Annotated in this window: 64 protein-coding genes (2 of these 64 running past the window's edge); 26 read left to right on the forward strand and 38 right to left on the reverse strand. The window is 41.5% G+C overall.

From position 1 onward, the window contains the following. Positions 1 to 402, forward strand: the 3' portion of a protein-coding gene (locus C6Y02_RS00345; RefSeq protein ID WP_060597195.1) for a protein-glutamine gamma-glutamyltransferase. It extends 339 nt beyond the left edge of the window; 402 of the gene's 741 nt are visible here — the last part of the coding sequence; the start codon falls outside the window, past its left edge; the stop codon is at positions 400 to 402. Positions 403 to 423: 21 nt separating this feature from the next. Here the strand turns inward: C6Y02_RS00345 and C6Y02_RS00350 are convergent, their stop codons facing one another. The 6 genes from C6Y02_RS00350 to C6Y02_RS00375 all read right to left on the reverse strand — a co-directional run bounded on the left by C6Y02_RS00350 (position 424) and on the right by C6Y02_RS00375 (position 4,603). After that, a complete protein-coding gene (locus tag C6Y02_RS00350) occupies positions 424 to 672 on the reverse strand; it encodes a hypothetical protein (protein ID WP_060597196.1) in 249 nt (82 codons plus the stop codon). Positions 673 to 696: 24 nt separating this feature from the next. Then, entirely contained in the window at positions 697 to 1,728 is a 1,032-nt protein-coding gene (locus tag C6Y02_RS00355; RefSeq protein ID WP_106030420.1) for a nitronate monooxygenase, read from the reverse strand. Between the two features lie 16 nt (positions 1,729 to 1,744). Continuing rightward, positions 1,745 to 2,146: a secondary thiamine-phosphate synthase enzyme YjbQ gene (locus C6Y02_RS00360; RefSeq protein WP_106030421.1), complete on the reverse strand. Its 402-nt coding sequence runs from the start codon at positions 2,144 to 2,146 to the stop codon at positions 1,745 to 1,747. Between the two features lie 135 nt (positions 2,147 to 2,281). Continuing rightward, a complete protein-coding gene (locus C6Y02_RS00365; RefSeq protein WP_034659775.1) occupies positions 2,282 to 3,574 on the reverse strand; it encodes a hemolysin family protein in 1,293 nt (430 codons plus the stop codon). Positions 3,575 to 3,622: 48 nt separating this feature from the next. Further along, positions 3,623 to 4,297: a zinc metallopeptidase gene (locus C6Y02_RS00370; RefSeq protein ID WP_034660681.1), complete on the reverse strand. Its 675-nt coding sequence runs from the start codon at positions 4,295 to 4,297 to the stop codon at positions 3,623 to 3,625. Between the two features lie 81 nt (positions 4,298 to 4,378). Beyond that, positions 4,379 to 4,603 carry a YuzI family membrane protein gene (locus C6Y02_RS00375; protein WP_095285849.1) on the reverse strand — a complete coding sequence of 75 codons (225 nt, stop codon included), beginning with the start codon at positions 4,601 to 4,603 and terminating at the stop codon, positions 4,379 to 4,381. Between the two features lie 125 nt (positions 4,604 to 4,728). Between C6Y02_RS00375 and C6Y02_RS00380 the strand changes: the two genes are divergently transcribed. Next, the gene (locus C6Y02_RS00380) at positions 4,729 to 5,715 is read left to right on the forward strand and encodes a potassium channel family protein (protein WP_034659778.1); all 987 of its coding nucleotides are present in this window, start codon (positions 4,729 to 4,731) and stop codon (positions 5,713 to 5,715) included. Here the strand turns inward: C6Y02_RS00380 and C6Y02_RS00385 are convergent. From C6Y02_RS00385 to C6Y02_RS00405, 5 genes are all read right to left on the reverse strand, one after another. Next, positions 5,712 to 6,113: a YugN-like family protein gene (locus tag C6Y02_RS00385; RefSeq protein WP_034659780.1), complete on the reverse strand. Its 402-nt coding sequence runs from the start codon at positions 6,111 to 6,113 to the stop codon at positions 5,712 to 5,714. The two genes, C6Y02_RS00380 and C6Y02_RS00385, sit on opposite strands and share 4 nt — an antisense overlap. Positions 6,114 to 6,159: 46 nt before the next feature. Then, a complete protein-coding gene (locus C6Y02_RS00390; RefSeq protein WP_223256470.1) occupies positions 6,160 to 6,363 on the reverse strand; it encodes a hypothetical protein in 204 nt (67 codons plus the stop codon). Positions 6,364 to 6,475: 112 nt separating this feature from the next. Beyond that, complete coding sequence (locus tag C6Y02_RS00395) at positions 6,476 to 7,831, reverse strand: glucose-6-phosphate isomerase (protein WP_024423293.1); 1,356 nt, start codon at positions 7,829 to 7,831, stop codon at positions 6,476 to 6,478. Positions 7,832 to 7,957: 126 nt separating this feature from the next. After that, the gene (locus C6Y02_RS00400; RefSeq protein WP_034659782.1) at positions 7,958 to 9,130 is read right to left on the reverse strand and encodes an iron-containing alcohol dehydrogenase; all 1,173 of its coding nucleotides are present in this window, start codon (positions 9,128 to 9,130) and stop codon (positions 7,958 to 7,960) included. Positions 9,131 to 9,251: 121 nt separating this feature from the next. After that, a complete protein-coding gene (locus tag C6Y02_RS00405; protein WP_106030422.1) occupies positions 9,252 to 10,415 on the reverse strand; it encodes an iron-containing alcohol dehydrogenase in 1,164 nt (387 codons plus the stop codon). 144 nt (positions 10,416 to 10,559) lie between these two features. Here C6Y02_RS00405 and C6Y02_RS00410 point away from each other — a divergent pair, with 144 nt between their 5' ends. Next, positions 10,560 to 10,796 carry a DUF378 domain-containing protein gene (locus C6Y02_RS00410; RefSeq protein WP_106030423.1) on the forward strand — a complete coding sequence of 79 codons (237 nt, stop codon included), beginning with the start codon at positions 10,560 to 10,562 and terminating at the stop codon, positions 10,794 to 10,796. A 67-nt stretch (positions 10,797 to 10,863) separates the two neighbouring features. Here C6Y02_RS00410 and yugI read toward each other — a convergent pair whose 3' ends face one another. The 3 genes from yugI to C6Y02_RS00425 all read right to left on the reverse strand — a co-directional run bounded on the left by yugI (position 10,864) and on the right by C6Y02_RS00425 (position 13,149). Then, on the reverse strand, positions 10,864 to 11,256 hold the full coding sequence (gene yugI / locus C6Y02_RS00415) for a S1 domain-containing post-transcriptional regulator GSP13 (protein WP_034659784.1): 393 nt from the start codon (positions 11,254 to 11,256) through the stop codon (positions 10,864 to 10,866). A 198-nt stretch (positions 11,257 to 11,454) separates the two neighbouring features. Further along, positions 11,455 to 12,648 (reverse strand): aminotransferase, encoded by a 1,194-nt coding sequence (locus tag C6Y02_RS00420; RefSeq protein ID WP_106030424.1) that lies wholly within the window; start codon positions 12,646 to 12,648, stop codon positions 11,455 to 11,457. Next, positions 12,649 to 13,149, reverse strand: a complete 501-nt coding sequence (locus C6Y02_RS00425; protein WP_003213765.1) for an Lrp/AsnC family transcriptional regulator — start codon at positions 13,147 to 13,149, stop codon at positions 12,649 to 12,651. A 176-nt stretch (positions 13,150 to 13,325) separates the two neighbouring features. Here C6Y02_RS00425 and C6Y02_RS00430 point away from each other — a divergent pair, with 176 nt between their 5' ends. Continuing rightward, on the forward strand, positions 13,326 to 14,150 hold the full coding sequence (locus tag C6Y02_RS00430; protein WP_034659788.1) for an alpha/beta fold hydrolase: 825 nt from the start codon (positions 13,326 to 13,328) through the stop codon (positions 14,148 to 14,150). Here C6Y02_RS00430 and C6Y02_RS00435 read toward each other — a convergent pair. After that, on the reverse strand, positions 14,147 to 14,407 hold the full coding sequence (locus C6Y02_RS00435) for a YugE family protein (RefSeq protein ID WP_003213422.1): 261 nt from the start codon (positions 14,405 to 14,407) through the stop codon (positions 14,147 to 14,149). The genes C6Y02_RS00430 and C6Y02_RS00435 overlap by 4 nt on opposite strands. Positions 14,408 to 14,490: 83 nt before the next feature. On the opposite strand from C6Y02_RS00435, the gene C6Y02_RS00440 reads away from it, so the two are divergent. Next, positions 14,491 to 15,666 (forward strand): MalY/PatB family protein, encoded by a 1,176-nt coding sequence (locus tag C6Y02_RS00440; RefSeq protein WP_106030425.1) that lies wholly within the window; start codon positions 14,491 to 14,493, stop codon positions 15,664 to 15,666. A 133-nt stretch (positions 15,667 to 15,799) separates the two neighbouring features. After that, positions 15,800 to 17,092: an ATP-binding protein gene (locus tag C6Y02_RS00445; protein ID WP_106030426.1), complete on the forward strand. Its 1,293-nt coding sequence runs from the start codon at positions 15,800 to 15,802 to the stop codon at positions 17,090 to 17,092. Here C6Y02_RS00445 and C6Y02_RS00450 read toward each other — a convergent pair whose 3' ends face one another. Further along, positions 17,093 to 17,272, reverse strand: a complete 180-nt coding sequence (locus C6Y02_RS00450; protein WP_034659795.1) for a hypothetical protein — start codon at positions 17,270 to 17,272, stop codon at positions 17,093 to 17,095. It lies immediately after the preceding gene. 90 nt (positions 17,273 to 17,362) lie between these two features. On the opposite strand from C6Y02_RS00450, the gene kapB reads away from it, so the two are divergent. After that, the gene (gene kapB / locus C6Y02_RS00455; RefSeq protein WP_106030427.1) at positions 17,363 to 17,755 is read left to right on the forward strand and encodes a kinase-associated lipoprotein KapB; all 393 of its coding nucleotides are present in this window, start codon (positions 17,363 to 17,365) and stop codon (positions 17,753 to 17,755) included. On the opposite strand, the gene kapD is transcribed toward kapB, so the two are convergent. Then, entirely contained in the window at positions 17,752 to 18,369 is a 618-nt protein-coding gene (gene kapD / locus C6Y02_RS00460; protein WP_106030428.1) for a 3'-5' exonuclease KapD, read from the reverse strand. The two genes, kapB and kapD, sit on opposite strands and share 4 nt — an antisense overlap. 217 nt (positions 18,370 to 18,586) lie before the next feature. Here kapD and C6Y02_RS00465 point away from each other — a divergent pair, with 217 nt between their 5' ends. From C6Y02_RS00465 to C6Y02_RS00475, 3 genes are all read left to right on the forward strand, one after another. Further along, complete coding sequence (locus tag C6Y02_RS00465; RefSeq protein WP_249117089.1) at positions 18,587 to 19,765, forward strand: MFS transporter; 1,179 nt, start codon at positions 18,587 to 18,589, stop codon at positions 19,763 to 19,765. A gap of 108 nt (positions 19,766 to 19,873) precedes the next feature. Beyond that, a complete protein-coding gene (locus tag C6Y02_RS00470) occupies positions 19,874 to 21,775 on the forward strand; it encodes a transglycosylase domain-containing protein (protein ID WP_106030429.1) in 1,902 nt (633 codons plus the stop codon). 18 nt (positions 21,776 to 21,793) lie between these two features. Then, positions 21,794 to 22,204 carry a thiol-disulfide oxidoreductase DCC family protein gene (locus C6Y02_RS00475; RefSeq protein WP_106030430.1) on the forward strand — a complete coding sequence of 137 codons (411 nt, stop codon included), beginning with the start codon at positions 21,794 to 21,796 and terminating at the stop codon, positions 22,202 to 22,204. 243 nt (positions 22,205 to 22,447) lie between these two features. On the opposite strand, the gene C6Y02_RS00485 is transcribed toward C6Y02_RS00475, so the two are convergent. Further along, entirely contained in the window at positions 22,448 to 23,005 is a 558-nt protein-coding gene (locus C6Y02_RS00485) for a YufK family protein (protein ID WP_034659805.1), read from the reverse strand. A 185-nt stretch (positions 23,006 to 23,190) separates the two neighbouring features. On the opposite strand from C6Y02_RS00485, the gene malK reads away from it, so the two are divergent. From malK to C6Y02_RS00520, 7 genes are all read left to right on the forward strand, one after another. Beyond that, entirely contained in the window at positions 23,191 to 24,792 is a 1,602-nt protein-coding gene (malK, locus tag C6Y02_RS00490) for a malate sensor histidine kinase MalK (protein ID WP_106030431.1), read from the forward strand. Next, positions 24,785 to 25,492 (forward strand): response regulator, encoded by a 708-nt coding sequence (locus C6Y02_RS00495; RefSeq protein ID WP_034659808.1) that lies wholly within the window; start codon positions 24,785 to 24,787, stop codon positions 25,490 to 25,492. The genes malK and C6Y02_RS00495 overlap by 8 nt, the downstream gene beginning before the upstream one ends. 394 nt (positions 25,493 to 25,886) lie before the next feature. After that, positions 25,887 to 26,969: a BMP family lipoprotein gene (locus C6Y02_RS00500; RefSeq protein WP_106030432.1), complete on the forward strand. Its 1,083-nt coding sequence runs from the start codon at positions 25,887 to 25,889 to the stop codon at positions 26,967 to 26,969. 159 nt (positions 26,970 to 27,128) lie between these two features. Beyond that, complete coding sequence (locus C6Y02_RS00505; RefSeq protein WP_106030433.1) at positions 27,129 to 28,664, forward strand: ABC transporter ATP-binding protein; 1,536 nt, start codon at positions 27,129 to 27,131, stop codon at positions 28,662 to 28,664. After that, a complete protein-coding gene (locus C6Y02_RS00510) occupies positions 28,657 to 29,703 on the forward strand; it encodes an ABC transporter permease (protein ID WP_003212654.1) in 1,047 nt (348 codons plus the stop codon). The genes C6Y02_RS00505 and C6Y02_RS00510 overlap by 8 nt, the downstream gene beginning before the upstream one ends. Continuing rightward, positions 29,704 to 30,663, forward strand: a complete 960-nt coding sequence (locus C6Y02_RS00515; RefSeq protein WP_060597207.1) for an ABC transporter permease — start codon at positions 29,704 to 29,706, stop codon at positions 30,661 to 30,663. A 175-nt stretch (positions 30,664 to 30,838) separates the two neighbouring features. Next, positions 30,839 to 32,176 carry a 2-hydroxycarboxylate transporter family protein gene (locus tag C6Y02_RS00520; protein WP_003213451.1) on the forward strand — a complete coding sequence of 446 codons (1,338 nt, stop codon included), beginning with the start codon at positions 30,839 to 30,841 and terminating at the stop codon, positions 32,174 to 32,176. Between the two features lie 72 nt (positions 32,177 to 32,248). Here the strand turns inward: C6Y02_RS00520 and C6Y02_RS00525 are convergent, their stop codons facing one another. Further along, on the reverse strand, positions 32,249 to 32,458 hold the full coding sequence (locus tag C6Y02_RS00525; protein WP_012011099.1) for a hypothetical protein: 210 nt from the start codon (positions 32,456 to 32,458) through the stop codon (positions 32,249 to 32,251). Between the two features lie 219 nt (positions 32,459 to 32,677). Here C6Y02_RS00525 and C6Y02_RS00530 point away from each other — a divergent pair, with 219 nt between their 5' ends. From C6Y02_RS00530 to mnhG, 7 genes are read left to right on the forward strand one after another with little or no spacing between them, the layout of a single operon-like run. Beyond that, complete coding sequence (locus C6Y02_RS00530; protein ID WP_106030434.1) at positions 32,678 to 35,083, forward strand: Na+/H+ antiporter subunit A; 2,406 nt, start codon at positions 32,678 to 32,680, stop codon at positions 35,081 to 35,083. Next, on the forward strand, positions 35,080 to 35,511 hold the full coding sequence (locus C6Y02_RS00535) for a Na(+)/H(+) antiporter subunit B (RefSeq protein WP_106030435.1): 432 nt from the start codon (positions 35,080 to 35,082) through the stop codon (positions 35,509 to 35,511). The genes C6Y02_RS00530 and C6Y02_RS00535 overlap by 4 nt, the downstream gene beginning before the upstream one ends. Continuing rightward, positions 35,511 to 35,852, forward strand: a complete 342-nt coding sequence (locus C6Y02_RS00540) for a Na(+)/H(+) antiporter subunit C (protein ID WP_066030469.1) — start codon at positions 35,511 to 35,513, stop codon at positions 35,850 to 35,852. Before C6Y02_RS00535 ends, C6Y02_RS00540 begins: the two co-directional genes overlap by 1 nt. Continuing rightward, positions 35,845 to 37,323, forward strand: a complete 1,479-nt coding sequence (locus C6Y02_RS00545) for a Na+/H+ antiporter subunit D (RefSeq protein ID WP_106030436.1) — start codon at positions 35,845 to 35,847, stop codon at positions 37,321 to 37,323. The genes C6Y02_RS00540 and C6Y02_RS00545 overlap by 8 nt, the downstream gene beginning before the upstream one ends. 6 nt (positions 37,324 to 37,329) lie before the next feature. Further along, positions 37,330 to 37,809, forward strand: a complete 480-nt coding sequence (locus C6Y02_RS00550; protein ID WP_066030467.1) for a Na+/H+ antiporter subunit E — start codon at positions 37,330 to 37,332, stop codon at positions 37,807 to 37,809. Further along, positions 37,809 to 38,090 carry a Na(+)/H(+) antiporter subunit F1 gene (locus C6Y02_RS00555; protein WP_106030437.1) on the forward strand — a complete coding sequence of 94 codons (282 nt, stop codon included), beginning with the start codon at positions 37,809 to 37,811 and terminating at the stop codon, positions 38,088 to 38,090. Before C6Y02_RS00550 ends, C6Y02_RS00555 begins: the two co-directional genes overlap by 1 nt. Then, positions 38,074 to 38,448, forward strand: coding sequence for a monovalent cation/H(+) antiporter subunit G (mnhG, locus tag C6Y02_RS00560; RefSeq protein WP_003213369.1), 375 nt, complete (start codon positions 38,074 to 38,076; stop codon positions 38,446 to 38,448). Before C6Y02_RS00555 ends, mnhG begins: the two co-directional genes overlap by 17 nt. 107 nt (positions 38,449 to 38,555) lie before the next feature. On the opposite strand, the gene C6Y02_RS00565 is transcribed toward mnhG, so the two are convergent. The 6 genes from C6Y02_RS00565 to degQ all read right to left on the reverse strand — a co-directional run bounded on the left by C6Y02_RS00565 (position 38,556) and on the right by degQ (position 43,430). Further along, positions 38,556 to 38,945 (reverse strand): hotdog fold thioesterase, encoded by a 390-nt coding sequence (locus C6Y02_RS00565; protein WP_034659822.1) that lies wholly within the window; start codon positions 38,943 to 38,945, stop codon positions 38,556 to 38,558. A gap of 23 nt (positions 38,946 to 38,968) precedes the next feature. Further along, positions 38,969 to 39,610, reverse strand: a complete 642-nt coding sequence (gene comA, locus C6Y02_RS00570) for a two-component system response regulator ComA (protein WP_058013793.1) — start codon at positions 39,608 to 39,610, stop codon at positions 38,969 to 38,971. Between the two features lie 80 nt (positions 39,611 to 39,690). Further along, entirely contained in the window at positions 39,691 to 42,003 is a 2,313-nt protein-coding gene (locus C6Y02_RS00575) for an ATP-binding protein (protein WP_034659826.1), read from the reverse strand. Between the two features lie 53 nt (positions 42,004 to 42,056). Next, positions 42,057 to 42,227 (reverse strand): competence pheromone ComX, encoded by a 171-nt coding sequence (locus C6Y02_RS00580; protein ID WP_080869541.1) that lies wholly within the window; start codon positions 42,225 to 42,227, stop codon positions 42,057 to 42,059. Beyond that, positions 42,224 to 43,138 (reverse strand): polyprenyl synthetase family protein, encoded by a 915-nt coding sequence (locus C6Y02_RS00585; RefSeq protein WP_034659828.1) that lies wholly within the window; start codon positions 43,136 to 43,138, stop codon positions 42,224 to 42,226. Before C6Y02_RS00585 ends, C6Y02_RS00580 begins: the two co-directional genes overlap by 4 nt. Positions 43,139 to 43,289: 151 nt before the next feature. Further along, a complete protein-coding gene (gene degQ, locus C6Y02_RS00590; RefSeq protein WP_003213123.1) occupies positions 43,290 to 43,430 on the reverse strand; it encodes a degradation enzyme regulation protein DegQ in 141 nt (46 codons plus the stop codon). Between the two features lie 505 nt (positions 43,431 to 43,935). Here degQ and C6Y02_RS00595 point away from each other — a divergent pair. Beyond that, positions 43,936 to 44,289: a YuzC family spore coat inner layer protein gene (locus C6Y02_RS00595; protein WP_060597216.1), complete on the forward strand. Its 354-nt coding sequence runs from the start codon at positions 43,936 to 43,938 to the stop codon at positions 44,287 to 44,289. A 33-nt stretch (positions 44,290 to 44,322) separates the two neighbouring features. On the opposite strand, the gene C6Y02_RS00600 is transcribed toward C6Y02_RS00595, so the two are convergent. The 9 genes from C6Y02_RS00600 to C6Y02_RS00640 form a co-directional block, all read right to left on the reverse strand. Next, on the reverse strand, positions 44,323 to 45,549 hold the full coding sequence (locus C6Y02_RS00600; protein WP_034659830.1) for an EAL and HDOD domain-containing protein: 1,227 nt from the start codon (positions 45,547 to 45,549) through the stop codon (positions 44,323 to 44,325). Between the two features lie 138 nt (positions 45,550 to 45,687). Beyond that, a complete protein-coding gene (locus tag C6Y02_RS00605; protein WP_106030438.1) occupies positions 45,688 to 47,157 on the reverse strand; it encodes a nicotinate phosphoribosyltransferase in 1,470 nt (489 codons plus the stop codon). A 17-nt stretch (positions 47,158 to 47,174) separates the two neighbouring features. Continuing rightward, entirely contained in the window at positions 47,175 to 47,726 is a 552-nt protein-coding gene (locus C6Y02_RS00610) for a cysteine hydrolase family protein (RefSeq protein ID WP_106030439.1), read from the reverse strand. 60 nt (positions 47,727 to 47,786) lie between these two features. After that, entirely contained in the window at positions 47,787 to 48,194 is a 408-nt protein-coding gene (locus C6Y02_RS00615) for a YueI family protein (protein ID WP_060597219.1), read from the reverse strand. Between the two features lie 27 nt (positions 48,195 to 48,221). Next, positions 48,222 to 48,470, reverse strand: a complete 249-nt coding sequence (locus C6Y02_RS00620) for a YueH family protein (RefSeq protein WP_106030725.1) — start codon at positions 48,468 to 48,470, stop codon at positions 48,222 to 48,224. 96 nt (positions 48,471 to 48,566) lie between these two features. Continuing rightward, on the reverse strand, positions 48,567 to 48,788 hold the full coding sequence (locus C6Y02_RS00625; protein WP_106030440.1) for a spore germination protein: 222 nt from the start codon (positions 48,786 to 48,788) through the stop codon (positions 48,567 to 48,569). A 99-nt stretch (positions 48,789 to 48,887) separates the two neighbouring features. Beyond that, positions 48,888 to 49,109 (reverse strand): spore germination protein, encoded by a 222-nt coding sequence (locus C6Y02_RS00630; RefSeq protein WP_034659837.1) that lies wholly within the window; start codon positions 49,107 to 49,109, stop codon positions 48,888 to 48,890. 66 nt (positions 49,110 to 49,175) lie between these two features. After that, positions 49,176 to 50,279 (reverse strand): AI-2E family transporter, encoded by a 1,104-nt coding sequence (locus C6Y02_RS00635; protein ID WP_034659839.1) that lies wholly within the window; start codon positions 50,277 to 50,279, stop codon positions 49,176 to 49,178. Between the two features lie 184 nt (positions 50,280 to 50,463). Then, on the reverse strand, positions 50,464 to 50,700 hold the full coding sequence (locus tag C6Y02_RS00640) for a YuzF family protein (RefSeq protein WP_003213721.1): 237 nt from the start codon (positions 50,698 to 50,700) through the stop codon (positions 50,464 to 50,466). A gap of 182 nt (positions 50,701 to 50,882) precedes the next feature. Here C6Y02_RS00640 and C6Y02_RS00645 point away from each other — a divergent pair, with 182 nt between their 5' ends. Beyond that, on the forward strand, positions 50,883 to 52,367 hold the full coding sequence (locus C6Y02_RS00645) for an esterase/lipase family protein (RefSeq protein ID WP_066030464.1): 1,485 nt from the start codon (positions 50,883 to 50,885) through the stop codon (positions 52,365 to 52,367). Here C6Y02_RS00645 and C6Y02_RS00650 read toward each other — a convergent pair. The 4 genes from C6Y02_RS00650 to esaA all read right to left on the reverse strand — a co-directional run. Beyond that, on the reverse strand, positions 52,364 to 52,897 hold the full coding sequence (locus C6Y02_RS00650; RefSeq protein WP_060597222.1) for an HD domain-containing protein: 534 nt from the start codon (positions 52,895 to 52,897) through the stop codon (positions 52,364 to 52,366). The genes C6Y02_RS00645 and C6Y02_RS00650 overlap by 4 nt on opposite strands. A 300-nt stretch (positions 52,898 to 53,197) precedes the next feature. Next, positions 53,198 to 53,941, reverse strand: coding sequence for a (S)-benzoin forming benzil reductase (locus C6Y02_RS00655; protein WP_223256481.1), 744 nt, complete (start codon positions 53,939 to 53,941; stop codon positions 53,198 to 53,200). A 97-nt stretch (positions 53,942 to 54,038) separates the two neighbouring features. Continuing rightward, positions 54,039 to 54,524, reverse strand: coding sequence for a type VII secretion protein EssA (gene essA / locus C6Y02_RS00660; protein ID WP_034659843.1), 486 nt, complete (start codon positions 54,522 to 54,524; stop codon positions 54,039 to 54,041). Next, on the reverse strand, positions 54,514 to 57,240 hold the 3' portion of the coding sequence (esaA, locus tag C6Y02_RS00665) for a type VII secretion protein EsaA (protein ID WP_106030442.1). The gene runs 171 nt beyond the window's last position; 2,727 of the gene's 2,898 nt are visible here — the last part of the coding sequence; the start codon falls outside the window, past its right edge; it ends in the stop codon at positions 54,514 to 54,516. Before esaA ends, essA begins: the two co-directional genes overlap by 11 nt.

Raw genomic sequence — 57,240 nt, forward strand, 5'->3', positions numbered from 1 at the left:
TTTGAATGTGCCACAGCCATTGTGATCGTATTTTATATGGGGGTCTTGCAAACGGTAGGAGACGAGAAGTTTAACCGAAGGCTTCGCAGCTTAACCCTGTATGACTGGCATTATGATACATTGTCGATTTATACAGAACGCGGGAATGACTTTATCTATGGGGATTGCTTATATTTTGAAAATCCAGAGTTTAGCTATCAGCAGTCACAGTGGCGCGGGGAAAATGTGATTTACTTAGGAGAAGATCAATATTACGGACATGGACTTGGGATTTTAACAGCGGCAGAAATTATCGACAAATTGAATAAGAGAAGGCGGCCAGGTGCTGTTCAATCTGCTTATCTATTGCCGCAGACCACCCGGATGGATGTGATTTATCTCAGGCAAATGTTTGGCAGCTAAAAAAAGCCTCTTGTCTATTGGTTATGACAAGGGGCTTTTGTATGCCTTGCGTTTACGATAATCTTGCAGCGTGCCAAGCATCGTGTTCGCAAGGATCTCCATTTTTTCTAAGTCTTTTCTTGTGACCGGCGGATCGTGCCGGCTCCATTTTACGTAACGAACAAAATAGTAATGACGAATGGGCGTAAGGACGGCAGAAGAGTACGGAAATTCATCAAACCAAAATTCAATTTGTCCTTTTTTTCGGTATGAATGCTTTAAGATGTCCATCCTTTCACACCACCCAACATGAATTTATATGTGCGTCAGTTCATGCATGATCTCCTCAACGGTTAAAATCGAGTGAATACGGCTAACGCCCTGTCCTGCCCAAAGAGCCATTTGATCAGGGTTTCCTGCAGCCGCGGCTGCTTTTCGCATCGGTGTCGTCCATACATGCTGAACCGGATAAGGAAGAACCCTATCTTCATTCTGTCTTTCTTCCTCCATCCACTGATTCACAATACCTCTTGCTCTTTTTCCAGAAAAAAGCTTCGTGATCTTTGTTTCACTGCTTTCTGCCTGTAAAATCGCCTTTTTGTATACGTCTGCCGCAGCACTTTCCTGGCTGGCTAAAAATCGTGTGCCGATTTGAACCGCATCCGCTCCAAGCGCTAGAGCGGCTTTCACACCTGCTCGTTCTGTGATCCCGCCTGCGGCGATCAATGGCACATGACAGAGCGGCTTGACGTCAGAGATCAGACTAAAGAGTCCCACCAGGGCATCTCCTTTTGCAGGTAAAAAGGTACCTCGGTGCCCCCCTGCTTCACTTCCTTGCAGAACAATGGCATCCATCCCTTTTTCCTCTAAAAGCAGTGCTTCCTCTTTTGTTGTGGCGGTTCCAATTAAAAAGATCCCCTTTTGTTTTAAGCGATGAATCGTTTGTTCATTTGGACAAGCGAAGGTAAAGGAAACGACCGGTACGTCTTCTTCCTGAATAATGTTGATTTTCTGTTCAAAATCATCCCACAATTCCTCTTCGCTCGGCAGCCTATCAGCGGCTGGTCGTGCAGGCAGTCTCTTCTCCCAAAATGCCACATCCTCTTTTTTGACTTCAGGAATTGGCTCTGGTACAAATACATTGACCTGAAACAGGCGAGTTGTCAGCTGTTTGACCTGTCTGATCTGCTGCCTCAAATTGTCAGGCTGCACATATCCACTTGCCAAACTGCCAAGTCCCCCGCACTGTGAAACAGCGGCTGCCAGCTGCGATGTCACGGCTCCTCCTGCCATTGGCGCTTGAATAATTCCATATTTGATTTGCAGTAATTTCGTGATATCTCCCATTTATTTCCCCCATCTCTTATTCGTTTGAAGACACCTGTATATAAAAATGGCGATGTCTCGGCCCGTCAAACTCACAGAAATAGATTCCCTGCCATGTGCCAAGTACAAGATCACCATGATTGATGAGAACATGCTGCGTAGCACCCATATAGCTCGCTTTCATATGTGCGGCTGTATTTCCTTCCATATGGCGGTCCTTCGGATGTTCCCACGGAAAGACTTCGTCAAGCCGGCGGAGCATATCTCGTTTCACATCTGGGTCCGCATTTTCATTAATGGTCATCCCTGCTGTCGTATGAGGACAGTAGACAATGACGGTTCCGTTTTGAATACCTGTTTCCTTGACATATTGATGGATCTCGTTCGTCACGTCGATCATCTCATCGCGTCTGTCTGTTTGTACATTGATTTTTTTCATATGAGCGGCTCCTTTTTGTCATTTCTATAAAACCATACCCTTTTTATGTGAAATAAATCACTGCTTGTCGGCAGAAGGCATTCTCTCACCTAAAGTTTACCAACTAAAAAAACCTCGTCAAGTGTTACGAGGTTTTTAGAAAAAGTGAACCTTTTTGATTTCAATGGTCCGAATATGATGGTCTTCTGCATCTATGATGGTAAATTCACAGCCTTCTGCTTCAATCGTATCTCCAATCTCAAAATCAAATTTATGTGTCATCATCCAGCCAGCAATTGTATCAACATCATCATTCTCAATGGCTAAATCCAATAAATCATTTACTTCATCAATCAAGGCTTTCCCATCCATTACATAGTGGAAGTCACCTTTTTTGACGATATGAGGTGTTTCATCTTGATCATATTCATCCCGAATTTCGCCCACGATTTCTTCTAAAATGTCCTCTACTGTGACAAGTCCGGCTGTTCCTCCATATTCGTCTACGAGCACTGACATATGAATTCGTTCCTTTTGCATCAAAATGAGCAATTCTTGAACAGGAGTACTTTCAATCACCCGAATCACCGGACGCATTAAGTCTTCAATCGTCACATCTTGATTCAGAAAGCTCGCCTTAAACACATCTTTGCTATTGATAACACCAATCACATGATCTTTGTCTTCTTTAATAACAGGGTAGCGTGTGTATCTTTCGTTCAGCATATAATGCGTCATGTCTTCAAGCGTCTGTTCAACCTCTATGGCTGAAATTTCTGTACGAGGGATCATGATCTCTCTCGCCACCCGGTTATCAAATTCAAAAATTTTATTCACATATTTGTACTCAGATTGGTTAATTTCGCCCTTCTCATAGCTTTCAGATAAAATGAGACGCAATTCTTCCTCACTGATCGCCACTTCATGTTCTTTGACAGAATGAAAACCGAATAATTTCACAATGCCTCGTGCCGCCCCATTTAATGCTTTAATAAACGGGTACATGACTTTATAGAAAAAGATGAGTGGCTTTGCTGTCACAAGGCTGACGGCCTCTGCCTTTTGAATGGCAATCGTTTTAGGCGCCAGTTCTCCCACAACAACATGTAAAAACGTAATGATCACAAATGCAATGATAAACGATAGGATATCGGTTAATGCGGAATGAAGCCCTAATTCCTCAAACAGCGGATGCAGAAAATGTTCCACCGTCGGCTCGCCCAGCCACCCTAAGCCTAAAGCGGTGATGGTAATTCCGAGTTGACAGGCGGATAAATATTCGTCGAGATTTGATATGAGCTTTTGTACGTGGATGGCTCTCTTATCACCGCTTTCAATCAGCTGATTGATTTTAGAGCCTCTAATTTTCACAATCGCAAATTCAGTGACAACAAAAAATGCTGTCGCAGCAATAAGTAATATGACTAAAAATACGTTTAAAATATACAAAAAAACCCTTACCTAACAATGGTAAGGGCTCACCTCCTCTGGCATCAATTAATCATTACGGCCATTTAGGAAGATCATTACAAAACGGAGCAATTCAAACAAGGAGACAAGGGCTGCTGCGACGTACGTAAGAGCTGCAGCATTTAACACCTTGTTCACGCCTCTTTCTTCACTGCTTCTAATGATTCCTTCTGAAACAATGATATCTTTTGCACGAGAACTTGCATTAAACTCGACAGGCAATGTCACAAGCTGAAAAAACACAGCCGCTGAGAACAAAATGATCCCAAGCCCGATTAAGTTAAGGCTGCCAAGCAAGATTCCTCCAAGGAAAAGAAGCGGGGCAACACCAGATGCAAAGTTCACGACAGGAAAGATCTTATGTCTCAAAACAAGCGCACCATAGGATTCCTGATGCTGCAAGGCATGTCCAACCTCGTGTGATGCGACTGAAATGGCCGATATGGAATGGCCGTAGTACACAGGTTCAGATAAGCGAACCACACGCTGCGTAGGGTCGTAATGATCAGTCAAAGTTCCTCTTACCGGTTCAACAGGCACGTCATATAACCCGTTGCGATCTAAAATATATCGAGCGGTTTCCGCACCTGTTTTCATACTGGATGCTTCAACCTTTGAATACTTTTCAAAATTATTCTTTACTTTAAATTGTGCCCAAAATGACAATCCCAATGCGGCAAATGTTAAAAAATAAAAAAACAGCATGCTCATCAGCTTCCTTTTTATTTTATATATTTATTTACAATTTTAATGACTTTTATGTAACGTGTACAGAAAAAAGCACTAGGTCTTTTTAAGGGGAACAACTGCGCCAATAAAAAAGAAGAACACACCTAAGCATGCTGTATAAAAGGTCACTGTTCCGTATAGGTCTTGAAAAAAGTGCAGCCATGAAAAATCACTCATAAAATGATTCACAGCATTTAAGTCAAACACGAGCAAGATCACAGCTGATGATAAAAAGTGCGCACCGATAAAAAGAAGTACGGTCTTTTGAACGAACGACATTCGCATTCCCTCCTTCTTCTCTCTTATTTTAAGATATGGGATCTGTTTCAATACATGACGAAGATGAAAAAATGTTCCTCAATCGGGCATACTGACATTAGCAGTCTCCTGAAAGGAAGAGTCCGATGAAATCAAATCGTATCTTTATCGCTTGGCTAAGGTGGCCACTCTATCTTCGAATTGCCATCATCATCTGTTTCTTGCTTCTTTTTTTTGGACAATTAATCGTTTTGCTTGAACCGAAGCAGTATCATACGATCTTTGATGGGATCTGGTGGGCGCTCATTACAGTCTCTACGGTAGGCTATGGTGATTTTGTGCCGCAAACCATGCCTGGACAAGTAGCGGGTATGGCTCTGATTTTGATCGGCGCAAGCTTTGTCACAGCTTATTTCGCCACGCTTGCCGCCGCTGTGTTCAGCAAGCAGCACCATTATGTAGAAGGAAAGGTCGCCTTTAAAGGGAAAGGACATCTCATTATCGTCGGCTGGAATGAGAAAACGAACAAACTGCTTCAGTCATTTCAAACAATTGATCCAGCTATGCCGATTGTGCTGATTGATGACTCCTTGAAGGAAGGGCCACTTTTAGAGAATGTTCATTTTATTAAAGGGCATGGCACCGAAGATGTCACACTTCGCAAAGCCAATATTACCGGTGCAGATGCACTGATGATTACCGCAGATCAGCACGAAAATGAAGTGACAGCTGATATGCAGAGTGTTTTAACATTACTTGCAGCAAAAGGATTAAACCCTTCGCTATACTGTTTAATTGAAATCTTAACAGATCGTTACGTGAAAAATGCCGAGCGTGCTGGAGCCAATCAAGTCATTCATACCTCTGATGCAGTCAATCATTTAATGGTCGAACATTTTCTTCTAAAGGAACAGTTCAAAGCGTTAAAGAAAAAAAGACATATGACCTTGCATAAACACGTCACCATCATACCGGTTCCAGCTTCGTTAGCCGGAGAAACATTCTTAACAGTGCTCCATCACTTTTTAGAGCATCATGTGATCATTGTCGGTGTACAAAAAAAAGAAGGACCCATGATGAATCCTCCCTTTGGATATGAGCTTCATCCAGAGGATGAACTGATCAGCCTTTAAAGCAGTGCGTCTTCTAATTCCTTGACGAGTGAAAAGCCAATCTCAGTATAAGCTTTTGATACATCTCCATCTTTCTCTTTTGGTTCTTGGAATTGATTAAAGGATGCCCCCACATTTCCAACCATCGCATGATCATCTAACTTATCTTGATATACATGCTTTAAGAGAAATGGATCTCCCATTTTCACCACAACGCCTGGCTGATCCAGCTGGCCTTTTTCGGCTGTAAAAGGAACTCTGAGAAAAGTATAGCCATCACGGTTATCAATTTTATAATCAAAGTACCCGTGATCATAATCCCAGTTGCCATTAATGACATAACCGAGCGGCTTCATGGTCTCTTCTAAATGGTAAAGTGAAAAGCTTTCACCAGGCAGCCTGGATGGTACATGAATCATACGAAACCCTCCTTTTTGTATAATAGGGTTCGTTAAAGAGAGGAATTCATACATTGCCCCTCGTGATTTGTACATTGTTTGTAAAAGCAGCATCAAATAAGCTTTGATTGGATAATTGATTCGTCTCGTTCACACTGCCAGCACCTTCAGTATCTTTGACAGCACTCATAGAACAAATACGTCCGACATTGCCAAAGTTGACGATTGCCTGACCAGAAATATCGTGAATGTAAATATGATTCGTTCTCATGTTTCACTCTCCTCTACTCATTATTCTATGTACAGAGCATGAGGAAGCTTGCACAGGAACCATGAGAAAACAAAAAAGGCACACCCTTATCAAAAGGTGTGCTTTTTCATTCTTACGATTGTTTCAGGCGGCTTTCAAGCTCGGCTTTTTTCTCTTCGAAGCCTGGTTTTCCTAATAAAGCAAACATATTCACTTTATAAGCTTCTACTCCAGGCTGGTCGAATGGATTGACGCCTAGTAGATATCCAGACATCGCACATGCTTTCTCAAAGAAGTAAACGAGGTATCCGAATGTATAAGCATCCATCTCAGGAATTGTGACGATAAGATTCGGTACTTTTCCATCTGTATGAGCAAGCATCGTTCCTTCAAATGCTTTTTTATTAACGAAATCAACCGTTTTTCCTGCTAGATAGTTCAAGCCATCAAGGTCTTGTTCTTCTGCTTCAATGACAAGCTCATGGCGAGGTTTGTCTACATTGACGATTGTTTCAAACAAGTCTCTTCTTCCTTCTTGAACATATTGACCAAGTGAATGAAGATCTGTTGAGAAGTTCGCAGATGAAGGATAAATTCCTTTTTCATCTTTTCCTTCACTTTCACCGAATAATTGCTTCCACCATTCTGCAAAGTATTGCAGGCCTGGCTCATAGTTAATTAGCATTTCAATCGTTCTGCCTTTATTGTAAAGGACATTACGGACGACAGCATATTGGTATGCCGCATTCTCAGAAAGCTCAGATGAAGCGAAGTCTTCGCTTGCTTTTGCCGCACCTTCCATCATCTGATCAATGTCTGCACCGCTCACAGCGATTGGCAATAGACCAACTGCTGTTAATACAGAATAGCGTCCACCTACATCATCAGGGATGATAAATGATTCGTAGCCTTCTTCCGTTGCTAATGTTTTCAGTGCACCGCGTGCCTTGTCAGTTGTCGCATAAATACGTTTTTTCGCTTCTTCAGCACCGTATTTTTCAATGAGGAGCTTTTTAAAGATGCGGAACGCAATCGCTGGCTCTGTTGTTGTTCCAGATTTTGAAATGACGTTAATAGAGAAATCTGCATCTTCCAATAGATCCATCACATCTGTTAAATAAGAAGAACTGATGTTGTTTCCAATAAAGATGATTTGCGGCGTCTTGCGTTTGCCTTTTGGCAGCGTGTTATAGAAAGAGTGGTTCAAAAATTCAATCGCCGCACGTGCGCCGAGATAAGAGCCGCCGATTCCGACAACAAGCAAGACATCAGAGTCAGACTTAATTTTATCTGCACTTTTTTTAATGCGGGCAAATTCTTCGCGATCATATTGCTTCGGTAAGTCAACCCAGCCTAAATAATCACTGCCTGCACCCGTTTGTTCATGAATATTATGATGGGCCACCTTCACAAAATCTTTTAAATATGTAAGCTCATGTTCTTGAAAGAAAGGTAACGCTTTCGAGTAGTCAAATTGAATATGTGTCATCGCTTGTAAGCCCTCCATTACGTTAGTTCTGTCCCTTTCACTTTAGCGGAACTAGCTATTGAAATCAAGTGATCGTCACTGGCATAGCAAAAAGCCGTTTCTCTCTATGAGAAACGGCAAGCAGGATTATAAAGAAGCTTTCAAAATAGAAAGAATGTCATCACGACCAAGTTTCATAAAGTTACCAAAACCACCGTATTCCATTTCTTTCGCCGCAATGTCGGCAATTTTGTCCAGCTGATCTTCACCAATGTCATAATCCGCTAAACGACTTGGTGCACCGAGGCTTGTCCAGAAGGCTGACAGCTTGTCGATGCCTTCTAATGCGATATCACGATCTGATTTTCCTTCTGTCTCGATGTCAAACATGTTCAGCATGAGGTTTTTAAAGCGTTCCACATTGTGATCGAGTGTATGACGCATCCAATTTGGGAAGAGGATGGCAAGTCCGCCTGCATGCGGAATGTCATAGACAGCCGATACCGCATGCTCAATTGTATGGGACGCCCAGTCTCCAAAGTAGCCCATTTGCAGCGTGCCATTTAAAGCGATCGTTCCTGCATAAAGGATCGTTTCACGGTGCTCATAGTTTTGTAAGTCTTCAAGCAGTTTTGGTGCTGTCTCGATGACTGTTTGAAGAACAGCAAAACACATTCGATCCTGTAGCGGCGTGTTTTTTACATTATGGAAGTATTGCTCGAAGACGTGGCTCATCATATCGACCATGCCGTACACCGTCTGGTTTTCTGGCACAGAATATGTATGCTCAGGGTCTAGAATGGAAAAAGCAGGATGAGTGACTGAACTGCCCCACACATATTTTTCATTCGTTTCCCAGTTTGTGATGACAGAGTCTGGATTCATTTCTGAACCAGTTGCCGCAAGTGTCAGCACTGTGCCAAATGGCAATGCTTTTTGAGCGGTTGTTTTCTTAGAGATAATGTCCCACACATCTCCGTCATACTCTGCTCCGGCTGCAATCGCTTTTGTACAGTCAATCACACTGCCGCCGCCAACAGCTAATAAGAAATCAATTTTTTCATTTTGGCAGATGTCGATTCCCTTTTCCACTGTGGTAAGGCGCGGGTTTGGTTCAACACCTGACAGCTCAAATACTTCAGCTTCTGCTTCATTTAACGCGCTGATCACATTGTCATAAAGACCATTTTTCTTAATGCTGCCTCCACCATATACAAGTAACACTCGTTTTCCATAACGAGCGAGTTCGCTCTTTAGTCCTTCTAGTTGTCCTTTTCCAAACATTAATTTCGTTGGATTATAGTAAATAAAATTTTCCATCTGTTAATACATCTCCTTACAGCGTATATATCCAAAAACATGAAAGACTACTTTAACATATGTACACGTCGAACTCAAAAAAAGATAACTGCTCGAAAGCAGCTATCTTTTGGTTGTTCGATTATAAAGAAGCATTCAAAATGGCTAGAACATCTTCTTTGTTTAGCTTTTTAAATTGACCAAATTCACCGCGTGCCATTGCACGGTCTGCAATTAAATCAATTTTCTCATCGTTGATATCATAGTCCGCTAAACGGCTTGGTGCACCAAGACTTGTCCAGAAAGCTGACAATTTGTCGATTCCTTCTAAGCCCACTTCTTCGTCTGTTTTGCCCGCAGGGTCCACATCGAATACACGTACCGCTAATTGTTTAAAGCGGCCTGGTTTTTCCTGAATGACATGCTTCATCCAGTTCGGGAACAAGATCGCAAGTCCGCCGGCATGAGGGATATCATAAACAGCAGATACCGCATGCTCAATGTTATGAGAAGCCCAATCACCGCGTGCCCCCATTGACAGCATTCCATTAAGGGCAATGGTGCCAGTGAATAAGATGGTTTCACGCAGCTCATAGTTCTCTAGATCGTTGATCAGCTTCGGTGCTGTTTCAATGACCGTACGAAGAAGCCCTTCACACATACGGTCTTGATAAGGTGTATTTTCCGTGTGATGGAAATATTGCTCGAACACATGTGACATCATGTCAACCATGCCATAAATCGTATGGTTTTTTGGCACAGTGAATGTGTTCACTGGATCAAGAATAGAGAATTTAGGGAAGACTGCTGGACTTCCCCAGCCATATTTCTCATTTGTTTCCCAGTTTGTGATCACTGATCCAGAGTTCATTTCAGAACCTGTTGCAGCAAGTGTTAACACAGTACCGAACGGAATAGCTTCCATTGGGACATGCTTACGCGTCACGATATCCCAAGCATCTCCATCGTACTTCGCTCCAGCTGCGATCGCTTTCGTTGCATCAATGACACTGCCGCCGCCGACTGCCAAAATAAAATCAACGTTGTTCTCTTTGCAAAGCTCAACCCCTTTTCTTACTGTTGTTAAGCGCGGGTTTGGCTCAACACCAGCAAGTTCAGTGATTGCAGCTCCTGATTCTTTTAGGATGCTGACAACTTGGTCATAAAGGCCGTTTCGTTTAATACTGCCTCCACCATATACAAGTAATACGTTTTTTCCGTAGTGTTTGAGTTCATCTGAAAGGGCTGATACTTCTCCCTTTCCAAACATTAATTTCGTTGGGTTCCAATAAGTAAATCGATCCATTTGATCTCCTCCTCGCGCTACATTATGCGCCTCAATCATTCCAAAAGTAAAGTAATTTGCTTTAATCCATTTTCTTACGCATAGTTTGGCTAAAAATCTGCAAAATATAAATGTATTGATGCTGTAGCGAAAGGAGGAATCACGATGAGTGCTATTCAGCGTATTGCCCTCGTGCTCACGATTATCGGTGCTATTAACTGGGGACTAATCGGCTTTTTTCAATTTGACTTAGTAGCAGCGATCTTTGGCGGACAAGGCTCTGCATTATCACGTATTATTTATGGTCTTGTTGGAATTGCAGGTCTTGTTAACCTTGGTCTATTGTTCAAGCCAAGCGAAGAAGCTGTTCGCCGTGACGAGCCGAAGCCAGAGGTTCGCTAAACAAAAAGACATAAAAAAGGCCGCCTATACGAGGCAGCCTAAGGCACCGTTTGAAGCGGTGCTTTTTTTATTTCTTGATAAGATCTTTACGGTTAGATTGCTCAATCCACTCTTCAAGTTTATCTTTAAGTGTATTGAAACCTTGTGGTGCAGCAGCTTCTTCTTTCACTTGCTGTGGTCTTTGTTTCTTTGGTTTGCTTTCTTTTCTTTCAGGTGCATCTTGTGTAGCACGGATAGAAAGGCTGATTTTACCTGCTTTTTCATCAACAGAAAGAACTTTCACTTGTACTTCGTCACCAATTGAAAGGTGCTCGTTGATGTCTTTTACAAAGCCATGTGTTACTTCAGAAATATGCACAAGTCCTTGAGTTTCTTCATCTAATGCAACAAACGCACCATACGCTTGTAATCCTGTTACTTTACCAGTGTAAACACTGCCTACTTCAAACTTTGTCGCCATGATAACAACTCCTAAATAAATGTTTTAATATTCGTTTATACGCAATTAAAAACTATATCATAGAACAGTCAGTTACGCAAAATATTTTTTAATTGGGTTTAGATCAGTTCAAAAGGGGGAATACCTGAAAACAAGAATGCTTTCTAGTATTCCCCCCTAATTTGAGAGGCATGAGTCCTAATGGATTGATGCCTTTTTTTATTTTATGATGACAGGTGCTTCTTCTTTCACTTGTCGTTCCTGCAAAAAGCGCTGGATTCTTGAAAGTGATTCCTGAAGATGGTCAAGAGACGAAGCATATGAACAGCGAATATGACCTTCACCACTCGGCCCGAAGACATTACCAGGGACAACGGCTACTTTTTCACTCAGGAGCAGCTCCTCGGCAAATCGTTCTGACGTCATGCCCGTCGTTTTAATGGACGGGAAAGCGTAAAATGCGCCGTTTGGCTGGTGGCATGTCAGCCCCAGTTCATTCAAAGAGCCGACAAACAAATTACGGCGCCTTCTGTAGCTTTTCTTCATTTTCTCTACATCTTCAAGTCCATTTTTCAAAGCTTCTTCTGCTGCATATTGTGCCATAGCGGGCGCACACATCATAGAATATTGGTGTATTTTCAGCATAGCATCGCGCAGTACAGGTGGTGCTGCCACATATCCTAAGCGCCAGCCTGTCATGGCAAACCCTTTTGAAAAGCCTGAAATCAGGATCGTTCTTTCCTTCATATCTTGAATTGCCGCCACGCTTGTAAAAGCTTCATCGTACGTCAGCTCTGCGTAAATCTCATCCGTGATAATGAGAAGGTCATGCTCTTTTGCAAATTGAGCAATATCTTCAAGCTCTTCCTTTGAATAGACAGAGCCAGTTGGATTTGATGGTGAGCAAAGCAGGATCGCTTTTGTCTTAGGCGTCAGCTTCGTGCGTAGATCCGCCGAGTCTGCTTTGAAATCTTTTTCAGCCGAGGTACTTAAATAAACAGGTACTCCGCCTGCAAGTGTCGTAAGGGCCCCATATGCTACGAAACAAGGCTCTGGAATGATCACTTCATCCCCACTGTTTAAAATCGCACGAAAGGCCAAATCAAGTGCCTGGCTTCCGCCAACTGTGATAATAAGTTCTTCTTCAGGACTGTAGTCAATGTGAAACCGCTTATATAAATAGTGGCTCAGTTCTTTTCGCAAAGATAACAACCCTGCGTTCGCCGTATAAGAGGTAAGCCCTTGTTCTAATGACATAATACTTGCTTCTCTGACATTCCAAGCTGTCACGAAATCTGGCTCGCCGACACCGAGGGAAATGACCCCTTCCATTGTGGCTGCCAAATCAAAGAATTTCCGAATACCTGACGGCTGAATGCTTTGTACCGTTTCAGATAAATAAGACTTTTTCATTTAAGGTGACACCACGATTCTTTTGTCATCGTCTCCTGTTTCAAACACTTTCCCATCATGTTTATATCTCTTCAAAATAAAGTGGGTAGTTGTTGAAACAACGGAATCAAGTGTCGATAATTTTTCAGACACGAAGCGGGCAATATCAGACATAGATCTTCCGCGGATCACAACAGATAGATCATAAACACCTGACATGAGATAGACAGACTCCACTTCCTGAAAGCGATAAATACGTTCAGCAATTTCATCAAATCCGACGCCTCTTTTTGGTGTCACTTTTACATCAATCATTGCTGTGACGCCTTCATGACCATCCACTTTACGCCAGTCAATCATGGTTGAATAATCAATAATGACTTTTTGATCTTCTAGTTTTTGAATAATGGCTTCTGCTTCTTCTGTTGTCACGCCTGCCATTTTTGCAATTGTATTTAAATCGGCACGGCTGTTTTCATCTAAAATCTCTAATATTTCAGTTTCTTTTTCTGTTAGTTTCATTTGATTTCACACCTCAGATTGTAAAAAGCTAGTTTTAAAAAATCTTCTGAACATTATAGCACGTTTTTCCCATTATGCTAAGCAGGGAAAAGATGCTAACCATAGCTAAAAATCCACTTTTTAGGGTACAATACAGTCACCTAACAGAGAGAGTATCAAGTATCGGAGTGATGAGTGTGGACTTTGTTCAGCCAGCTTATATGAAAAGTAAATTCGGTTTAGATATCTATTATGAGCACTATCCAAATAAGGGGAAGAAAACATTGATCTTAATTCACGGACTCTTCTCTTCTACCTTCAGCTATCGAAAGCTCATCCCGCTTCTGAAACAAGACTTCAATTTAATTGCAATCGATCTGCCGCCGTTTGGACAGTCCGAGAAGTCGAATACGTTTATTTACAGCTATCGCAACATGGGAAAGATCATTATTGAGCTAGCTGGTTACTTGCAGATTCAGCATGCGATCCTAGTGGGTCATTCGATGGGCGGCCAAATTGCTTTATACGCTGCATCTGAACGGCCAGACCTATTTGAAAAGGCGGTACTTTTGTGCAGCTCAGGGTATTTAAATAAATCAAAGAGATCGCTTGTTTACAGCACATATATTCCTTATTTTTATCTCTATCTTAAAAGAAAGCTCTTGAAGCAAGGCATAATGAAAAATTTAACCGCTGTTGTACATGATCATTCCATCATTGATCAAGAGATGGTGGACGGATATTTAAAGCCTTTTTCTGATGATCAAATTTTCCGAGGAATTTTCCGCTTGATTCGGCACCGGGAAGGCGATTTGACCTCGGATGTCCTAAAGAAAATGGAGACACCAGTGCTGCTCATTTGGGGTGAGGAAGATCGGATCGTTCCCATTCAAATAGGAGAAAGACTGCACAAGGATCTGCCAAACTCGACCTTGCATGCATTAAAAAAAACCGGGCACCTCGTTCCTGAGGAAAATCCGGTCTTTGTGTCTGATCAAATCGGACATTTCAGCCTGTCTTAGCGTGTGCAGGAGCTGCTGTCTCGTATGACGAAAAGCTGATTCGCTATATGTTGACAGCTTTCGAAAGGCAGGAGCTGCTCAAATGAGTGATGATAAATGGCTTGAATGTCTTTTGCTAAAGATAAAGAGTCTTCTGCGTCGTATAATGCACTGATGACGTCAGCAGGCTCCGTTTCATAAAAGTCCTCTCCATATTGAAAAGGGTCCCATGCCTTAATAAGTTGAATCATCTCTTCTACAGCTTGACTATCTTTCATCGGTATCACCGCTTATAATAAATTTTGTGATATTTATTTTAGCACAACCAACAATGGTTGAAAAACGGCTAGAGGTGGGTTTCATGAATTTCGACGAACAGATCATACGTAAAGGTTCAAAATCAGTGAAATGGGACCAAGCAGAGTCTTTGTTCCTGACAACAGATGCGCTGCCGATGTGGGTGGCAGATATGGATTTTAAAGCGCCGCAGGTCGTCCTTGATGCATTGAAAGAGCGATTGGATCATGGCGTATTTGGCTATGCCTTTCAAGACCAGGATACGCAGCAGGCAGTAGCCGAATGGCTCAAAAGAAGACACGGGTGGTCGATTCAGACAGAAGCCGTCACCTTCACACCAGGGATCGTCACGGCACTTAGTTTTGCTGTCCAAGCCTTTACAGCACCGAATGACGAAGTGGTCATACAGTCACCAGTGTATACGCCTTTTTATCAAATGATTGAGCGAAATGGACGTACAGTCTCAACCAACCCTTTAAAAATAGAAAACAACCGCTATCTTATGGATTTTGATGATTTAGAGAAAAAACTGAGCAGACCAGAAGCGAAGCTCATGTTCCTATGTCATCCGCATAATCCGTCCGGAAGAGCGTGGACAAAAGAAGAATTAAAGCGAGTAGGAGACTTATGTGTCAAGCATGGTGTCACAGTCGTTTCAGATGAGATTCATTCTGATTTGATGCTATACGGAAAGCCGCATGTGCCATTTGCTAGTCTTTCTGACGACATAGCACATATCACAGTGACGTGTATTGCACCAAGTAAAACATTTAATTTAGCTGGCCTCCAAGCATCTGCCATTATCATTTCCGATGAAGAAAAAAGAACCCTTTTCACCAATCAATTGCAAAGAAACGGACTAGCCAAACTGAATGCATTTGCGATTCCTGCGATGGAAGCAGCATACCGCCACGGGGATGAGTGGCTCGATGCACTTGTTCTTTATCTCGAAAGCAATATGAAAATGGCGATGGACTATATTGACGAACACCTTTCAAATATGCGTTATATGAAACCAGATGCTTCTTATTTATTGTGGCTGGACATTCGGGATTATCAATTCAGTCAAGCGGAATTGAAACGGAATCTGCTGAAAAAGGGCAAAGTGATCCTAGAGCTTGGTCACGTGTACGGACACGAAGGAGACGGCTTTATTCGGATGAATCTCGGCTGTCCTGCTTCAACAGTCAAAGAAGGATTGAAACGCCTTCAGCAAGCGTTCACGCGATCATCTGAATAAGCCCTATACGATCGAAAGAACATCCTAACGGGTGTTCTTTTTAAAGAAAAAAACCCTCCTTTTATCATATCTACTTTGTACATGAGATGATATAATGAGAGGAATTACAATTATTTACGAGGAGAGCATTTAAATGGAAATGTTCAAGGATTTTCTGCTCCATGTATCTTTTATTCTATTTCCAATCTTTTTATATCATGCGCTATGGCTAAGCCGGACCCCTGCTCATTTCCCAAAAACGAATAAACTGCTCATCACAGTATTCGCATCCATCTCTTCAGCACTATGTATTATATATCCAGTTGGTTCGATTTTAGATTTGCAGACTGGGCTTCAATCCATCCCTCTTGTACTTGCCATTTTATACGGAGGGTACACTGCTGGGATCGTCGCCATCTTGATAAGTTCCATGGTCAAATTCGTGATGTATGGCTCCTTCTTATGGGTTGGAATCATTGTTGTTCCGATTTACTTTTTCATCCCATTTCTGTTCTACCGGAAATGGCGTCAATATTCGAAGCTGAAAAAGCTGATGTATGGAGTGCTTATCGGTTTATCCAAAGGATTCTTTATTTACATTGGACTGTTTGCGGTCAGCTTAATGGAATACAGCCCAGCCTTTATTATGCAGCAAAAGTTACTTGAGTTATTTTTCTCAACCCTTTACTACATATTCTTTCTTGTGCTAAGTATCTATTCCATTGAATTCGTCAAAGAAAATGCGCAAATGAGAACACAGCTCGTCCAGTCAGAAAAGCTGACCATTGTAAGTGAACTCGCTGCAAGCGTTGCCCATGAGGTGCGCAATCCGCTGACAGTGGTGAGAGGCTTTATTCAATTGCTCTTTTCTAGTGACAATACAAAAGAGTCGTCAACCAATAAAGATTATAAAAATCTCGTTCTGTCAGAGTTAGACCGGGCGCAGGATATTATCACGAGTTATCTTGACATTGCGAAACAAAACTATTATCAAATTGAATCACTCAATCTATCTAAATTAATCGAGGAATGTGCATCACTGATGACATCCTATGCGAATTTCAAATCGGTCACGATTCATCAATCCATTGAACCAGACTTATACATTCAAGGTGATGAAACGAAGATCAAGCAAGTCATGATTAATTTAATCAAAAATGCGATTGAAGCAGCCCCAGAACACGAAGGGAAAATTGAGCTTTATGCTTCAAAAGAAAATCATAAAATATACCTTTTTTTCGTGGATAACGGTGTAGGAATGACAGAAAGCCAAATGAAAAAGCTTGGCGAACCATATTACACCTTGAAAAATAAAGGGACTGGACTTGGGCTGACAGTGACATTTTCTATCATTGAAAATCACCATGGAACCATTCGTTTCAAAAGCTCGCTGCAGTCTGGTACAACCGTCACCGTGAAGTTTCCTGAAGATACAAGAAGAAAATGATCAATCCATTTTTTTTGTCCTTTTTTCATCTATCCGCTCCTGCTTCTTAGACGCACGAACGATCAGACGAAAGCAAATAAATGCAGCAATAAAGAAAATCACCGTGGTGATTGCCGCTGGGATGTACTCCCTTTTATCTTCAGGAAAATACAGTAGAAAGAGTGCGATGAACGACAGCATTCGCCATTCCCCCTTTTGCTCGTTTACTTCACTATATTGGCTAAAAGAAATGAAATACCTTCCTGCGAGAAGGAAATGGAGGAATTTCACATGACAGACATTCAAATTGGACAAGTTGTGAAAGGATTTTACAAAACAGGTGTTTACGTTGGAGAAGTGACAGCAGTGAAACCATCGACCTATCTCGTGCAAGTAAAAGCCGTTCTGACACATCCCACTCAAGGCGACCTGCATCACCCAAAAGAAGCAGACGTGCCTTTTTTCCAAGAGAGACGGGCTTTGGCCTATCGTGAACAGACGAATATCCCTCATCATATGGTGAAGCCTTATGATGGCGGTATACCAAATTATCAAGTATCACTAAAAGAAGCTGTAGACAAATTAAAACAAATGCTCCATGCGGATGATTCCAAATGGGCTGAAAAATCAAGAGCATGCCTATCTTCTCTCGAAAAAGATTATTTTCCAGAAGACGACCGCTAATCAGCCGAATCAAAAAAATGTGAGAAATCGATCAGCTCACCAATTTTGGTTGTTTGCGGATTTTCCACATAGGCTCTGTCTTTTTCAAAAAGGGTTAACAGCTGATAAGTCGTCATGGCATCATCAAGTGCTTTATGATGCTTACCAGCTCCTTCACTGCCATATTCCTTTGCCGCTTTGCGAAGCCCTGTCAGTGTGCGATCACCAAAAAAGGTTTTATATTCAAAGGCAAGATCCCTCAGCTTCCCCTTAAAAGGAAAGGCAATGTGATTGAGCATACAGTTTTGCTTCAGCACCTTCATGTCCATATTGCCCCATGTAATAATCTCACAATCCTCTCCCTCATCAAGCGACACAAGCTTCTCGATAAACGCCTCAAAGGAAATTCCGCTCTCTACATCCTGCTGCGTAATGCCGAGGAACGATTTACAGCGCTTCGTCAGCTTCGGGAACTTTTTCGGTTTGACGTAGCTAGAGAACGTGTCTATGATCGTTTCACTTGCCGCTTTCACCACCCCAGCTTCAATAATTTCAGGAAAAAAATTTTGCGGATGATACTTTCCATCAGGCATCGTAAATTCAAAATCGACCACAAGCACCGCCTTCTGTTCCACCAGTCTCACCTCACTTTCTCGTCAGTTTTTCATCCTGATATCATTATATTAAGACGGACCTTGAAATCACTTCATTTTCTTGAAAATAATGCAGATTCACTATGCCCAACCTATCATCAGATGAAAGATCGTTTATTTTCCTTTATAATTATTAAGGAACACGAAATAAATAAAGAAGGTGGTCTCTATCACAAACAGGAAGAAAAACTTGTACATCATGTGGTTTGTGAACTTTTTTGTATCTGCCAGCATTACAATGATCGTCCCTTTTTTATCACTTTACATAGAATCTCTTGATAGCAGCTATTCAAATGAATTTGTCCAAAGGTGGAGCGGCTATGTCTTTGGGGTCACGTTTTTAACGGCCTTTCTGATTTCTCCGATTTGGGGACGGATTGGTGACCGTCATGGCTATAAAAAGATTTTGCTCATTAACGGAATTGGGATTGCAACAAGTATTCTATTAATGGGGCTTGTGCAAACCGTTTATCAGCTATTCGCACTGCGGCTCTTCATGGGGCTTGTCACAGGCTTTATCTCGACTTCAATGGCACTGATCTCTGCACAGACGGAAAAGGCAACTGCAGGTAAAACCCTTGGAACGATGCAGATGAGTAATGTCGCCGGGGGGTTGTTTGGTCCATTAATGGGCGGCTTCATGGCAGACAGCGTCGGATTTATTTATACGTTTTTCCTCACAGCGACTGTCATTTATGTGTCAGCTATTGTGATTATTTTCGGAGTGAAAGAACAGCCCATCCGTTCAAAAGAAGCAAAGCGCGTTTCTTACTCACGGAAGGATGTACTCGTTCATATTTTCAAACAGCCTTTGCTTGTGGTCACGATGCTTTTAACGTTTATTACACAAGTAGGGAACTTTAGCATTCAGCCACTTTTGGCTTTATACATTCATGATTTACACGGTCCTGTTAATCTCGCATTTTATGCGGGTCTTGCGTTCTCTGCAACTGGACTTGGCAATTTGCTCTTTACACGAAAATGGGGAGATCTCGGAGATCGAATTGGTCACGACAAGGTGCTGCTTGCCCTTCTCATCCTCTCCTCTATTTTATTCATCCCGCAAGCGATGGCGGATTCCTATGTGATGTTAGTACTTTTCCGTTTTCTATATGGGATGGCACTTGGCGGGATTATTCCGTGTACGACGGCGTATATTCGGATCAAAGCACCTGCCTCTATGCAAGGGGAAGTGCTCGGATACAATGTCAGCTTCCGCTTTCTTGGGAATGTCGTCGGTCCGGTGATTGGCGGCATTGTGGCGAGTCATTACGGGATTCCAGCTGTCTTTTATGTCACTGCCGGCATTTTTCTGTTTGGCGCGTTATTTTTATGGGCGGTCCGCTCGCATGGGAAGACAAAAGAAAGGAGTGTCTGATCCAGCATCAGGTACTCTTTTTTCATGTGTAGAAGCCTTATTCACTAGACTTCACGCCCTTTCTTTTCTAAAAATAACCTTCTCGTATTCGCAAAAGAATGGTACGATATGGCTAGAAAATTGAAGAAAGTGAGTGACCTCATGTTTCGTGCAATCATTGGTTGGTTATTACTTGCTGCCCTCATTCCATTATTTGTTCTGACTTTTTATCTATCAAAGGAAGAAGCTGCAAGTGTCAAGCCTGTTAACGAAGTGCTTGATCAAAAAATCAAGCTGGAAAAGATAGATTTTTCCCAAAACAGTTATATGTATGATCGGGATGGTTCTCTCATCTCCGAGATCGTATCAAACGATGAAAACCGAGTGTTCGTGACGTATGATAAAATTCCTGATTCTGTGAAGGAGCTGTTCCTCCGCTCAGAGGACCGGAACTTTTATGACCATAAAGGCATTGACTTTATGGGGGTTGTTCGTGCCCTTGCCTCAAATGTCAAAAACCATGGCATCAGCCAAGGAGCGAGTACGATCACACAGCAATTATCCCGTAACTTATATTTAAGCCATGAACGTTCGTTCACCCGAAAGTTTACAGAGCTTCTCTATTCCTATGAATTAGAGCGGAAATTCTCGAAAGATGAAATTCTCGAAAGCTATTTAAATACGATTTATTTCAGTAATGGTGTTTACGGTGTCGGTTCTGCGGCTAATTACTATTTTGATAAGCCGCTTAGTTCTTTAACGCTTGCACAGATGGCATTTATCTCTGCGATTCCAAACAACCCAACACTGTATGACCCATTGAAACAATTCAAGCACACGAAGAAACGCCAAGAACGACTGCTTGATATTTTAAAGAAAGACGGTGTCATCACCAAAAAGCAATACAAAAAAGCCGTCAAAGAAAAAATCAGCCTGTCCTTAAGTGAAAAGAAAAACCTTTACCCTGACTATGTGACATATACCAATGAGGAATTCACCGATCTTGTGTCAGATCAGGAAGGCTTTACAAACCGCTTGAAGAAAGCCAAAACAGATGGAGCAAAAAAAGCCATTCAAAAAGAATTATCTGAAAAAGTTAGTGCCCTGCTTCAGGATGGTGTCAAAATTTATACGGCACTTGATCCTTCCTTACAGCAACGAGCCGTCTATCAGCTCAATGCGCAACTCCCTTACCAAGGTGTAGAAGGCGGATCAGCGGTCATTAATCATGAAACGCATCAAATTGTCGCACTTGCTGGCGGAAAAAACTATAAGAAGTTTGATTTCAACTACGCCTATCAAGCGCAAAGACAGCCTGGTTCTGCAATTAAGCCGCTTTTAGACTATGGTCCTTACATCGACCAAACCGGTGCAACAGCTTCAAGCAAAATCAGTGCCGGCAGGTTTTGCAGCAGCGGATACTGTCCGCAGAACTATAATCATAAAACGTATGGAACTGTCACACTTGAAACAGCCTTTAAGAACTCTTACAATACACCTGCGATCCGAATGCTGGATACAGTCGGTGTCAAAAAAGGCTTCAGCTATTTAGAGAAATTCTCATTCGAACATATCGTAGCGGATGATTATCGCCTTCCTTCTGCACTTGGCGGATTTACGAAGGGCTTCTCGCCGCTAGAAATAACAGATGCGTATACCGTCTTTGGTAATCAAGGAGCTTACACGCAAAGTCATTCGATCACAAAGGTAACAGACTTAAACGGTAAGACCCTTTACAAGTGGAAAGAGTCACCGAAGCAAGTGTATTCTCAGCGGACAAATGACACCATGCGTAAACTGCTTGCCTCCGTTGTAAAAAGCGGAACAGGGAAAAAAGCGAATTTCAGTTCCCCTTACATTGGTGGTAAAACAGGGACATCCAATGACTACAAAGACATTTGGTTTGTTGGACTGACAGATCAATATACAATGGGTGTATGGGTTGGAAGAGATAGAGGAACGGTTGAATCAATTTACAGCTCCAGCCCGCACTTACGTATTTGGAAAAATACGATGCAATACGCCAGATAAACAGGAGGTTTGATTGCAATGCATTCAACACATCCACCCCATTTAATTTTATTTGACGGTGTCTGCAACGTGTGCAGCGGCGCTGTTCAGTTTGTGATTAAGCGTGATCCAGATGAGCGAATGATGTTTGCTTCGTTACAATCAGATACAGGGCAGCGCATTTTAAAAGAAAATGGTTTGCCTTTAGATGAGTTCAATTCATTCATTTATATTGAAAAAGGCACCCTTTATACGAAGTCGACAGGCATCTTAAAAGCCACGCGGTATTTAAAAGGGATCTACAAATGGAGTTATTTACTCCTTGCCATTCCCCGCCCTATCCGTGATTGGTTTTATGAGCGGATGGCGAAAAATCGCTACAAATGGTTCGGTCAAAAAACATCTTGTATGATGCCTACACCCGATATTCAAAAACGGTTTCTTTCATAAAAAAGCATCCTCCGATGTTGGAGGATGCTCACATTGTTGACAAAGGGCTAAAATGATTTTTATTTTAGCCCTTTGTCTTCTTTTCAGCGTGACCTGAAAACCTTTGCAGTCTAGGAAGGACGAGTACCGGAGCGGAGCGAATTGAATATTCGTGAGCACCGGAACGCAGCCCTGACACCGAATGCGAGGGTTTGTCTACACGCTGAGCATCCTCCGATGGTGGAGGATGCTTTCTTTGTCTGTTTAAGAAGGCAAACTCGCCATAACACTGTTATAAAGCTTAATAAATAAGTACAAAATGCCGATTAAAAACGTTGCCCAAAACAGAAGAATAAACATCATAAATCCAATTAAATTCAGCATAGAAAGCGATTGATAAATGCGAACCACAACCCAGATAAAATAGACAAGACTTGCTAAAACAAACAGTCCGACAAGCAGAATCAGCTGCTGCGTCAACAGAAATGCAAGCAAGCTGGCAAATAAATAAACAACGGATGCAATCCGAATTTTCTTTAAGTTCTCCCCTTCAGGATCTTTCGCGAAAAAGAGTAGTGCCAGCTCTAACACCGTATCTGCAATCAGTTTCAAGGCAGATAAAATCATAAAATAAACAAGTGCAAAAGCAGCAAAAAGAGCAAGCCTGATGCCCTGTTCCGAGAAAAATTCTAGCATTCCTTTTAAAATACCTGCTTGAGTCAAGAAATCAGTCGTGATCCCTACTGTGAAAATCGAAAAAGCAGAGCTGAATAGTAAAATCGAAATCAGCGGAAAATATCCAGTCAAATATGTATTTTTCATAAATAGATCCTTTCTCATAAGCTCACATTTATTATGGCTCACTTAAAACGGATTGACAAGATGCTTTCAAAGTAAACTGGCAGCAAAATCAAATTTGTGATTTTGCACGTACATTCCTTCACAAACTTACATTTTCCCGTTAAAGTATTACTATTACGAAAAAATCGTGCGTTAGGGGTATACTCGTGAAAAAAACATTAAGACTGCAAACACGGCTGACGATTTTTGTTTGTATCGTTGTCCTGATCTCCCTTTGTATCACATTCTTTACGATCTGGTCGGAAACAGCTAAGAACATTCATCAGCAGGAACGTGACATCGCCCTCTCCACTGCCAAAATGGTCGCAGAGGCTCCGATCACAGCGAAATCATTAGAAGAAAATCGATCATATTCAGCACTGCGTCAATATACAACAAGTGTTCAGCGAATTACCAAAACCGAATTCGTTGTCGTGATGGATATGAACGGTATTCGTAAAACCCATCCAAATCCGCAGAAGATCGGGAAGCGGTTTGCTGGCGGTGATGAAAAACCAGCATTACAGGGTAAAGAACATATTAGTACGGCTTCTGGAACACTTGGCAGATCCATGCGTGCTTTTGTTCCTGTTTATGATCAAGATGGGAAGCAGCTCGGGGCTGTGGCAGTAGGGATTACGTTAAAGGAAATTGACTTGATTATTCATCAAAGCTTACTTCCACTCTACTTCGTTATATCGCTCAGTCTTTTTTCTGGTATCATCGGAGCACTCATTGTGGCACGAAAAGTGAAGAAGATTATGTTTGGACTAGAGCCAGATGAGATCGCCACACTATTAAAAGAACGAAGCGCCATGCTAGAATCAACAAAAGAAGGGATTCTTGCCGTCGATCAGCACGGTAAAATCAAGCTAGCCAATGCTGAAGCCAAACGGCTCTTTCATAATATGGGCATTGTGGTTGACCCTAGAGAACAAGATGTTCAGGCTCTCCTCCCTTCAAGCGGTTTAAAGCAAGTCATTGAAACACGCAAGCCGCTGCTTGACCGCGACGTGAGAATGAACGGACTGGAGCTTGTCTTTAACGAGGTCCCGATTACGGTAAAAGGCGAGATTGTCGGGGCAATCGCCACCTTCCGTGACAAAACAGAAGTCAAACACTTGGCTGAGCAGCTGAGCGGGGTCAAAATGTATGCAAATGCCCTTCGTGCCCAGTCACATGAATTTATGAACAAGCTTCATGTCATTTTAGGATTGGTTCAGCTCAAAAACTACGATGACCTTGGCACCTATATCAAAGATATTGCGATATATCAGCAAACGGAAACAAATGAAATCATCAACCATGTGAAAAACTCTGTTTTAGCAGGATTTTTACTAGGAAAACAAAGCTACATCAGGGAACAAGGCGCGACCTTAGAAGTCATATGCAGCACACAAGTCCCAAATTCAGAGGACCCAGCAGTGACGCATGATCTCATTACCGTGATTGGCAACCTGTTAAATAACGCACTCGATGCTGTTTCTCATACTGAGACGAAAAACATCTCAATCTCATTCCGATACGTCCAGGAGCAGCTTCATATTGAGATTACGGACACAGGTGTTGGTCTCACAAAAGACGAACAAGACATCATGTTTGATCAAGGCTTTTCAACTAAAGGAGAAGACAGAGGATTCGGTCTCTACTTTGTTGACCAAAGCATCAAAAAATTGAACGGACACCTGATTGTCACGAGTGAAAAAGGAGAAGGAACGACCTTTAGTCTCCGCATTCCGTATAAACAAAAGGAGGATTCACATGATTAATGTGTTAATAGTAGAAGATGACCCAATGGTTGGGGAGCTGAACAAACGCTACCTGACCCAAATCGACGGCTTTGAATTAAAAGGGATTGCCACCTCTTTTCAGCAGGCACTGGACATCTTAAAAACAGAAGCCATTCACCTTGTACTGCTCGATATTTATATGCCTGGACAAAATGGACTGGTCCTATTATCAGAAATACGCAAACAAAATCATTCTGTTGATGTCATTGTCATTTCAGCTGCCAATGAAGTCGACGTGATCCAGCAAACGATGCGAAACGGGGCCGTTGATTATTTAATCAAGCCATTTGAGTTTGAACGTTTCCAATCAGCGCTCTCAGAGTATAAACGTAAACACGCCTTGTACCAAACGATGAACAGCATCTCGCAAAATGATTTAGATGCGAAGCTCTTTCATAAAAAAGCAGAGACAGAAAAAGTCCTTCTGCCAAAAGGCCTGACCAAAAGCACACTCAAACTCATCTGGACAAGTATTCAATCATTCGGTCATCAAGCTTTCACGACCGAAGACCTAGCGAATCATACAGAAATCTCTCAAGTCTCCATTAGAAAATACTTGAAATTCCTTGAGGACATCGAAGTAGTTGATGTCGAAATGGCATACGGGACAATTGGACGTCCTGTTTTCCAATATAAACTCAGTACAACAAATATGAATTTGATTCAGCAATATCTATAATTTGACACATCTGACCTTTTACAGAGGCCAGATGTTTTTTTATGGCACACGATGTCACAAACCCCTTGATATCAGCGGTTCCACTGTAGTAGAGCACATCACAAAAGCGGCATTATATCATATTTCAACAGATAAAAAGACATCGAATTTAGCCTTTTAACATTTTTTTAAAAATAAAACAAATTTCTATTTATTTATTCGATTGGAAATGATAAATTATGATTGATTAGTTCAACGAGATATAAGTCTGATGTCTTACATCTTCTCTCCTGCCCTCCATAAGTTTCAGGAGAAAGCAGGATAAAATACCCCTTTCAGAAGGGTAAGAAGAGGTAGAACGGTCTTTTTTCGCGAGACTTTTCTGAAACTTTTAAATTTTATAGGGGGTTATGTTTTGAAGAAGCGCAAAATTGGACTAGCATTGTCCTTAGTCGTAGCAGCAGGAACCATCCTTGGAGCATGCGGCAACTCTGGCTCAAACAGCGGTGAAAGCAAAAAAGATAAAGATCAATTCACTGTTGCAATGGTAACTGATGTCGGTGGTGTCGATGACAAATCGTTTAACCAATCAGCTTGGGAAGGTTTACAAGCTTTTGGGAAAGACAACAATTTAAAAAAAGGTAAAAACGGCTTTGATTACTTACAATCTAAATCAGACGCTGACTATACAACGAACTTAAACACACTTGCTCGTGAGAAATTCGACCTGATTTACGGAATTGGTTTCTTAATGCAAGATTCTATTAGTGAAATCGCAGATCAACGTAAAAATAATCACTTTGGTATTGTTGATGCAGTTGTGAAAAAAGACAATGTAGCCAGCATTATGTTTAACGAAAATGAAGGATCATTCCTTGTAGGTGTTACGGCTGCTCTTTCTACAAAATCGAACAAAATCGGTTTTGTTGGCGGCGTTGACTCTGAATTAATCAGAAAATTCGAAGTTGGATTCCGCGCAGGCGTTGAAGCAGCTAACCCGAAAGCAAAAGTGGAAGTGAAATATGCTGGTGCATTCGATAAAGCAGACATCGGTAAAGCAACAGCTGAAAGCATGTACAAATCTGGCGTCGACATCATTTATCACGCAGCTGGCGGTACTGGAACTGGTGTCTTCACAGAAGCGAAAAACCTGAAAAAAGCTGATCCTAACCGTAAAGTTTGGGTTATTGGTGTAGATAAAGACCAGTATGACGAAGGAAAAGTACCTGGAACAAAACAAAGTGTCACTCTTACTTCTATGATTAAGAAAGTAGACACAGCGGTACAAGACTTAACGACGAAAGCAAAAGAAGGTAAATTCCCTGGCGGCGAAGTGATCACATACGGTCTGAAAGAAGGCGCTGTTGACATTTCTCCATCTCAGGACAACCTTGACAAAGATGTATTGAAGAAAGTAGAAGAATGGAAACAAAAAATCATCAAGGGTGAAGTCAAAATCCCTGCAACACGTGATGAACTAAAAGATTTTAAAGCTTAATTTGAGCATCGGGATAAGCGCGCCTTATCCCCTTGCCTCTCCTTTACCCCCTCTTTATTCGTAAAAGGTGGTAAAAGAAAAGCTGCAGCCTCGTTTTGCAGCTTTTCTTTTGCTAGTTTTTATCTTCATCAGCACCCTAAAAAAGGAGCGGTTAAACCTGTGGATTATGTCATTGAAATGTTGAATATACGCAAAGAATTCCCTGGCATTGTAGCAAACGACAACATTACGCTGCAGCTGAAAAAGGGCGAAATTCATGCGCTGCTTGGTGAAAACGGCGCTGGAAAATCAACGCTTATGAACGTGCTTTTCGGTCTTTACCAGCCTGAAAAAGGTGAAATCAAGGTTCACGGAAAACCTGTAACCATTTCTAGCCCAAATGATGCAAGTGATTTAGGCATCGGTATGGTGCATCAACACTTTATGCTTGTCGATACATTCACCGTCGCTGAAAACATCATCTTAGGAAAAGAGCCTAAGAAGTTTGGAAAGATCGACAAAGAACAAGCCATACAGCAAGTACAAGAGCTTTCTGACCGCTATGGTTTAAAAATAGACCCTGCCGCAAAAGTATCTGACATCTCTGTCGGCATGCAGCAGCGTGCAGAAATCTTAAAAACACTTTACCGCGGCGCTGACATTTTGATCTTCGACGAACCAACAGCCGTCTTAACACCTCAAGAAATCAAAGAACTCATACAAATTATGAAAAACTTAATCAATGAAGGCAAATCCATTATTTTAATTACCCATAAGCTGAAAGAAATTATGGATGCCTGTCACCGTGTGACCATTATCCGAAAAGGCCAAGGCATTCGTACACTTGATGTGGAAAGCACAAATAAAGATGAACTTGCGAGCCTCATGGTCGGTCGTGAAGTTTCATTTAAAACAGACAAAAAAGACGCCTCCCCTGCTGAGGAAGTGCTTCAAATTCAAGACCTTACGGTAAAAGACGCGCGAGGAATTGAGGCAGTCAAACATCTCAACCTCTCAGTGAAGGCTGGCGAAATTGTCGGAATTGCTGGAGTAGATGGCAATGGTCAATCTGAATTAATTGAAGCCATTACTGGTCTAAAAAAATCAGAGTCTGGCACGATCATGCTAAACGGGAAAGCCATTCAAAACCTTCCGCCTCGGAAGGTGACCGAATCTGGAATTGGACATATTCCTCAAGACCGTCATAAACACGGACTGGTGCTTGATTTTTCAATTGGAGAAAATATTTCCTTACAAACGTATTATCAGCGCCCATACTCAAAATTTGGCTTGATGAATATGAAAAATATTTACCAAAAAGCAAAACGAATCATTGCGGAGTATGACGTAAGAACACCGAGTGAATATACAGAGGCACGCGCCCTGTCAGGCGGGAACCAGCAAAAAGCCATTATTGGCCGAGAAGTTGACCGCAATCCTGATTTATTAATTGCCGCTCAGCCGACACGAGGACTTGATGTTGGTGCAATTGAATTTGTTCATAAGCGTCTGATTGAGCAAAGGGACTCAGGGAAAGCCGTCCTGCTCATCTCATTTGAGCTTGATGAAATTATCAATGTCAGTGATAAGATCGCTGTTATTTTCGAGGGCAGCATTATTGCCATCGTTGATCCAAAAGAAACAACAGAGCAAGAGCTTGGTCTATTAATGGCTGGAAGTACGCAACAGGAAGTGGGGAAAGAAGCAAATGTCTAATCGCTTAACAAATCTGCTAATTCCGCTTATAGCCATTGTACTTGGTCTTTTTGTTGGGGCCATTATTATGCTGGCAAGCGGTTATAGTGTCATCGAAGGCTATGGCGCCCTTTGGAATGGCGTCTTCGGTGAAACCTATTATATGGGAGAAACCATCAGACAAGTCACACCTTACATTTTATCAGGACTTGCTGTTGCTTTTGCATTTCGAACAGGTCTCTTTAATATCGGTGTAGAAGGTCAAATGCTGATTGGCTGGGTAGCTGCTGTATGGATCGGTACAACTGTCCATGCACCTATGTATATCCATCTGCCGCTTGCACTCATCACCGCAGCTGCTGCTGGTGCATTATGGGGCTTTATTCCTGGGTTTTTAAAGGCTCGTTTTTATGTTCATGAAGTGATTGTCACGATCATGATGAACTACATTGCCCTTCATGTTACAAACTATTTGATCTCAAATGTCTTAACAAATAATAAAGATAAAACAGAAAAAATCGATGCCACTGCCTCGCTTCGCTCTGGATTTTTTGAACAAATTACCGATTTCTCCCGGATGCACAATGGTATTTTTGTTGCCATTATAGCTGCGGTCGTGATGTGGGTCATTATTCAAAAAACCTCTAAAGGCTTTGAATTGCGGGCTGTTGGAATGAACCAGCAGGCATCCCATTATGCTGGTATGAACGTTCGTCGCAATATCATTTATGCGATGCTGATTTCAGGTGCTTTTGCAGGTCTTGCAGGCGCAATGGAAGGTCTTGGCACATTTGAATATGCCTCAATTAAAGGCTCGTTTACCGGTGTAGGTTTTGATGGAATCGCCGTCGCTTTATTAGGTGGAAATACTGCTGTTGGTGTTGTTCTTGCTGCGCTGCTGCTTGGTGGATTGAAGGTCGGTGCTTTAAATATGCCGCTTGAATCTGGCGTACCGACTGAGGTCGTTGATATTGTCATTGCGATCATTATTCTTTTCGTCGCCTCAAGCTATATTATCCGTCTTGTGATGAACCAAATGAAGAAAAAGGGGGGAAAATAAGTGGGATTTCTGCAAATTCTTGAAATCATCGTCCCAGCTACACTTGTCTATGCTGCACCACTTATTTTAACCGCTCTTGGAGGCGTCTTTTCAGAAAGATCAGGTGTTGTGAATATCGGTCTTGAAGGTTTGATGGTCGTCGGAGCATTTTCTAGTATTATCTTTAACTTATTTTATGCTGATACGTTTGGGGCGTTGACCCCGTGGCTTGGGCTCCTCGTCGGAATGGCAATCGGCGGATTGTTCTCTTTGATTCATGCAGTTGCAACCATTACATTCCGGGCAGATCAAACGGTCAGTGGTGTTGCCATTAACATGCTGGCACTTGGCGCTACGCTGTTTGTCGTGAAACTCATTTACGGGAAAGCACAAACAGATAAAATTACAGAGCCTTTCTATAAAGGTGATATTCCCCTTTTAAGTGACATTCCGATAATTGGCGATATATTCTTTAAAGATGTTTATTATACATCCATACTGGCATTAGCGCTTGCGGTTGTTGCTTGGTTTGTTTTATTTAAAATGCCGTTTGGTCTTCGTCTTCGTGCAGTCGGAGAACATCCAATGGCTGCTGATACAATGGGAATCAAAGTGTACCGGATGCGCTATATCGGCGTCTTTATTAGTGGACTGTTTGGTGGTCTTGGCGGAGCTGTTTATGCGTCGACCATCGCACTTGATTTCTCACATGCTACCATTACTGGACAAGGCTTCATCGCACTAGCTGCGCTTGTCTTCGGTAAATGGCACCCATTCGGCGCAATGGGCGCTGCTTTATTCTTTGGATTTGCTCAAAGTTTAAGCATCATTGGCTCTCTCCTGCCGCTATTCCAAGATATACCGAACGTGTATATGCTCATTGCACCATATGTGCTTACCATCCTAGCACTCACTGGCTTCATCGGCCGAGCAGATGCACCGAAAGCACTTGGGACCCCTTATTTAAAAGGAAAACGATAAATACGATGTATGATCAATCCCCTGAAGGATAAACTACCTTCAGGGGATTTTTGTATGATAAAAACATAAAAACTCCTGTTTATTTTACTTTTATTACACTTAATTTAGTTTAATAAATAGATGAGTGTCACAGAATCTTCTACAATTGAGACAAATAGCATTTGGGGGTGTTTATGTGGCTAATACACAACAATTGAAATCGATTACAGACGATTCTGACAATAATAAAAGCGTTTTCCGTAAGATCATGTCTTGGAAAATTGGTGTTATTGACTTACCTGTGTATTTAGTACTTGCAGCGATTATTTTAACTGCCGCTTATTTTAATAAAATTCCAGCAAATATGCTTGGTGGTTTCGCTGTTATTATGATTTTGGGGATTTTCCTTGGAGATATAGGACAACGTATTCCGATCTTAAAAGATATTGGTGGACCGGCGATTCTTTCTTTATTCGTACCATCGTTCCTGGTCTTTTTTCATGTTCTGAATCCGAACTCGTTGGAAGCGGTTACGTCTCTTATGAAAACGTCGAACTTCCTTTACTTCTATATTTCTGCTCTTGTAGTAGGTAGTATTCTTGGGATGCAGCGAACTGTTTTAGTACAAGGCCTTATTCGTATGTTTGTTCCTCTTGTTGCAGGTACAATTGCAGCTGTGACTGCTGGAATTCTTGTTGGTCTTTTAGTTGGTTACACACCGCATCATTCGTTCTTCTTTATTATTGTTCCGATTATTGCCGGTGGTGTTGGTGAAGGAATTTTGCCATTATCTATTGCTTATTCACAAATTCTTGGTGTATCAGCAGAGTCATTAATTTCTCAATTAATTCCTGCTGCCGTCATTGGGAACGTCATTGCCATTATCTGTGCTGGCGCAATGAAGAAGCTTGGTGAAAAACGTCCTGAACTAAACGGGAATGGCCGTCTTGTAAAATCAAAAGAGGCAAATGAAATTTTTGAACAGCCTGATATGGATCCAAAAGTTGATTTCGGGTTAATGGGTGCTGGTGTACTCGTTGCTTGTACAACGTTCATTTTTGGTGGTTTGTTAGAAAGCTTTGTTCATATTCCAGGTCCAATCTTAATGATTGTTCTTGCCGCTTTAATCAAATACTTAAACGTGATGCCTCAGCATCTGCAAGATGGCTCACAGCAGTTCTACAAGTTTGTATCAAGAAGCTTTACATGGCCGCTTATGGTCGGTCTAGGGATTCTATACATTCCACTTGATGATGTTGCAACAGTGATTTCTATTCCATTTGTTTGTGTATGTATCGCTGTCGTTCTTGGAATGGTTGGTTCAGGTTACTTCGTTGGGAAATTGATGAACATGTACCCAGTAGAATCTGCGATTGTGACAGGCTGTCACAGCGGACTTGGCGGTACTGGTGACGTTGCGATCCTTTCAGCTTCTGGAAGAATGGGTCTGATGCCTTTCGCACAAGTATCTACACGTCTTGGCGGAGCAGCAACTGTGATCTGCGCAACAATCTTACTTAGAATGTTTACTTAATCAAACAATAAAAAGCATGGGCTCTATTACGGGCACATGCTTTTTTTATATTTCTTTTCTCCTATAAGGGTTTTATTCTTCGGCAGAGACCACGCGTATATATTCTCTTGGCTGGAATGGATATTGTCTTGCCTCTTGATAGGTCATATAGAGAAGATGTTCTGAAAACAACGGCCATTCACTTTCCGCCTGCCACCTTTTTTGATCATTTCGTTCTATGAAGAATGCTCCTCCTAAAATCGTGCAGAATATGCTTAAGCTGATGCCCGCTTTTAGTTTCATGTAATCAGCTCCTTTAAGAAAAGCATGTACGAAATACAAAACAATATACAATGAGTTTCATTTTTGATAAAATATTTTTTGTGGTCAAAAGAACTCAAAACAAATACAGTTTACTGTAAATCAGTTCAAACCAATGCACTATGTCTGTATTTACGCTATAATTTTATTTACCAGTTCTTTAGAACGTGAATTTATATTGATTGAAGGAGGTTTATTTTCTTGCAGCTTATTCACTTCGCCATCCTATCGCCTTTTTTGCTTGCGTTTGTTGTGCCTTTTCTTTTTAAATACGTAAAGCGTATACATACAGGGTGGTTTGTTCTTATCTTGCCTATTCTATTATTTAGCTATTTTGTCCAGATGATTACGATGACATCAAATGGACGAACGTTATTTTCACAGGTCGAATGGATTCCTTCTCTAGGAATGAATTTCACTGTGTATGTAGACGGTCTTAGTTTGTTATTTGCGCTATTGATTACAGGTATTGGCGCACTTGTCGTCTTGTACAGTATTTTCTACTTATCAAAAGAAAAAGAACAGCTTGGCTCTTTCTATACGTATTTGTTAATGTTTATGACCGCTATGCTCGGTGTCGTTCTATCTGACAACATGGTGGTTCTTTACTTGTTTTGGGAGCTGACAAGTATTTCTTCCTTCCTCTTAATTGGGTATTGGTATAAGCGGGAACGCTCTAGATATGGAGCAACCAAATCACTGCTTATTACTGTTTTTGGCGGATTAGCTATGCTTGGTGGCTTCATCCTCATCTACCTGATAACTGATTCATTCAGTATTCGTGAAGCAGTCAATCAGCTTCAGCTCATTATGGCATCACCTTACTTTATCCCTGCCATGATTCTGATCTTACTTGGTGCCTTTACGAAATCAGCGCAGTTCCCATTTTATATCTGGCTGCCTGATGCAATGGAAGCACCTACCCCTGTGAGCAGTTATCTGCATTCTGCTACGATGGTGAAAGCTGGTATTTATCTTGTTGCCCGCTTCAGTCCAATCTTTGCTATTTCAGAGGTGTGGTTTTGGACCATATCCATCGTTGGACTTGTGACATTATTTTGGGGATCATTCCACGCCGTTCGTCAAAACGATTTAAAAGCCATTCTTGCCTTTTCTACCGTTAGTCAGCTCGGGATGATTATGCTTATGCTGGGTGTAGGAGCAGCTGCAATCCATGAAAACAACCCCGCCATTTTCGGCGCGGCCGTTCTCGCTGCGATCTTCCATTTAATTAATCATGCCACGTTTAAAGGCAGTCTCTTTATGGCGGCTGGTATCATTGATCACGAAACCGGCACCCGGGACATTCGGAAGTTAGGCGGTTTAATGACCATTATGCCGATTACCTTTACGATTACGTTAATCGGTACATTTTCAATGGCTGGTCTTCCGCCATTTAACGGCTTCTTAAGTAAAGAGCTGTTTTTCACAAGTATGCTGCGTATTTCTGAGATCAGCTTTACTGACATTTCAACATGGGGCGCTATTTTCCCAGCCATCGCTTGGCTCGCTAGTGTCTTTACGTTCATTTACAGTATGATGCTTCTCTTTAAAACATTTAGAGGCAATCTTCAGTTAGATCAATTAGAAAAAAAGCCGCATGAAGCACCGATTGGTATGCTCATCCCGCCAATTATCCTTGCTGCACTTGTGGTCACCTTTTTCTTCTTCCCAAATATTCTAGCTTATTCTGTCATTGAACCTGCGATTGCAGCCATTATTCCCGATGCGATTGATCCAGGAAAACGGTTTGTTGTCAAAATTGAAGCATGGCACGGCTTTCAGCCAGAGCTTTATATGACAATAGGTGTTGCAGCTTTAGGGATTATCGGATATTTGACGTTGTCGAAATGGCGTCCAATGTACAACATATTTAAGGAGAAATGGTCATTTAACACTTTATACGATCGTTCTCTAATCGGTTTAGAAAAAGGTTCATATCGCCTGACAAACAGTTATATGACCGGTTTCCTTCGTGATTACCTTGTCTATGTGTTTGGGTTCATGATTATCGTGCTTGGGAGTGTCATGTTTTATCAGAATGCCTTCTCATTTAATATGGAGCATGCTGCTCCAATCGGCACGTACGAGGTCATTCTGTCATTAGTGATGATAGCAGCAACCCTCACGACTGTGTTTGCTCGTTCTCGCTTAACAGCCATTATCGGGCTAGGTGTCATGGGGTATACGCTGTCACTATTTTTTGTTATTTTCAGGGCACCTGACCTTGCCCTCACCCAGTTAATTATTGAAACAATTTCTGTGGCACTGTTTTTACTTTGCTTCTATCACTTGCCAAAGCTGAGCATGAAGCAAAAAACAAGGAAATTTAAAATGACCAATCTCATTATTTCAGTAGGTGTTGGTGTCATTGTGACATGCCTTGCTTTCGCTTCAACAAGCAATCAGTCACTTGATACGATTGCGTCTTACTTTATTGAAAACAGCTACAAGCTTGCAGGCGGAGACAACATTGTCAATGTCATCCTTGTTGATTTCAGGGGCTTTGATACACTGTTTGAAATTACCGTGCTGGCGATTGCGGCACTTGGTATCTATGGATTATTAAAGACACAAGAAAAACGGAAGAGAGGAGTGCGCCGATGAGAAAAATTGATACGAATGATATGCTTTTACAAGTTACAACCAAAATCACTGCATTCATCATCCTGCTCTTCTCCCTTCACCTGTTTCTTGCGGGACATAACAATCCAGGCGGAGGATTTATTGGAGGCTTAATGAGTGCCAGTGCTGTCGTCCTTCTGCTCTTAGCCTACGATCTGAAGACAGTAAGACGCATTCTGCCGTTCAACTTTATCTATGTTGCAGGTGTGGGGCTGCTCATTGCGCTATTGACTGGTATGGGTTCTTTCCTGTTCAGCGCACCTTTCCTATCCCATACCTTTGGTTATTTTCAATTACCGATTTTAGGGAAAACAGAGCTGGCAACAGCCGTCCTGTTTGATATCGGTGTGTATTTGGTTGTTGTCGGTGTCACCATGACCATTATTCAAACGATTGGAGAGAAGGAATAATGGAATTTCTAATGTCTATTCTCGTCGGAATTATCTTTATGACGGCGACCTATTTACTGCTTTCAAAAAGCCTTTTGCGGGTCATCGTTGGTACTGCTGTTTTGAGCCACGGTGTCCATTTACTCCTATTAACAATGGGCGGCTTAAAAAAAGGAGCTCCTCCCATTTTAACTGAGGGGATTACATCCTATGTAGATCCATTGCCACAAGCATTAATTTTAACGGCTATTGTCATTTCGTTTGGTGTGACATCATTTCTACTCGTCATGGCCTTCCGAGCCTTCCAAGAGCTGCGAACAGATGACATGGATCAAATGAGAGGAAATGATCAGCATGAATAATCTCGTTATATTACCTATTTTAGTACCAGTTCTATCCGCTACATTGCTGATTTTTATGAATAAAAATATCATGCTGTCTAGAGGTTTTAGCGTTTTTGCATCTCTTACAGCGATCGCGTGCAATCTATTTTTGGTCCAAACGATTTTCACAAATGGGATTCAAACACTTTATTTGGGCGGCTGGAAAGCACCATTTGGCATTGCGCTTGTGGCCGATCAGTTTGCTGCACTGCTCGTACTGACCGCTTCCATTGTTGGGCTTGTCACAGTGCTTTTTTCCTTTCGAACAATTGGAAAAGAAAGAGAGCGGCTGTTCTATTATTCTGGCGTACAGTTCTTGTTAGCTGGCGTGAGCGGTGCCTTTTTAACAGGAGATATCTTCAACCTGTTTGTATTCTTTGAATTGCTGCTGATGGCGTCATACATGCTCATTGTTCTGGGCGGATCAAAACCGCAGCTTCGTGAATCACTCAAATACATTGTGTTTAACATCATCTCATCGGCTTTATTTATCGTCGGTGTCGCTTGTTTATATGCAGTCACTGGTACACTGAATATGGCTGATTTAAGTGTGAAGATCGCTGAATCAGGGCAAACAGGATTAATCACTGTCATTTCCATTCTGTTCATGATTGTATTTGGCTTAAAAGCTGGGATCTTCCCGCTTTATTTCTGGCTTCCAGGGTCGTATCATGCACCGCCTGCAGCGATTTCCGCTCTATTTGGCGCTTTGCTGACAAAGGTTGGCTTGTATGCGATTGCCAGAGTCTTTACGTTAATTTTTATACACGATACAGGGTTCACTCATACATTTATGGCGTGGCTGGCCGCACTGACGGTGATATTTGGTGTGATTGGCTCGATTGCCTATTCCGATGTGCAAAAGATCGTGATTTATAACATTGTGACAGCGGTCGGGGTCATTTTATTTGGAATTGCAGCCAATACTCCTGCATCACTCCAAGGGGCCATTTATTATCTCATTCACGACATGGTCATCAAAGGGGCTTTATTTATGCTGGCAGGTGCACTCTTTGTGTACGCTGGCACAAACAATCTGAAAAAGATGGGCGGGCTGATTCAATCACAGCCACTTCTTGGCTGGATGTTTTTCATATCAGCATTATCCCTTGCAGGAATTCCGCCGCTGAGCGGTTTTGTAGGAAAGCTAAAAATTGTGGAAGGCGGCTTTTCTGCTGGACACATGACCTTTTCTATCCTTGTCTTACTGTCCAGCCTTCTTGTCCTTTATAGCGTCATGAGGATTTTCATGCTCGCATTTTGGGGTGAGGAACAAGATATGCGAAGAAGGAAACCGTCGATTAAAGGAATGGTGTACCCTGGCGTACTGCTTGTGATCTTGTCGCTTGCCATTGGGTTAGGGACAGAGTTCATTGCCCCTTATATCAATCAAGCAGCGGAAATGCTCTCAACACCAGAAAAATATATTCAAGCTGTGCTGAAGGAGTAGATGAACATGGCCTTTCAAATATTATTAAACGCTCTCCTCGCCTTTACATGGATGTTTATGAATGATACATACACGGCCTCAGGCTTTGTATCAGGGTTTATACTTGGGATGGTCGCCATTTTTATGCTGCGCCGTTTCTTCCCGCAACGTTTTTACGGCTTTGCACTTTATGCCATTTTCAAGCTCGTTTTGATTTTTATTCGGGAGCTGCTTCTTGCCAATTTAAGTGTACTAAAGACCGTATTATCTCCAAAGCTCACAATTAAGCCCGGTATTTTCGCCTTTCGTACGGACTTGAAAATGGATTGGGAAATTACCATACTTTCTAACATGATTACTTTGACACCAGGTACACTAGTCATTGATATTTCTGATGATCGTTCGATTTTATACATTCATGCGATGGATATTGAAGATGCGGAAAAAGCCATTCACGATATCCGGGTTTCATTTGAAAAAGCGATTCAGGAGGTGAGTGGTAAGTAATGGAGATCATATTACAAATGTCACTTGGCATTCTTGCACTGTCCACCCTTCTTTTTGTTATACGAGTTATCAAAGGTCCCTCTATTCCTGATCGTGTAAGTGCGCTTGATGCGATAGGAATCAATTTAATTGGGATGACAGCCATCGTTTCCATTTTGCTGAAAACGACAACGTTCTTTGAAATTATTTTACTGCTCGGTATCCTTGCCTTTATCGGCACTGTCGCTTTTTCCAAATTCCTTGAGAAAGGGGAAGTGATTGAAAATGATCGTCATCGCTAAAGCTATTGTCATTTTCTTCATCCTGCTTGGCGCCATCCTTTGTCTTATTTCAGCCATTGGCGTCCTTCGCCTGCCAGATGTTTATACACGAATGCATGCTGCATCAAAAGCATCGACACTTGGTGTTGTCCTCATATTAGTTGGGGTATTCTTTCACGAATGGTTTCTTGCAGGTATCATCTCTGCGAAGATTCTGCTCGGGATTGTCTTTATCTTTTTAACAGCTCCGGTCGGCGCACACTTGATCGGAAGAGCCGCCTACAATACCGGGGTCAAGATGGACAAACGAAGTGTACAAGACGATTATGGCGGTTTTCGTAACTTTGTGATTAAACGAAAAGAAGACTCGTACTTATAAACCGAAAGAAGGGCCTCACATGTGAGGTCCTTCTTTTATTTCTATAAAAAAACCATTTTATGGATCAATCCAACCTAAAAAAAGCTTCCGCTGCACCGGGAGCTTTTTTATATGCGATCAATGACAGCAAGTGTGCATCTTGACGTACAGATGTGCCGATCTCGATCATCTTTAATATCAATTTGAAATACCATTGTACGGCGCCCTACATGTACAGGAACAGCCGTCGCTGTCACTACTCCATCACGTACAGATTTTAAATGATTGGCATTGATTTCAATCCCTGAGCAAACTTGCTGAGTTAAGTCTAAATGAGCCGCAGCCCCCATGCTTGCCACTGTTTCTGCTAGAGCAGCAGATGCTCCTCCGTGCAGCAGTCCAAATGGCTGTTTTGTTCTGTGATCGACTGGCATTGTCGCCACGCATCGTGACTTATTACACTCTACAATCTCAATCCCAAGTGCCTCAAGCAGTGTATTTGATCCACTCACTTCCATCAGGGTTCTCTCCCTTCACACGTTTACAGCACACTTTCAGATTTTGCAATTAACACCGCTTCGGTTCGAGAGCCAACATTCAGCTTATTAAAGATGGACGTCAAGCTGTATTCAATCGAGCGTTTGCTCAAATGAAGCACATCGGCAATCTCTTGGTTCGTGTATCCTTTTTCCACTTCTCTGAGGATCAAACACTCTCGCTCTGTTAACAGCTCATGATCGGTCTGCTGCGCCTGTTCTGGCTTTTCTTGCTGCTGTGAAATTAACTTCTTTAAATAGGATAGCTGAATGACAACTTCTCCTTGCAATGTGCGGTGTATGTATTCAATAATTTTGTCTTTTGTCTCTGTTTTACTAATTGCACCGTGCAATCCAGCCCGAATGGCCTCTTCAAAATAATCATCTACTTCATACCCTGTATAAATGATAATTTTCACTTGCTGGTTGGTTTCTAGAATTTGTTTCGCAATGTCCATTCCATTGATATCCCCGAGATTTAAATCCATCAAAATCACATCATAGATGGAAAAGTCATGCGTCTTTAAAAAGGCGGCTTCTGCATCAGGACTTAAACAATCGACTGATAGCTGCTGATCTGATTCTAATATGCTTTTTGTCCCTTCCATGACAGCCGGATGATCATCAATGACCAATATCTTCTTCATGTCTTCCTCCCTTTAAATCACTCACTTCCATTTTATATAAAAGACTTGGCAGATGCCAAGTCTTATTCCTTAATAAATCGTTACAATTCCATTTCAATTTTCACCTTCAGTCCTTTTTCTGGGGCTGTGTGAATGTGAAGCTTCCCATTTAACGCCTTGACTCGTTCTCTGATTCCCGAGAGGCCCATGCTCATGGTGTGCTGATCAAGATGGCTTGCATCAAAACCGACTCCATCATCCTCGTAGTGAAGAACAACCTGATCTTTAATACAAATCAGCATCACTAACACTTGAGTGGCTTGGGAGTGCTTCAGGGCATTGGATAACAGCTCCTGAACAATTCGGTAAATATTCAGCTGTGAATCAATATCAATGTCCAGTTCTTTATCAAAGCGTGTTGTATTCAGCCGGATATGAAACGGTGCTTCCTCCTGAATTTGAGAAGTCAGCTTCGACATCGCCTTGACTAAACCTAAATCGTACAGCAGCTGCGGCCGAAGTTCATGACATGTTTCTCTCGTGGTTTGAATCACCTTAGACATTTGTTCATTCCATGAGATAAGCGATTGTTCAATAGACGTTGGGCATTGATCGTTTTGGAAATTCGTTAAAAACATCTCTGACTGTCTTTTCAGTGATATCAAATCCTGCAGCACGGAATCATGAAGATCCCTTGCTAAATCGGAGCGCTGCTTTTCTTCCATCGCAAACATGACTTTTTTCAGCCAAGCAGGATTCGCTTCACGCTGCTTCAAATCTTCAAGATGCTCCATCAATTCTTCGATCTTGACGACATTTTCTAAACTGACACTTGTATAAAAAGCCAATGTTTTCAGCCAAGAAATCTCATCACGCGTCAATTTCGGTGTCTGTAAATTGGATAAACAGCAAATCATAAACGAGTGACCGCCCCGCTCGCCAATTTTCATCATAAACCCTTTATCAAGCTCAATGATTTTCCCGACTTCCCCTAAAATATCCTGAAATTGATCCACATACTCTTTCCATAGATTGCTATCACCTGAAGATTCATCAATCTCTTCAATCTGTCCATCTGGCTTCACTTCAAGCACAAAGGCTTTATTAACAACAAGCACTTCTAAAATGGTGTATTTCAAATGATACAGCACTTGATGAAGTGATGACGCCTCACGAATAAGCTGCGTAAATTTAAACACGCTGTCCTGGTAATTATGCTTCTCTGAAAAACGCTTCAGACGAAAACGGAAATCTAGAATTTCTTTGAAATAGAAAACAGCCAGCATGAGCGCGTAGGTGATTAATGCGAGCTTCAGTGTGTACTTCAAATCTTCTGGTTTTTGCAAAATGTAAAACGTGACGACAACAAAAATGGTCGGTGTGATGGCAAGAAATCCATAGTATTTCAGTCTACTAATCAAAAAATCCATATTGTAAAGCTTATTTGTCATGAATTGATACACGAGTGAAAAAGGAATGAGCAAGACAAAAGAAGTTAAGAAAAAGGGATCTACCACATAAATACGAAATAAAACATATGGAATTGCAAATAAAAATATAAATGGACAAAAGGCTATGATATTAATCATGACAAAAAACTTTAAAACAGATCCCTGCTCTGTCTCTTTATATTTCCGCATTCCATTGATAATCACTTTGAATGACATGATAATAGAAGCGAAAAAGAATAAAAGATTTAAACTTGGCATGTATCTTGCTATCGCTGAATCTATTGGAACTGCTAGCTCTATCACCAGATTAATTAGTGGAAGACTGTATAAAATACGTATCATATTTTTAGTCGTTATACGCAGGTCAAATTCTTTGAAATATTGATAAATGAAATGAATATAAAAGATAAATACACTTGATAAACAAAATGTGATCACATAATGGCTAAATCTATCACCAATACCTGAAGTACCTGCACTAAGATATCCGATACAAATCGTTAATAAAAATAAAACTAAAAGAAATGCTGATTTTCGTTGGACCTCTTTGTTAATTCTAATGATAAAGAAGATACAAAATAAACAAATTGAATACAGGACGAGAGGAATTAAATAGACAAATAAACTTTCTTGACCAATCAATGTCTTATTTTTAAGGGTGATCATTTGGTTGCCTCTTTGAATATCAATTCTTTGCACATTCCTAAGCTCACCATTGATCAAATGATCTTTGTTGTTAGCAGGTTCCCCATTGATTTTAAGTATAATATCTCCTTCTTCTAATCCTGATGTGTAGGCTAAAGAAAGATATTCAACTTTGACAACTTCTGCTTGACCGTTCTTGTTCTCCGCTACATGTGCTCCATTAAAAATATCAAATACATAAATATATGAAACATAGATCACAAATAAAAAAGACAGAAAAACCAAAAAAGCAGATAGTTTCGTATAAGTTATCTTCATGTATAAAACATCCTTAACTGGAGAACTTTTAAATCATTTTTAAATGAATAGTATCATTTATAGTACCATATATAATCTGCAGACATTTGCCCTTTTTTAATGCCCTGAATGATTGCTTTCATGGTTTGCTCATCTGTGTGAATTAAACTTGCATTCCCTAAGTCCAATTCATTCACAACACTAGGATTATTCATTAAATATGCAATAACATTTTGAATGTTCAATCATTGCCCTCCTTTGTCATAAATGCATACAATTGTTCCTTATTTGTTTTAGGTAAATCAAGTTGTTCAATCCCTTGCCTCATTTTTAACAGCATAATCTCTCTCATTGATACCATGTACTGAGTCAAACCAGCTTCAAGTAATTTCTGCTTCAGCTGAAATGACTTTTGTTCTGACTCATCTAAACGACCGGAAAAGAACGTAAGAAGCTCTTGACTGGCATCGTTAAAACCTCTTTGTAAATAGCTAAATGCCAGCGTTTGTTTTTTTAGAAAATCTCCGTTTGTTTTCGAAAATAACGCAAAAAAATCGTTACTGATCTGTTCAGCAACACCATAACATATTGAATATGATTCCACAGTTGAGTTGATTTTTCTCGTCGCTAAATAAACACCCAGTACACTAGAAAGAGCTGTTAATGATCCTGATTTTTTCCTTAACACCTCTACACACTCTTCTTCTGTTTCATGCATATGACGCAAATCCTCATGTTGTCCTTCCATTGACCATTTGATGAGTTGGAACAGTTTCTCAATTAGTTGAGAATCATTTTCACCTATTGATATGATGAATTGGGTACTCAGCGTATACAAATACGTAGAAGCATTGATGGCCACTCCTTGGTCGACGTTCATCCAAGGATACGAATCATTGTCCTGATCTTCAATATCATCTAATATATCGGCTGATAAGATGAGAAGTTCAATCCCTGCTGACAATTGTGTAATCGCTTGCTTGTCTTGTCCGCCAAATGCCTCATAATGCTTGTAAGCCAATTGCCCAAAGGGAAATTCATTCTTTCTATCTGTAAATTCTAGAAGCAGTTGTTGTAAATCCTTCTGCCTGACTGCATGTTGAATAAAATCAGACATATTCTGCTTGATTTTTGTATTCTCTAGATAGTTTAGCATACTCGCTCTTGTACCTCACCCTTCCGCCTTTTATTTTACTAAAAAGACATGAGCAAATGTCCACTGACATCACTATTTAACAATTATATAATAATATATCCTTTTTTTGTATGTATTTGGATAAAAAAAAGACTTGATGATTATCAAGTCTTTAAGAAATTTTCACATATTCATATTTGTCGTATTGATCAATGCTTTTGTTAATGTTATGAAGAGAAGCCGTTGTTTCTCTAATTTCGTTTTCAAGTTTCCATAATAATTGTTTAAGTTCTTCGATTTCATACTTTTCCATCGATTCCACTCTCCTTTTTTGGAAGATCAATGTATTTGTGTATGGTGATTGGGTCATAAGTATTTGATCTGTTACTAACAGTGTAAATGTAATTGAGTATTTTTTCACCGAAAAGTATGCACAAAATGTGTGCGTGATACCGCAAAATTCAATAGGTCTTTTTTCATCATTTTCTGACTTTTCAAATCATACTTTTATCTCAATTCCAAAGGAACTGCGTCATTTTTGCGACAAGAATAGGCATCATTCGTCACACTTTTCTCACATCAGAACGTATGATCCCTTCCATATCCTCGGTTTTGCGTGTTATAGGTCAGACGACAGACCCTATTGTGGACACCGCAATTTTTTGGCGACATTCACCGAAATTGACCGCAAAAGTACCTATTTTTATGTTGGATTTATAAAGATAGAAAGATCATTTTGATTCTTTATTCTGATTTTCTACATACATTTAGAACAGATATCCGTCCAATTTCACGTCAATGAGAGAAGAGGTGACCATATGTTTTACTATGTTCCTTATCCTGCTTTGCAGGTTCCCGCAATGAGCCATGCATACCCGCGCACACCTATGACTTTTCCTCCAGTAGATGCCCACTCGTTTCAACGAGCCGCAAAAGAATCAGCCCGACTTGTTGCTGATGCTTCACTCATTACACAGCAGATTTCCAGCTCGCTTTCATTTGCACAGCGCATCATGGAGGCTGCTGAGCGCTCTGATTCGACAAGTGTCATCCGAATGCTGAAGCAAATCGGTGTGAAAAGTGGCATTGACATCCGCTTTAGTCCAGAAGGCATTCGTATCTACTTGTCTCTCGCCTCTAGCAGACTTTTTCTTCTTTTACAGTGGGCATAACAAAAAAAGCCGCTCTGACCTGAGCGGCTTTTCTTAAGATTCAAACATTTTATGACACCATTCAATGGCTTCTATATAACAGCCGTAGGCTTCTTGCTTCGGGAGTTCCCCATTTAACATCTCATCATCCCATTCATTTCGTTCAATCCGTTTGGCTACACCTAGCACAAATGAATAATCATTTTCATAGCCAAGCAGTGCCTCGCCAACTTCATCAGAAAGCGGCAGCTCTTTCACAAGTTCTGTAATATCTGCCCTGACAAGCGTATCAATGAGAGAAAACATACCTGTCAGCATATAAGAGGCTGGGTGCTCTCGTTCAGTACGACTCGCAATCAGTTCACACGTTTTCGCCCGAATGAATGACATTTTGATAATTTCTTTTTGGCTTGAGTTTGCTTGGACATTCAGTTCTTTAAATGAAAGAATAAAGATCCAGCGCCGAATTTCATTAAACCCAAGCAGGATAATCGCCTGCCGGATACTTTTGATTTGATAAAGACGTCTCATGCCGCCTGAATTCAGCATTTTTAATAATTGATATGACAGCGAAAGGTCACTTTCAATAAAATGGGTCACGACCTGGATATTCGGCTGTTCCTTGCTCAGCTCATTTAAAAGCTGGTGGTACGCATGGAAGCTGGTCGATAATGCTCGTCCTGATATGACACGAGGCTCGCTAAAGAAATACCCTTGAAACAAATGGAAGCCGGCTTCTAGCGCTTCTTCATACTCTCTTCGCGTTTCCACCTTTTCTGCAAGGAAGCGAAGTCGATATTTTTTATACGTATGTAGAATATTTCTTCGTTCTTCCGATGTGGTCTTCAGAAAGTCAATTTTTAAAATATCAATGCAATAGAGGAGTTCGTCAAGCAACTTGTCACTAAAATGTGTTCCGCTTAGAAAAAAATCATCAAGTGCAATCGTATATCCCCATTTTTTTAACTGCTTACATCTCATAATAAGTGCCGGGGTAATCGGTACATTTTCTAATATCTCGATCACAAGCTGATGCGGATCAAAATAGGTGAGCAGATCAGACGAAAGTAAGCTTTCGGTGAAATTAATGTAGCATCGTTTGCCTTCTGTCAATGTTTCGATACCGATATTTAAAAAGCTATTTATAATGAGGTCCGTTGTCGCTTGGTCACCGTCTTCAGCGCTATATGTATTGGTTTCACTATCTCTATAAAGCAGCTCATATGATACGACTTGTTCTTTTCTGTTAAAAATAGGCTGTCTCGCAACAAACACCCTCAACTGCTCCAATCCTCCTTTATGCAATGACAAACAAGATGTGCTTTCAGTATACCAAATGATTGTGCTTATGGTTCACTTTGAATCGGTCAAAAAATAAAAAAAGAGATCACCCGGGTTGATGATCTCCTTTTCTTCCAATTAGCTTTCATAAAGCTCTTTTTTAATTTTATTTTTCACGTCATGGATAAACTGCATCTTGTTATCCCAGCATTTTTGACTCAAATCGACTGGATATTCTTCTGGTTTGCTGATTCGTTTATATTCCTCCCAGAAAAGTCCGAGGCTATCCTGCACATAGGCTTGAATCGTTTGAATATCCGGATTGTCATATACAAGTTTTCCTTGTTCGAAAATAGGGACATGAAGATCCTTAGCCACAAAGTTTGTAACAAATTTGCTGATAAATGTATGCACAGGGTGGAACATTTTCAGTTTATCCTCACTATGAACATCTTCCTCTTCGAGCGCAATGTAGTCACCCTCAGAATGATGATTCAATTGATTGATGATGCGGTACACACGTTTACGTCCTGGTGTTGTCACTTTCTCTGGGTTGGATGAAATTTTGATAGTATCATTCATTTTGCCGTTTTCTTCAATGGACACAAGCTTATACACTGCACCGAGGGCTGGCTGATCAAATGCTGTGATCAGCTTTGTCCCAACACCCCACACATCAATTTTGGCACCCTGTGCTTTTAAATTCATGATGGTATGTTCATCAAGATCGCTCGATGCAATGACTTTTGCATCATGGAATCCTGCATCATCCAGCATCATTCTAGCTTTTTTAGACAAGTATGCAAGGTCACCGCTATCAAGTCTGACACCAATAAAGTTGATTTTGTCTCCGAATTCTTTCGCTACCTTAATGGCATTCGGAATACCGGATCTCACGGTATCATACGTATCGACTAAAAAGACACAGTCTGTATGGGTTTCAGCATATTTTTTAAATGCCGTATATTCATCGCGGTATGCTTGTACAAGCGCATGGGCATGAGTTCCTGACACTGGAATGTTGAAGCGCTTCCCAGCACGAACATTACTTGTCGCCTGGAAGCCGCCGATGAGTGCCGCTCTTGCTCCCCACATCGCTGCATCCATTTCATGCGCACGTCTTGTTCCGAATTCTAGTGCTGTCTCATCTTCAATGATTCCTTTAATCCGAGCCGCCTTTGTTGCGATCAGCGTTTGGAAATTCACAATATTCAGCAAGGCTGTTTCGATTAGCTGCGCTTCTACAAGCGTTGCCTCGATGCGCATGATCGGTTCATTTGCAAAGACAATTTCGCCTTCCCGCATTGAATGAAGTGTTCCTGTAAAGGACAACCCGCTTAAATAATCAATGAAATCGCTTTTATAACCGAGTTCATCTTTTAAATACGCTAGATCACTTTCGGTGAAGGAGAAGTCCGATAAATATTCAATCGCTTTCTCTAAACCAGCAAATACAGCGAAGCCATTGTCAAATGGAAGCTTTCTGAAGAAGAGTTCAAAAACTGCCTTCTTCTCATGAATGCCGTCTCTCCAATACGTTTCTGCCATGTTAATTTGATAAAGATCTGTATGTAGTGATAAACTGTCGTCAATAAACCGATGCTCCAACTTCCATTCTCCTTCCCTTACTTAACCACTTTCGCACCAAGCGACTGCTCAAAGTGAGAAAGTGCCCACTCGTGCCCCGCTTCATTAAAACTCGCTACAGCATTCTGGTGAATCACAAGTTCGAAGCCTTTATTGTACGCATCAACAGCTGTATGAAGTACACAAATATCGGTACATACGCCGGCTAAATGAAGTTCAGTGATGCCGCGTTCGCGCAGTTTCATTTCTAATTGAGTGCCTGCAAAAGCAGAGTATCTTGTTTTTTCCATATAGTAGACATGCTTTAAATGTTTTGACGTGTGAAATAGTGAACTTAGTTTGCCATAAAGTTCAATTCCCTTTGTCCCGCGAATATTATGGGGCGGAAATAACTTTGTCTCTGGATGATAAGGGTCTTGCTCTTCATGATGATCGACTGCAAAGACGACAAAGTGTCCTTCATCAATAAACGAAGAAGTGATCTCTTTGATCTTAGGCTCAATCGCCTGTCCAGGCTTTCCGCATGTCAATTTTCCATCGTCTGCAACAAAATCAACGGTATAATCAATACAAATCAATGCTTTGCCCATCCGCATCTCTCCCATATGCTCTTTTGACTCATTATAGCCTATTCATTTCACTAGGGAAACCTATTCAACAGATTCGTGAGAAAAAGCCTTTTGAAGCAGCTCATCTTCTATATAGATGTGCTCTTGATTAACCGCATTCGGCAGCTCTATCACAAGACCAAAAGGAGAATGCGCCTCATAATGATTCACCACTTTAAAGGAACAACCAGCGGCATTAGCCATTTTCACATATTGAGAATATGAAGCATAGGACAACTCACCATTTAAAAGAACAGTGGCCTGACGGTTGGACTTTAATACTTGTTCGACCTCTTGATACGGTTTATTTCGTAATACCTGTCCCTTTGTCAGGGCGAGAAGCGCTCGTTCCCTTAATGAACCGAGAAACATTCTTCGTTCATCGGGCTTTGTTTCAGCATGTCCAAATATTCCTTGCTGCAAATAAAAGTCTACGGATTCTTCTTTCATCGCTGTTTTCACTCCTGGTTTTAAAATTTACATTTCTGTGACCCAGTGCACAATCTTTAGTGCAAGCTCACGGACTTCGTCTGTTTCTGCTCTTTCCATTAAGGATTGCTCGAGCGTATGGATCAGCTGCTCTTTTTCGTCCTCGTACGCAATGGATATACTCCATTCAATGTCAGGTACGGCAACAAGCGTTTTATATTCTTTTTTATTTTCATGTAAATATACATTGTAGGTCTTTGGTTGCCGGCTTGTGATGTGTGCTTTTCTAATTTTCATTTGACTCTGTTCACACCTCTTTTTTCTTCTTACATCCATATCCATTGTACCATAAAAAAAGACAGCTTCTGAAAAGGAAATCCCTTTCAAAGCTGGCTACGCATTGAAGCTCTTTTGCTGACTAATAAGATTTAAATCCCAAACAAATGTGACGTTTGGACTGTTAAAAAATTGGACGAGGTCCCCTGCATTATAGGTACCTGAACCACCGGCGGAGTAATCAACACTTTTTGGCGAAATGGGAAAAACACCGCCGAAATGTGCCGCCCCATTTCCGTACACACGATCTATATGAATAGGTTCAACAATCGCTGGCATTGCGCCACCACCTTTTCTATCCACATCATATGCCCAGCTCAACAATACGTGTATCACAAATAAAAAAAGACAGCTGATATTTGATCACCAGCTGTCTTTCTATGCATTAAATGATTGAGGCTGGTCAAACAATGTGAAGTCCCAAAGCATCGTCGCATTAGGATCACTTGTAAGAGACATATAATCACCTGAATTAAAGGCTCCCGCCCCGCCAGTGGAGTGGTTTACAGCCAAAGGGGCGATGGCCAGTACATCACCGAAAGTAGCTGCACCGTTTCCTCCTAATGACTCGATATGAATAGGTCCAACGATTGCAGGCATCAGAATCTCCCCCTATCTGCTTATGTCAACCATCTTATGCAAAAAGGGAAAAGTTGTGCATCTGCCCTATACGTTTAAATGCTGTTCTTTACGAGACCGCTGACGCAGCTGAACCAATCTGACAATATTCAAGGTGATCGCTTTGAGCAGTGCATAGACAGGGACTGCAAAGATCATGCCAAGGATGCCCCCAAAGCTTCCTGCCCCAATTAACAGCAGGATAATGGTCAAAGGGTGTGTGTTAAGGCGTTTCCCAATGATCAATGGAGAAATGACATTTCCGTCAATTTGCTGAACGACAAGAATCACAATCACTGTCACCACTGCTTTTCCAGGCGAATCAAGAAAGGCAATCAGCACAGCTGGTGCCGCGCCAAGATATGGTCCAAGGTACGGGATCACATTTGTGACCGCAATGATAATACCGAGAATAAGCGCATATTTCACACCAATTAATAAGTATCCGATAAAACAAGCCACTCCAACAAATAAACAGACAACAATCTGCCCCTGTATGTAAGCCGCAAGTGTGTCGTTTAATTCTTTAAAAATCTTCAATCCTTCCTTACGGTAAGGCATTGGCAAAAATTGAACGAGCTTGTCGGGAAACTTATGTCCGTCTTTCAGCATATAAAACAAAATGAACGGAACTGTGATGACGGCTAAAGCAATATTGGCAATCACGCCAAACACCGCAGACATACTTGAAGCGATATTTTCCGGCAAATCTTTTAATGTCGAAACGATCGTCTGTTCAAATTTTGAGACAGACACATAATCTTGGTTCATCATCCAAGTAAATGTTTTAGAATGCGAAAAGTCATTGATAAACTTCTGCATGTCCGTCACATAACCAGGGAAGCTTTTGACAAGTCCACCGACCTGCGAGACAATCACCGGTCCAGCAGCATTGACGATGAACGTGATGAGTCCAATGAACAAGAGATAAATGATCAGGATAGCGAGTGTCCTAGGAATTTTCTTGGACAAAAATCGAACAATTGGATTAAAGATGAAAAAGAGAATACCCGCCAGTAAGATGGGGACAAACAGTGTTGATGCAAATAAAATAATCGGCTGAAATAAAAACGAAACCTTAGTTGATACATAGACAATGAGTAAAACAAGTAATATTTGGAATGTCCAAAAATGAACTTTAGATTTTAACAAAGATGCTCCTCCTGTTACGTATTGATCTTATTAAAAAACTACTATTCAACCCACCTTCTGTCAACTGCTTCTTGTTTTAGAACCTCATCTTTTGAAAAAAAAAGAACAATTGGTATATCATGCACTTTTTCCAGATATACATTCTATAAGCATGAAAAAAAGCAGACATCTATGCGTCTGCTTGTTACACTCTTTCACTGTGATCAGGCATCACCGATACGATTTGCTGGATCCGCACATAAAAAACTGATTTCGCCCCCGCTTCAATCACAATATGATCCGGCATAACTTCCTTCAATTTCCCACGCACCGTATCTTTCACTGTTTGCACAATTAATCTCATACCGACCACTTTCTGCAATGTTTGATAAACATATGGATCAACTAATGAAACAAGCTGTGGACTTCCTTGTTGTGCCATCCTACCTGCCCCTTTACTTGTGTATTTACCCACAGCGTATGCATGAACCCATGTGAATGTCACTCAGGGCAAACCCACAACATTAATACCATATTTTTACAAATAGTACGTTTTTACATTTTTAAGAAGTATAATAGATTGGTGCTGCCAACAATTTAAATCATTCGAAGAGGTGAATTGTCTTGAAAAAACTCATCTGTATTGTTGCTGTCATGCTCTTTCTATCCTCTGCAAGTTATGCGTATGCAGGCACAATTGGAGATCCACCTGGGACGCCGGGGAAGTGGTTTAAAGGAGAAGAGCCCGTTCAAAAAGACGAGTCAAAACCACCACTTGTTTTTGTTCATGGCATTAACAGCTCCTCCTCCACTTGGTCCGATCGAAACGATATGGCAAAGCAGGCTGTTCTGAACGGATACGAAAGCGCATTCATAGATTTGCATCCAGATCAGGACATGAAAAAGAACGGCAAACTATTAGCAGAAAAGCTCAAAGAAATCTATGATGCGTTTGGTAGAAAACTCATTGTGATTGGTCATAGTAAAGGCGGGGTCGATACACAGTCCGCACTGGTGTATTTCAAAGCACATCCCTATGTGGAAAAGGTCATTACTCTCGGCTCTCCTCATAACGGGACACCGCTTGCGGATCTAGCGTATAGCAAGGGCGGAAGCTGGCTCGCGCAAATTCTTGGACAAAAAAGCGACGCGCTTTATTCTTTGCAAACCGGTCTGATGGCGGCTTTTCGAAGTGAAACCGACCAGCTGGAGGCGTTTCCCAATAAATATGTCACCTACTCTGGCTCGGAATGGGGAACATTTGGCGGTGTGCTGTATTTAGGCGGCATGTATTTAAAGAGCTTTGGTGCAAATGATGGCGCCGTCACAGTAAACAGCACAAGACTATCGTATGCAAACAATATTTTAACAGGAAAATGGGATCATCATTCAATCAAAAACGGCACAAGTATGTTTCCTGTGTTCCAGCATCAGCTTCTGGCAAATGTCGCAAGCGCTGAAAATGAAAATAAAGAGGAACAAGAGCCCGTTTCTGCTGAGCTGAATACAGATGTTTATGTGAAAGGTGGAGAAAGTGAAAAGGATAAAACAGAAGCGTTCTATGTAGAGGAAGGAACGAATGGCTTATCGATTCAGTGGTTAAATGAAAGGCAGGAGACGCGGCCAGAAATCATCGCCCCAAATGGAGACGTCTTAACAAACCTTAAGACATCGGAAGCATCTTTCCCATATGAAGGCGCATATTCACACCATGTGCAAATCAATAAGCCCGTTCCTGGAAAATGGACGATTCGATCGAATTCAGGCAAAAAGGCTCCTTATCTGCTGCTTGTATCCTTTGATTCACCATTAAATGAAGAAATTAAAGCAGCTGCATCGAAGTCAGGGGATGCATCGACCCATTCAAGCGGTCTGATTAAACGGTTAAGCAAATCAGTGGAAACCAATTACTTTAAAGATGCACAAAAGGACCATCCACTGAAAACAAGTACCTCATCAGCCATTCAATTGAAAAAAGAAGGTGCTTATTCCGTCACGGTGCATTACACCGGACTCACTACGTCAGGAACATCTGCGTTTAACCGTACCGTTATTCGCACGTTGTATGTCGATCAGCACGGAACGATTCATGGAGACATTCCATACTAAACAGAGCGTTTCATGGGCTGGAGTGCCTGCTGCACTTTCTGATCCAAATCGGCAATCTTTTTCATTGCCAATGATTCGTCTATTTGTCTGTAATGGTGGTGTCCGCCAGGCTCTTCATCCATTTCATCTGCTTTCTTCACAATTTGCTGGAGTGTGTCCTTATGGAGGTCGCCCTCTGGCAAATATGAATCCGTATGAAGCAGAATCGCAAGTGCAATATCTTTGGCTGCTTTTGGTTCCTCCCCGAGCCGTATGAGCAGTTTGTGTGCCCGCTCTGCACCTTTAATGGCATGAATATCATTTCTTCTATATGTCTCGTAATCCCATTCTCCGCCGGCTGTATACCATTCATAGTGGCCGATATCATGCAAGAGTGCTGCTTTCACAGCCAGATCTGGGTTAATTCCCGCCTGCATCGCCAGCTTGAATGCGTGATAAGCACAAGCAATCGCATGGGCTTTTCCTGAACGATTTAAATACTTTTGAGCAACTGGATGGGTGTAAACATCCATTAATGTAACCTTTCTCATGGAAACCCCTCCTTATCTATATTTTTAGCATCCTAACATATTCTGAAAAGAAACTCAAATGTTCTGTTATATTTTCTATGAGTCTCAAGATTAGCTTATGTCAAATCAGCTGGTTTTGCTTGTACAAGACGAAAAAAAGCAGTCGTGATGACTGCTTTTTTCTTCTTGTACAGCGTGATATGAAAACCCTTGAAGTCTAGGAGGGCCGAGTACTGGCGCGGAGCGAATTTGACATTCGTGAGCACCGGCATGCAGGACTGACACCGAATGCGAGGGTTTGTCTTCACGCTGCTACAGTCGTTATGACTGCTTTTTCACATACTCACGTGCATCGTATACGCATCCGCCAGCTGGATCATCCGCTAAAAGATCGAGCAAAATACCTGCGACTTCATCTGGACTCTTCAGCGTACCTGTTTCATATAATTGCTGAAAACGGTCAATTTGTTCGAAGTCCTGTTTTGATGACTTCCGAATCTCCCTCTGCATATCTGTATCAATGGTGCCGGGGTAAAATGAAAACGTGTTGATTGGATACGCCTCGTCCTGCTGTTCCTCATGCAAAGTCCTCATAAACATATCAAGTCCTGCCTTTGAGCTGCAATACGCACTCCAGCCTTTATAAGGGTTTTTCGCCGCTCCAGAAGAAAGGTGAACGATCGTTTTCTTTCCGCTATATGATTGAGTCTGCTTGGTAAAAACATGGCTCAGCAAAACAGGGATGACAAGATTCAACGTATAATGCTGATGAAGCGTATCCTGTCCGCCTTGCCCCACACGTTTGATAGGTGTCACCATGCCTGCATTATTGACGAATAAGATGTCATCAGCAGCTGCCAGTGTTTGCGGCGTGAGACTATCTTGAAGCCATTTGGCTGCTGCTTTCTCATCTGTCAGGTCGACCTGTGTATGTGTGAGCTCCGGATGGTAAATCGGCGATGCACTTCTTGCTGCCGTATACACATGGTCCCCGCGTGAAAGCAGCCGGTTCACAAGTGCTAGACCAAATCCTTTTGATCCGCCTGTAACGATTGAAATTCGAATGACAATCTCCTCCCTTGATAACACTATTTTACGTAGTGGAACGGTATGACATCAAGCAATCTGCATAAGAAAAGCCTGCCTCTTTCAAAGAGACAGGCTATTTCTTTTCAGCCTTCACATTCACCTTAGGAATCAGAATGAACATCACGACAATGCCAAAGACGATTAAGAAACCAAAGATGATGGGAAGCAGTGCTGATGTCTGCTTCTTGTGATCATCGCCAGAAGGTGCTGATACAGCGGCATCACGAAAAGAGATATTCATCTCTTCCATCATGTGAGCTGATGTTTTGGGCGGGTTCTCTTTTAGATCACTGAAAAGCTGCGGAGAAAGAGACCCTCCCGGAGTTTTAGGCGGTTCAGCAAAATGAATGTCTGTTTTGACTGTTGATGTCTTTTTGCTTTGTTCGTATTTCGTTTGATCCCTCAATATACTTGAGTTAATATTGAGTTCTTTTTCCTGATATTCATTCGGCTTGACATTTGTATCCGTATCTTCACCAGCAGCGAAAGCAGCAGGAATGAGGAGAAAAAGGGACATGACACCAAGTGCCACCCCTTTCACGAACAGATTAAGCCTCATGAGTCACATCACGTTCCTCCGTTTTATCTTTCCATAGCTTTGTCACAAGCGGGATGGCCATGAAGAGGACAGTTAAAATCACTAATCCTATAACACCCATTCCAAAGTGATCTCCATTTCCATATTGGATGGATAGGTACACGTCTGTCACTGGATTTGTGAAATAGAAATTCGGCATCACCAAATCAATTAATGGTGCGACAAAGAAGAAAATAAGCGCCGTTGCTGCCATCCATCCGGCAATAGAGCCGAAAAGGAACGCCGTGCGAATAAAGGCGGAACAAGCCACTAATAGTAAAATCGTGAAAATGGACCACTGAATCGCTTGATCATCTGCAAGCTTGTAAATGTTCAGTCCAAACAAGCTGATCATGAGTCCGACTAATAGATTTAAGATGCCAAACAGTGCACCTTTAACCAGCATCGGAGCTGCCGCATAATACGAGCTGAAAAAGCCAATTAACAAACTACTGATCATCACAATGACCAAAATGACCACTGGCGGTACCGTCTGCGTTTTTTCTTCTGGCACATCACCGCTGATTTTCAGCGGATTGGCTAAGTGGTTATACACATAGTTGCTGTTGCCTTGATCACTCAATGTGTTTCCTAAAATACCTTTCAAATCTTGCTGAACAAGCTTCGTAGAGTTGACATTCTTGCTCCAGTTTTCATTCAGCGTATCCGCTTTTTCTTGAACTGTTGTCACACTCTCTTCAATGTTATTCGTATAATCCGCCACCCCTTTTTGGCGGTCGGTTAACGAACTCATATTTTCAGAAAGACGAAGCACTTCCTGACCAATTGAATCCTGTGCACTGACAACAAATGAACTGCCTGCAAGGTCTGCCGTATACACTGCATCTCCTTGATCAGCCATTTGCTCCGCAACATTGTCCGCACTTTCAGAGATTGTATTTAATTCCTGTTCCATGCTTGCCTGCTGAGTCGAAATGTATTCTGCATAGCCATCTGAAAACTTCTGCATCTCATCAATAAAAGTAGACACATCATCGTTTGACGTCAGCATCTGGTTTTTGAGCGTATCCCAGTTTTCTGTTTCCTCTTTTTTGATGGAAAGGATGGACTGGATTTTCTCTTCTTTTGTGTCTAGTAGAGAAGAGTTATTAGATGGTTGATAGACATTTGCAATCATCAGCTCTAGCTGGGAGAGTTGATTGGAATAGTCCATTAATTTTTTAGTGTCTGTTGATTTTGTATCAAACTTTTCCTCAAAAAGATCATCAGCAAAGGCTCCACCAATTGGTGAGTTTCTGCGCTTCAGCTCTTTTACTTTACTTACAATGGATGATTCTTGATTTTGGATTTCATTCGGAATGACGTTATATCGATCTTGTAACCATAGAAACTTTTTTTCAAGTTTACCTATTTTATCAGAAAGATCCTTAAGCTCCTTACTCATCTGACTCACTTTGTCTTTCAATTCGTCATTATGAGCGGCAGCTTTTTCTTGAATCTTCTTTTTCACTTCTTCTAAACGAGTAGAGAGTGCTTTAAGGTCATCCTTAGATGAATTCGTGCTGCCGGTATCTGGCTGAGCAGGATTTTCATCGCCTTCACCTTCTTTGCCATCTTCAGTAGAAGGCGGCGTCTCCTGTTCTCCTAATTCATCTGCAAGGTTGTTCATTTCTGTTGAAATTTGCGAGAGCTCATTTGTTTCTTCATCTAGGTTAATCCCAATCTCTTCTGGTTTTTCATTATCTTGATCTGATGGCCCGTCATCATCAGAGTCAACTGGACGCTCAGGCTCATCCATCAACTCTTGCCGTTTAGCCAATAGCTTCGTTTGCAAGGCTGATATCTTATTTCGATAGTCTTTTAAGTAACGATCTTCATACTTTTTAATCAGTTCTTCTTGAGACGCCATCACAAGATCCGTTAATCCCGTTGCTTGCTTAGGAATGGCGTCCTCTCTTGACTTTTGAACAGATTGAATGGCGCTGTCAGTTGTGTTCAGCTGACTTTGTACCCCGTTGATGTCTGTTTTTAGTCCGCCCATTTGATCACTAAAGCTGCGGGCATTTTGGTTTTGAATATCAGCAAGCTGTTTGAGCCCTTGCTGGATTTGTTTTTGACTTGTCGATTGCGCTTTGATCAAGAGGTCCTTTTGTTTGTCTTGATACTGCTGGTATTGATCGACTGCTTTCACAAAGTCCTTTAACTGGTTCTTAGCTTCTTCTGTTGTACTCAAACCGTCTTTATACTGTTTCTGTGAATCGGTCATCGCATTTTTTAATTCTTCTATTTGTTTCTTCTGCTGCTGAACGGCATCTGATAGTTTGTTTGAGTTCGGCTTATAGAAATTATACATTGTGTTTTGGAATTCGACTTCTTTGCCGACAATATGCTCAAACTCTTCTCTAACATTGCCGATTTCCTGTGATACAAAACTCCAGTATAACGTTGACATCTGTTCATTCATTTTCTTTTGCGCATTTTCCAGCTCTCTTTGCACTTTCTCTTTATTGACTGAATTGAGCTGATCTTGAATGGAAAATTGAATGGATGCCTTTTCAGGGTGGTCTTTATCATAGCTGAGCACATTTTTAGAGAAATCAGACGGAATATAGAGGACAGCGTCATACTTTCTGTTTTTCAGTCCATTTTCCGCCGCACTGCGATTCACTACGGTCCATGTATAATCTGGACGCTCTGATAATGCTGCCACGACATCCTGTCCGAAACGAGCGGTGTT

The organism is Bacillus sp. NMCC4 (assembly GCF_002998555.1).
Classification (GTDB): domain Bacteria; phylum Bacillota; class Bacilli; order Bacillales; family Bacillaceae; genus Bacillus.

Bases quoted from the DNA above. Each gene is read 5' to 3' on its own strand.
- C6Y02_RS00380 (WP_034659778.1), top strand. From the start codon at position 4,729: ATGAAATCAAATCGTATCTTTATCGCTTGGCTAAGGTGGCCACTCTAT.
- C6Y02_RS00450 (WP_034659795.1), bottom strand. From the start codon at position 17,272: ATGCTGTCGTTCATCGCACTCTTTCTACTGTATTTTCCTGAAGATAAA.
- mnhG (WP_003213369.1), top strand. From the start codon at position 38,074: ATGATCGTCATCGCTAAAGCTATTGTCATTTTCTTCATCCTGCTTGGC.
- C6Y02_RS00395 (WP_024423293.1), bottom strand. From the start codon at position 7,831: ATGACACATATTCAATTTGACTACTCGAAAGCGTTACCTTTCTTTCAA.
- C6Y02_RS00360 (WP_106030421.1), bottom strand. From the start codon at position 2,146: ATGAAAAAAATCAATGTACAAACAGACAGACGCGATGAGATGATCGAC.
- C6Y02_RS00485 (WP_034659805.1), bottom strand. From the start codon at position 23,005: ATGAAAAATACATATTTGACTGGATATTTTCCGCTGATTTCGATTTTA.
- C6Y02_RS00445 (WP_106030426.1), top strand. From the start codon at position 15,800: ATGGAAATGTTCAAGGATTTTCTGCTCCATGTATCTTTTATTCTATTT.
- C6Y02_RS00420 (WP_106030424.1), bottom strand. From the start codon at position 12,648: ATGAAAAAGTCTTATTTATCTGAAACGGTACAAAGCATTCAGCCGTCA.
- C6Y02_RS00410 (WP_106030423.1), top strand. From the start codon at position 10,560: ATGAGTGCTATTCAGCGTATTGCCCTCGTGCTCACGATTATCGGTGCT.
- C6Y02_RS00595 (WP_060597216.1), top strand. From the start codon at position 43,936: ATGTTTTACTATGTTCCTTATCCTGCTTTGCAGGTTCCCGCAATGAGC.
- C6Y02_RS00555 (WP_106030437.1), top strand. From the start codon at position 37,809: ATGGAGATCATATTACAAATGTCACTTGGCATTCTTGCACTGTCCACC.
- essA (WP_034659843.1), bottom strand. From the start codon at position 54,524: ATGAGGCTTAATCTGTTCGTGAAAGGGGTGGCACTTGGTGTCATGTCC.
- C6Y02_RS00640 (WP_003213721.1), bottom strand. From the start codon at position 50,700: ATGGCACAACAAGGAAGTCCACAGCTTGTTTCATTAGTTGATCCATAT.
- C6Y02_RS00440 (WP_106030425.1), top strand. From the start codon at position 14,491: ATGAATTTCGACGAACAGATCATACGTAAAGGTTCAAAATCAGTGAAA.
- C6Y02_RS00550 (WP_066030467.1), top strand. From the start codon at position 37,330: ATGGCCTTTCAAATATTATTAAACGCTCTCCTCGCCTTTACATGGATG.
- C6Y02_RS00355 (WP_106030420.1), bottom strand. From the start codon at position 1,728: ATGGGAGATATCACGAAATTACTGCAAATCAAATATGGAATTATTCAA.
- C6Y02_RS00625 (WP_106030440.1), bottom strand. From the start codon at position 48,788: ATGCCAGCGATTGTTGAACCTATTCATATAGATCGTGTGTACGGAAAT.
- C6Y02_RS00435 (WP_003213422.1), bottom strand. From the start codon at position 14,407: ATGAAAGATAGTCAAGCTGTAGAAGAGATGATTCAACTTATTAAGGCA.
- C6Y02_RS00545 (WP_106030436.1), top strand. From the start codon at position 35,845: ATGAATAATCTCGTTATATTACCTATTTTAGTACCAGTTCTATCCGCT.
- comA (WP_058013793.1), bottom strand. From the start codon at position 39,610: ATGAAGAAGATATTGGTCATTGATGATCATCCGGCTGTCATGGAAGGG.
- C6Y02_RS00470 (WP_106030429.1), top strand. From the start codon at position 19,874: ATGGCTAGAAAATTGAAGAAAGTGAGTGACCTCATGTTTCGTGCAATC.
- C6Y02_RS00510 (WP_003212654.1), top strand. From the start codon at position 28,657: ATGTCTAATCGCTTAACAAATCTGCTAATTCCGCTTATAGCCATTGTA.
- C6Y02_RS00495 (WP_034659808.1), top strand. From the start codon at position 24,785: ATGATTAATGTGTTAATAGTAGAAGATGACCCAATGGTTGGGGAGCTG.
- C6Y02_RS00390 (WP_223256470.1), bottom strand. From the start codon at position 6,363: ATGAGAACGAATCATATTTACATTCACGATATTTCTGGTCAGGCAATC.
- C6Y02_RS00375 (WP_095285849.1), bottom strand. From the start codon at position 4,603: ATGTCGTTCGTTCAAAAGACCGTACTTCTTTTTATCGGTGCGCACTTT.
- C6Y02_RS00630 (WP_034659837.1), bottom strand. From the start codon at position 49,109: ATGCCTGCAATCGTTGGACCTATTCATATCGAGTCATTAGGAGGAAAC.
- C6Y02_RS00620 (WP_106030725.1), bottom strand. From the start codon at position 48,470: ATGAAAATTAGAAAAGCACACATCACAAGCCGGCAACCAAAGACCTAC.
- C6Y02_RS00615 (WP_060597219.1), bottom strand. From the start codon at position 48,194: ATGAAAGAAGAATCCGTAGACTTTTATTTGCAGCAAGGAATATTTGGA.
- C6Y02_RS00400 (WP_034659782.1), bottom strand. From the start codon at position 9,130: ATGGAAAATTTTATTTACTATAATCCAACGAAATTAATGTTTGGAAAA.
- C6Y02_RS00385 (WP_034659780.1), bottom strand. From the start codon at position 6,113: ATGATTCATGTACCATCCAGGCTGCCTGGTGAAAGCTTTTCACTTTAC.
- C6Y02_RS00535 (WP_106030435.1), top strand. From the start codon at position 35,080: ATGAGAAAAATTGATACGAATGATATGCTTTTACAAGTTACAACCAAA.
- C6Y02_RS00475 (WP_106030430.1), top strand. From the start codon at position 21,794: ATGCATTCAACACATCCACCCCATTTAATTTTATTTGACGGTGTCTGC.
- yugI (WP_034659784.1), bottom strand. From the start codon at position 11,256: ATGGCGACAAAGTTTGAAGTAGGCAGTGTTTACACTGGTAAAGTAACA.
- kapB (WP_106030427.1), top strand. From the start codon at position 17,363: ATGACAGACATTCAAATTGGACAAGTTGTGAAAGGATTTTACAAAACA.
- degQ (WP_003213123.1), bottom strand. From the start codon at position 43,430: ATGGAAAAGTATGAAATCGAAGAACTTAAACAATTATTATGGAAACTT.
- C6Y02_RS00610 (WP_106030439.1), bottom strand. From the start codon at position 47,726: ATGGGCAAAGCATTGATTTGTATTGATTATACCGTTGATTTTGTTGCA.
- C6Y02_RS00525 (WP_012011099.1), bottom strand. From the start codon at position 32,458: ATGAAACTAAAAGCGGGCATCAGCTTAAGCATATTCTGCACGATTTTA.
- C6Y02_RS00350 (WP_060597196.1), bottom strand. From the start codon at position 672: ATGGACATCTTAAAGCATTCATACCGAAAAAAAGGACAAATTGAATTT.
- C6Y02_RS00585 (WP_034659828.1), bottom strand. From the start codon at position 43,138: ATGCTAAACTATCTAGAGAATACAAAAATCAAGCAGAATATGTCTGAT.
- C6Y02_RS00405 (WP_106030422.1), bottom strand. From the start codon at position 10,415: ATGGATCGATTTACTTATTGGAACCCAACGAAATTAATGTTTGGAAAG.
- C6Y02_RS00575 (WP_034659826.1), bottom strand. From the start codon at position 42,003: ATGAAGATAACTTATACGAAACTATCTGCTTTTTTGGTTTTTCTGTCT.
- C6Y02_RS00425 (WP_003213765.1), bottom strand. From the start codon at position 13,149: ATGAAACTAACAGAAAAAGAAACTGAAATATTAGAGATTTTAGATGAA.
- C6Y02_RS00565 (WP_034659822.1), bottom strand. From the start codon at position 38,945: ATGGAAGTGAGTGGATCAAATACACTGCTTGAGGCACTTGGGATTGAG.
- C6Y02_RS00465 (WP_249117089.1), top strand. From the start codon at position 18,587: ATGTGGTTTGTGAACTTTTTTGTATCTGCCAGCATTACAATGATCGTC.
- C6Y02_RS00540 (WP_066030469.1), top strand. From the start codon at position 35,511: ATGGAATTTCTAATGTCTATTCTCGTCGGAATTATCTTTATGACGGCG.
- C6Y02_RS00650 (WP_060597222.1), bottom strand. From the start codon at position 52,897: ATGAGAAAGGTTACATTAATGGATGTTTACACCCATCCAGTTGCTCAA.